At 72.2% G+C, this 41,941-nt stretch carries 34 protein-coding genes and 2 pseudogenes; 25 read left to right on the forward strand and 11 right to left on the reverse strand.

Annotated features, from left to right (window positions below; genetic code table 11):
• Nucleotides 1-107: 107 nt before the first annotated feature.
• From ACZ4XX_RS18610 to ACZ4XX_RS18630, 5 genes are all read right to left on the reverse strand, one after another.
• Nucleotides 108-1,550: a phytoene desaturase family protein gene (locus tag ACZ4XX_RS18610; RefSeq protein ID WP_468508943.1), complete on the reverse strand. Its 1,443-nt coding sequence runs from the start codon at nucleotides 1,548-1,550 to the stop codon at nucleotides 108-110.
• 42 nt (nucleotides 1,551-1,592) lie between these two features.
• On the reverse strand, nucleotides 1,593-2,240 hold the full coding sequence (locus ACZ4XX_RS18615; protein WP_468508944.1) for a DUF4126 domain-containing protein: 648 nt from the start codon (nucleotides 2,238-2,240) through the stop codon (nucleotides 1,593-1,595).
• A gap of 308 nt (nucleotides 2,241-2,548) precedes the next feature.
• Nucleotides 2,549-3,157 carry a TetR/AcrR family transcriptional regulator gene (locus tag ACZ4XX_RS18620; RefSeq protein ID WP_055604150.1) on the reverse strand — a complete coding sequence of 203 codons (609 nt, stop codon included), beginning with the start codon at nucleotides 3,155-3,157 and terminating at the stop codon, nucleotides 2,549-2,551.
• A gap of 43 nt (nucleotides 3,158-3,200) precedes the next feature.
• Complete coding sequence (locus ACZ4XX_RS18625; RefSeq protein ID WP_468508945.1) at nucleotides 3,201-5,297, reverse strand: YhgE/Pip family protein; 2,097 nt, start codon at nucleotides 5,295-5,297, stop codon at nucleotides 3,201-3,203.
• Nucleotides 5,269-6,258 carry an ATP-binding cassette domain-containing protein gene (locus tag ACZ4XX_RS18630; protein ID WP_468508946.1) on the reverse strand — a complete coding sequence of 330 codons (990 nt, stop codon included), beginning with the start codon at nucleotides 6,256-6,258 and terminating at the stop codon, nucleotides 5,269-5,271. The genes ACZ4XX_RS18625 and ACZ4XX_RS18630 overlap by 29 nt, the downstream gene beginning before the upstream one ends.
• Before the next feature lie 165 nt (nucleotides 6,259-6,423).
• On the opposite strand from ACZ4XX_RS18630, the gene ACZ4XX_RS18635 reads away from it, so the two are divergent.
• From ACZ4XX_RS18635 to ACZ4XX_RS18645, 3 genes are all read left to right on the forward strand, one after another.
• Nucleotides 6,424-6,942 (forward strand): SAV_6107 family HEPN domain-containing protein, encoded by a 519-nt coding sequence (locus ACZ4XX_RS18635; RefSeq protein ID WP_468508947.1) that lies wholly within the window; start codon nucleotides 6,424-6,426, stop codon nucleotides 6,940-6,942.
• 119 nt (nucleotides 6,943-7,061) lie between these two features.
• Nucleotides 7,062-7,850, forward strand: coding sequence for a class I SAM-dependent methyltransferase (locus tag ACZ4XX_RS18640; RefSeq protein WP_037637496.1), 789 nt, complete (start codon nucleotides 7,062-7,064; stop codon nucleotides 7,848-7,850).
• Between the two features lie 272 nt (nucleotides 7,851-8,122).
• Entirely contained in the window at nucleotides 8,123-8,533 is a 411-nt protein-coding gene (locus tag ACZ4XX_RS18645; protein WP_266890881.1) for a DUF3040 domain-containing protein, read from the forward strand.
• 298 nt (nucleotides 8,534-8,831) lie between these two features.
• On the opposite strand, the gene ACZ4XX_RS18650 is transcribed toward ACZ4XX_RS18645, so the two are convergent.
• The 4 genes from ACZ4XX_RS18650 to ACZ4XX_RS18665 form a co-directional block, all read right to left on the reverse strand.
• The gene (locus ACZ4XX_RS18650; protein WP_468508948.1) at nucleotides 8,832-11,255 is read right to left on the reverse strand and encodes a transglutaminase TgpA family protein; all 2,424 of its coding nucleotides are present in this window, start codon (nucleotides 11,253-11,255) and stop codon (nucleotides 8,832-8,834) included.
• Nucleotides 11,252-12,604 carry a DUF58 domain-containing protein gene (locus ACZ4XX_RS18655; protein ID WP_468508949.1) on the reverse strand — a complete coding sequence of 451 codons (1,353 nt, stop codon included), beginning with the start codon at nucleotides 12,602-12,604 and terminating at the stop codon, nucleotides 11,252-11,254. Before ACZ4XX_RS18655 ends, ACZ4XX_RS18650 begins: the two co-directional genes overlap by 4 nt.
• A complete protein-coding gene (locus ACZ4XX_RS18660) occupies nucleotides 12,604-13,620 on the reverse strand; it encodes an AAA family ATPase (RefSeq protein WP_073917360.1) in 1,017 nt (338 codons plus the stop codon). Before ACZ4XX_RS18660 ends, ACZ4XX_RS18655 begins: the two co-directional genes overlap by 1 nt.
• A 145-nt stretch (nucleotides 13,621-13,765) precedes the next feature.
• The gene (locus tag ACZ4XX_RS18665; RefSeq protein ID WP_468508950.1) at nucleotides 13,766-14,392 is read right to left on the reverse strand and encodes a beta-class carbonic anhydrase; all 627 of its coding nucleotides are present in this window, start codon (nucleotides 14,390-14,392) and stop codon (nucleotides 13,766-13,768) included.
• A gap of 265 nt (nucleotides 14,393-14,657) precedes the next feature.
• Here ACZ4XX_RS18665 and rsmH point away from each other — a divergent pair, with 265 nt between their 5' ends.
• The 16 genes and pseudogenes from rsmH to ACZ4XX_RS18745 all read left to right on the forward strand — a co-directional run.
• Nucleotides 14,658-15,614 (forward strand): 16S rRNA (cytosine(1402)-N(4))-methyltransferase RsmH, encoded by a 957-nt coding sequence (rsmH, locus tag ACZ4XX_RS18670; protein WP_468508951.1) that lies wholly within the window; start codon nucleotides 14,658-14,660, stop codon nucleotides 15,612-15,614.
• Nucleotides 15,611-16,153 carry a cell division protein FtsL gene (gene ftsL, locus ACZ4XX_RS18675; protein WP_468508952.1) on the forward strand — a complete coding sequence of 181 codons (543 nt, stop codon included), beginning with the start codon at nucleotides 15,611-15,613 and terminating at the stop codon, nucleotides 16,151-16,153. The genes rsmH and ftsL overlap by 4 nt, the downstream gene beginning before the upstream one ends.
• A gap of 8 nt (nucleotides 16,154-16,161) precedes the next feature.
• Nucleotides 16,162-18,144, forward strand: a complete 1,983-nt coding sequence (locus ACZ4XX_RS18680; RefSeq protein ID WP_468509034.1) for a peptidoglycan D,D-transpeptidase FtsI family protein — start codon at nucleotides 16,162-16,164, stop codon at nucleotides 18,142-18,144.
• A 16-nt stretch (nucleotides 18,145-18,160) separates the two neighbouring features.
• Nucleotides 18,161-19,849, forward strand: a complete 1,689-nt coding sequence (locus tag ACZ4XX_RS18685; protein WP_468508953.1) for a UDP-N-acetylmuramoyl-L-alanyl-D-glutamate--2,6-diaminopimelate ligase — start codon at nucleotides 18,161-18,163, stop codon at nucleotides 19,847-19,849.
• Nucleotides 19,850-19,853: 4 nt separating this feature from the next.
• Nucleotides 19,854-21,278: a UDP-N-acetylmuramoyl-tripeptide--D-alanyl-D-alanine ligase gene (locus tag ACZ4XX_RS18690; protein WP_468508954.1), complete on the forward strand. Its 1,425-nt coding sequence runs from the start codon at nucleotides 19,854-19,856 to the stop codon at nucleotides 21,276-21,278.
• On the forward strand, nucleotides 21,275-22,345 hold the full coding sequence (gene mraY / locus ACZ4XX_RS18695) for a phospho-N-acetylmuramoyl-pentapeptide-transferase (RefSeq protein ID WP_329277824.1): 1,071 nt from the start codon (nucleotides 21,275-21,277) through the stop codon (nucleotides 22,343-22,345). The genes ACZ4XX_RS18690 and mraY overlap by 4 nt, the downstream gene beginning before the upstream one ends.
• Nucleotides 22,327-23,766: a UDP-N-acetylmuramoyl-L-alanine--D-glutamate ligase gene (gene murD / locus ACZ4XX_RS18700; RefSeq protein ID WP_468508955.1), complete on the forward strand. Its 1,440-nt coding sequence runs from the start codon at nucleotides 22,327-22,329 to the stop codon at nucleotides 23,764-23,766. The genes mraY and murD overlap by 19 nt, the downstream gene beginning before the upstream one ends.
• A gap of 55 nt (nucleotides 23,767-23,821) precedes the next feature.
• Nucleotides 23,822-25,162 (forward strand): putative lipid II flippase FtsW, encoded by a 1,341-nt coding sequence (ftsW, locus tag ACZ4XX_RS18705; protein ID WP_468508956.1) that lies wholly within the window; start codon nucleotides 23,822-23,824, stop codon nucleotides 25,160-25,162.
• A gap of 6 nt (nucleotides 25,163-25,168) precedes the next feature.
• Nucleotides 25,169-26,263: an undecaprenyldiphospho-muramoylpentapeptide beta-N-acetylglucosaminyltransferase gene (murG, locus tag ACZ4XX_RS18710; RefSeq protein WP_030314515.1), complete on the forward strand. Its 1,095-nt coding sequence runs from the start codon at nucleotides 25,169-25,171 to the stop codon at nucleotides 26,261-26,263.
• Nucleotides 26,264-26,291: 28 nt separating this feature from the next.
• Nucleotides 26,292-27,107 (forward strand): cell division protein FtsQ/DivIB, encoded by an 816-nt coding sequence (locus ACZ4XX_RS18715; protein ID WP_468508957.1) that lies wholly within the window; start codon nucleotides 26,292-26,294, stop codon nucleotides 27,105-27,107.
• A gap of 277 nt (nucleotides 27,108-27,384) precedes the next feature.
• Nucleotides 27,385-28,599, forward strand: a complete 1,215-nt coding sequence (gene ftsZ, locus ACZ4XX_RS18720; protein ID WP_468508958.1) for a cell division protein FtsZ — start codon at nucleotides 27,385-27,387, stop codon at nucleotides 28,597-28,599.
• Nucleotides 28,596-29,324, forward strand: a complete 729-nt coding sequence (gene pgeF, locus ACZ4XX_RS18725; protein ID WP_468508959.1) for a peptidoglycan editing factor PgeF — start codon at nucleotides 28,596-28,598, stop codon at nucleotides 29,322-29,324. The genes ftsZ and pgeF overlap by 4 nt, the downstream gene beginning before the upstream one ends.
• Before the next feature lie 8 nt (nucleotides 29,325-29,332).
• Nucleotides 29,333-30,052: a YggS family pyridoxal phosphate-dependent enzyme gene (locus ACZ4XX_RS18730; protein ID WP_468508960.1), complete on the forward strand. Its 720-nt coding sequence runs from the start codon at nucleotides 29,333-29,335 to the stop codon at nucleotides 30,050-30,052.
• A 139-nt stretch (nucleotides 30,053-30,191) separates the two neighbouring features.
• On the forward strand, nucleotides 30,192-30,815 hold the full coding sequence (locus ACZ4XX_RS18735) for a cell division protein SepF (RefSeq protein WP_030314526.1): 624 nt from the start codon (nucleotides 30,192-30,194) through the stop codon (nucleotides 30,813-30,815).
• Nucleotides 30,816-30,896: 81 nt separating this feature from the next.
• Nucleotides 30,897-31,187 carry a YggT family protein gene (locus tag ACZ4XX_RS18740; RefSeq protein WP_467119406.1) on the forward strand — a complete coding sequence of 97 codons (291 nt, stop codon included), beginning with the start codon at nucleotides 30,897-30,899 and terminating at the stop codon, nucleotides 31,185-31,187.
• 55 nt (nucleotides 31,188-31,242) lie between these two features.
• Nucleotides 31,243-31,374: pseudogene (locus tag ACZ4XX_RS18745) on the forward strand (DivIVA domain-containing protein); the annotation flags it as partial.
• A 267-nt stretch (nucleotides 31,375-31,641) separates the two neighbouring features.
• Here the strand turns inward: ACZ4XX_RS18745 and ACZ4XX_RS18750 are convergent.
• Both ACZ4XX_RS18750 and ileS read right to left on the reverse strand, forming a co-directional pair.
• Nucleotides 31,642-31,950 (reverse strand): annotated as a pseudogene (locus tag ACZ4XX_RS18750) (hypothetical protein); the annotation flags it as partial.
• A 727-nt stretch (nucleotides 31,951-32,677) separates the two neighbouring features.
• Nucleotides 32,678-35,821 carry an isoleucine--tRNA ligase gene (ileS, locus tag ACZ4XX_RS18755; protein WP_468508961.1) on the reverse strand — a complete coding sequence of 1,048 codons (3,144 nt, stop codon included), beginning with the start codon at nucleotides 35,819-35,821 and terminating at the stop codon, nucleotides 32,678-32,680.
• Between the two features lie 542 nt (nucleotides 35,822-36,363).
• Here ileS and ACZ4XX_RS18760 point away from each other — a divergent pair.
• The 6 genes from ACZ4XX_RS18760 to ACZ4XX_RS18785 all read left to right on the forward strand — a co-directional run bounded on the left by ACZ4XX_RS18760 (nucleotide 36,364) and on the right by ACZ4XX_RS18785 (nucleotide 41,815).
• Nucleotides 36,364-37,152: a TraR/DksA family transcriptional regulator gene (locus ACZ4XX_RS18760; protein ID WP_468508962.1), complete on the forward strand. Its 789-nt coding sequence runs from the start codon at nucleotides 36,364-36,366 to the stop codon at nucleotides 37,150-37,152.
• Nucleotides 37,153-37,297: 145 nt separating this feature from the next.
• On the forward strand, nucleotides 37,298-37,921 hold the full coding sequence (gene lspA / locus ACZ4XX_RS18765) for a signal peptidase II (protein ID WP_468508963.1): 624 nt from the start codon (nucleotides 37,298-37,300) through the stop codon (nucleotides 37,919-37,921).
• 51 nt (nucleotides 37,922-37,972) lie between these two features.
• The gene (locus ACZ4XX_RS18770; protein WP_468508964.1) at nucleotides 37,973-38,914 is read left to right on the forward strand and encodes an RluA family pseudouridine synthase; all 942 of its coding nucleotides are present in this window, start codon (nucleotides 37,973-37,975) and stop codon (nucleotides 38,912-38,914) included.
• Complete coding sequence (locus tag ACZ4XX_RS18775; protein WP_468508965.1) at nucleotides 38,911-39,378, forward strand: GNAT family N-acetyltransferase; 468 nt, start codon at nucleotides 38,911-38,913, stop codon at nucleotides 39,376-39,378. The genes ACZ4XX_RS18770 and ACZ4XX_RS18775 overlap by 4 nt, the downstream gene beginning before the upstream one ends.
• A gap of 110 nt (nucleotides 39,379-39,488) precedes the next feature.
• Nucleotides 39,489-41,075, forward strand: coding sequence for a Na+/H+ antiporter (locus ACZ4XX_RS18780; RefSeq protein ID WP_468508966.1), 1,587 nt, complete (start codon nucleotides 39,489-39,491; stop codon nucleotides 41,073-41,075).
• A 170-nt stretch (nucleotides 41,076-41,245) separates the two neighbouring features.
• The gene (locus ACZ4XX_RS18785; protein WP_468508967.1) at nucleotides 41,246-41,815 is read left to right on the forward strand and encodes a dienelactone hydrolase family protein; all 570 of its coding nucleotides are present in this window, start codon (nucleotides 41,246-41,248) and stop codon (nucleotides 41,813-41,815) included.
• Nucleotides 41,816-41,941: the final 126 nt, after the last annotated feature.

Here is a 41,941-nt window from a genome sequence, read left to right on the forward strand (position 1 = left end):
CCCCCCCCCCCCCCCCCCCCCCCCCCCCCCCCCCCCCCCCCCCCCCCCCCCCCCCCCCCCCCCCCCCCCCCCCCCCCCCCCCCCCCCCCCCCCACGTCCGTCTCCGTCTACCGGGAGCCGCGGAACTCCGCGCCCTCCACGATGAACCCCGCCACCAGCGCCCCCGACATGCCCGCGTGGGCGAGCCCGCCGCCCGGGTGGGACCAGCCGCCCGCGAACCAGAGGCCCGGCAGCGGCGAGCGGTTTCCGGCCGGGAGCAGCCGTCCGCCGGCCCCGGCGAGCGCGGGGCCGGGCACCTCGGCGACGCCCGTGTCCCGCCGTACGTCCTCCGGGGTGCGGACGTGCCGCCACACCGACCGCTCCGGGAGCCCCGGCACCGCGCGCCCGGCCGCCTCGACCATCCGGTCGGCGAAGGCCTCCCACCCGGCCGCGTCCCGCTCAGGGGACGTGCGGACGGTCGCCGTGACCGTCACCGACTCGTGGTCCGCGTCCGGGCGCAGCGCCGGGTCGTCGGGACGCAGCACGGTCACCGTCGGCCGCTCGCCCGCCGCGTGGACGACGGTGCGGTGGACCGCCTCCGCCTCCCGGGGACCGCGCAGGGCCAGACAGACCGTCACCCGGCCGGTTCCGGTGGCCTGGTGGCGCGGAAGGTCGTCGCCGCGGTCCCAATCGACGACGTGATCGCGGTGGAGCGCGGGCACCGGGGCCCCCGAGACGACATGGTCGGCCTCGACGGTCTCGCCGCCCGCCAGCCGCACGCCGACCGCCCGGCCGTCCTTCTCCAGGACGTCCTCCACGGGCCTGTCGAAGACGAACTCGACCCGCCGCTTCCGGCAGCGCTCGTACACCGCGTCGGCGAGCGCCCGCAGGCCCCCGCCCACGTACCAGCTGCCGAAGGTCTGCTCCATGTACGGCAGGACGGCGGCCGAGGCCGGCGCGGTCGCCGGGTCGAAGCCGTACGACCACGCGTACGCGTCGAGGAGGGCGGCGAGCCGGGGGTCGCGCAGTTCCCGCGCTCCGACCTGCGCGAGCGTCGTCGTCGGGCGGCGCAGCAGACCCGCCTTCAGGGCCGGGTACGGCTCACGGGCCAGCGGCGCCGGGTCGGCGGGCTGCGGCTCCTCGAGGAGCGGACGGCGGGTGCGGTCCCAGGCCTCGCGGGCCCGGACCAGGAAGTCGCCCCAGCGCTCGCCCGCGCCGGCGCCGAGCGCGGTGTCCAGAGCGGCGATCGTGCCGGCCCGGGAGGCGTTCGGCAGGTCCACGCGGGTGTCGTCGGCGAAGACATGACGGCTCGCCGGGTCGACCTGCGTCAGCGTGACGCACTCCTCCAGCGGTTCCTTGCCGGTCTTCACGAACAGGTCCCGGTACACGGCGGGCAGATGCAGCAGCCCCGGGCCGGTGTCGAACGCGAACCCGTCGCGCGCGAAGCGCCCGACGGCCCCGCCGTACGTCGCCCCCCGCTCGTACACCGTCACCCGGTGGCCCGCCACGGCCAGCCGGGCCGCCGCCGCCATGGCGCCGAGTCCCGCGCCGATCACCACAATCCGTGCCATGTCAGCGACTTTATCCGGCGCCTCGGACAGTCCCGAACGGGCTCAGAAGTGTTCCGAACCGTCGCCGGACGGCGGCCGGGCGCGGGCGCGGGCCTCCGCGTCGGCGAGCCGTCTCTCCTCGCGCCGCTGAGACCTGCGGCGCAGGAAGCGGCGGATCCGTTGCGCGAGGAAGACCAGTATCACCAGGCCGCCGATGAGCAGCAGGCCCGCGATGCTCGCCGCCGCCACCGGATGGAAGAGCGCGAAGGTCACGATGGCCGCCACCCCGAGGTCCTCCGCCAGGCTCAGCGCGACGTTGGAGAACGGCTCGGGCGTGGTGTTGACCGCCATCCTCGTCCCGGCCTTGACGAAGTGGCTCAGCAGGGCCGTCGAACCGCCGACCGCGCCCGCCGCCAGCTCCGGCAGCGAACCGTTCTGCCCGGCGAGCAGGGCGCCGACCACGGCCCCCGCGATCGGCCGGATCACCGTGTGGACGGAATCCCATATCGAGTCGACGAACGGGATCTTGTCCGCCACCGCCTCGCACAGGAAGAGCACACCGGCCACGACGAGGACATCGGTGCGCTGCAGGGACTCGGGCACCTCGTCGGTGAGCCCGGTCGCGCCGAATACGCCGAACAGCAGGACCACCGCGTACGCGTTGATCCCGCTCGCCCAGCCGCTGGTGAACACCAGGGGGAGTACGGACACGCCCGCGATCGTAACCAGTCTGAGTATCCGTACCTAGGGGGCGAGATGAGTAGGTACGCGGATGAGTCCCGGACGCCGAGACGGAAGAGTGGAGTCCACGGAAGGGGCGCGGCCCCGGGAACCGCCGACACGGGGCGGCGGAACCGGGGCCGTGTGCCTGCCGCAACGGGGCACGGGGGTGTCACGGGGGATGTACGGCGAAGGCCGGTTCGGCGAGGCTCGGGGGGATCGAGCCTCGACGGACCGGCCTTTTCCGTGCGCGCGACTCGCGGCGAGGCCCTGGACGACCCCGACCGGCCGGACACCGCCTAGCGGCCGCCCACCCGGCCGTGCAGCAGCCGGGAGAGCGCCGCGTGCACGTCGTCGAGCGAACGCTCGCTCTGGAAGGCCTGCCAGTCGAGCGCCGCCACGAGCACCATCCCGACCAGCGCCGCCGCCGTCAGCTGGACGTCGATCTCGTCGCTCAGCTCACCGGCCGCGACCGCCTCCCGCAGCACCCCCTCGACCACCGCGACCGCCTCCTGGCGGACCACCAGGAGCGTGGAGTTCCACGCCCGGTTGGTGCGCCAGAGCTCGGCCACGTACAGCTGGGTGAAGGCCGGGTAGCGGTCGATGAAGACCAGACCCGCCCGGATCATCGCGTCCAGCGCGTCGACCCTGCTCCCGCCGCGCCCGGCGGTCTCCTCGGCCGCCGTGCGCAGCGAGGCCGTGAGCAGCGACACCCCGTGGCGCAGCAGCTCCTCGAAGAGCTCGGTCTTGCTCTTGAAGTTGTAGTAGACCGTGCCCTTGGCCACGCCGGCCCGCTCGGCGATCTCGTCCACCGTCGTCGCGGAGAAGCCCTGCTCCGCTATGAGGGTGACGGCCGCCTCGTAGAGCTTCGCGCGCGTGGCCTGGCGTCGGGTGCTGCTGCTGTCCATGGGGTCGATTCTCACAGGTGTCGCGGGCGTCACAGGCCCCGTCTCACAGGGTCAGTTCGGGGTGGAGCCGGTCGAGCGTCCAGACCTGCTTCCTGCGGGCGGACACGGCGGTCAGCGCCAGGGCGCCCAGGGTGAACGCGGCGAGCACCGCGCAGGCCTGCCAGACGGGTCCGATCCCGCCGCCCGAGATCAGCCGGCGCAGGGCCTCGACCACGTAGCTCATCGGCAGGAAGGGGTGGACGGCGTTGAAGAAGCCCGGACTGGTCTGTACGGGATACGTACCGCCCGCCGAGGTCAGCTGGAGCATCAGGACCGCGAGGACCAGGATGCGGCCGGCCGCGCCGAAGCGGGCGTTGAGCCACTGGATGATCGCGGAGAAGCAGCAGGTGACCAGGGCGAGGAAGCCGACGGTTCCGGCGGCGCGGGCCATCTGGAGGCCGAGGCCCCAGTGCAGGACCGACATGAGGGCCGCGACCTGGAGGATGCCGATCGCCGCCACCGGGAGCCAGCCCGCGAGGGCGATCCGCCAGGCGGAGCCGCCGGCGGCCAGCGCGCGCCGGTTCAGCGGCTGGATGATCATGTACGCGACCATCGCGCCGACCCAGAGGGAGAGCGGGATGAAGTACGGGGCGAAACCGGTGCCGTAGTTCGGCGCCTTGTGCAGCGACTGGGAGGCCAGCTGTACGGGATCGGCCATGACCTCCGTACGCCGGTCGCGGTCCTGCTCGTCGTAGTCGGGGATCCGGTCGACCCCGTCCTTCAGGCCGGAGGCGAGGGTGCCCGAGCCGTCGGCCAGCTTGAACAGACCGCCGTCGAGGTCGCCCGCGCCCTTCTTGAGCTTGCCGACGCCGGTGTCGAGGTTCACGGAGCCGGTCCTGGCGCCGCTGATGCCGGTGTGCAGCTTCTCCGCGCCGGCGGCGACCTTCTTCGCGCCCGCGTTGAGTTCGTTGATCTTCCGGATGGCGTCCTCGACGTCCTCGTCGAGGCGCGGGGCGCGGCGGGCCAGCTCGTCGGCCTGCGTCGTGAGCTTCACGAGCCGTGCGTCGAGGGTCTTGAGGTCGCTCTTGCCGCCCTTGGTCAGCTCGTGGACGTCGTCCGCGATCGTGGCGACGTCGCCGGCGGTGACCGAGGCCTCCTTGAGCTTGGCGCAGACGGTGGGGAACGCGGCGGCGGCCTCCGGCTTCGCCACGCACTCCTCCCGGTGGGCCTTGGCCAGCTCGTCGTCGGCCACGTGCGCCGCGCCGCGGATCACCGGGGCGCGCTTCACCAGGTCGTCGAGGTTGTGACGGACGGCGGTGGCGGAGTCCGAGACGAGCCGGGCGGTGTCGCGGATCGACCTGCCGTTGTTCGCCAGATAGGGGCGGACCCTGTCGGCGGTGCCGTTCACCTTGTCGGCGAGCCGCTGCGTGCCGTTCGCGACCTTGCGGGAGCCGCTCTCCAGGTCCTTGGCGCCCTTGTCGAGCTTCTTCAGGCCGGCGGCCAGGTCGCCGCTGCCGGTCTTGGCGTCCTTGAGGCCGTTCGCCAGGTCCTTCGAGCCCTTCTTCGCCTTGTCCACGCCCTGCTTGAGGTCGCCCGCGCCCTTGGCCGCCTTCGCGGTGGCGTCGTGGATGTCGGAGAAGGAGATGAAGATCTTGTCGAGGAAGGTGCGGGACGACTTGGTGGAGGCCGCGGTGCGGACCTCGGAGAACACCGTCCGGGAGATCTGGCCGACGATGTAGTTGTTGGCGTCGTTCGTCCGCACCCGCAGGGCGCCGGTCTCGGGGGAGTCGCCCGAGCTGGAGGCGATGCGCGAGCTGAAGTCGCCGGGCATGGTCAGGGACAGGTAGTACGTGCCGTCCTCGACGCCCTTGCGCGCCTCGGCGTCGCTCACCCGGTGCCAGGCGAAGGTGTTGCTGTCCAGCAGTCCCTTGGTGATGTCGTCACCGGCGTTGATCTTCTTGCCGTCGGCGGTGGCGCCCCGGTCCTCGTTGACGAGGGCGACGGGGATCTTGTCGAGCCTGCTGTACGGATCCCAGAACGAGTACAGGTACAGGGCGCCGTACAGCAGCGGCAGCAGCAGGATCGCGACGAGCGCGGCGCGCGGCAGCTTTCCCCTGCCGAAGCGCTTCAGCTCAAGCGCGGCCAGTTTCGGCGAGCGCATCGGCCGCCCCCTCCTCGGTCGTGTCTTCGGTGAGATCGCCGTCGGCCCCGTCGGCCCCGTCGGCGGCTTTGCCGGCCTCGTCGGCCTCGTCGGGCGCGTCGGCCGTGCCGGGCTTGCCGGGCTTGCCGGACACGGGGGCCTCGTGCGTCTCGACGGCGGTGTCGGCGGTGTCTGCCTCGGCGCCGGCGGTGTCTGCCCGGGCCTCGGCGGTGTCTGCCTCGGAGGCCTCGGAGGCCTCCACGTCGGTGGCGGCGTCGAGCGTGGTGATCCGCAGGGCACCCGCGGGGGCCTCGCTGCAGACCGCCAGGACGGTGGTCCCCGCGTCGGCCACCGAACGCAGCAGCGCCCAGGCTTCGGCCCGGTCGGCGTCCGAGAGCTTCAGGTCCGTGTCGTCCACGGCGAGCAGTCGCGGCCTGCCCATCAGGGCCAGGGCGATCGAGAGCCGCAGTGCCTCGAGCCGCTCCAGATCGCGTACGGAGGTCCGGTCGCCCTTAGGGAGGGAGGCCAGGTCGAGCCCGGCGGCCGTCACCGCCTCGTCGATCCGGGCCCGGGCCGCCGCGCGCCGCTCGGACGGCCGGCGCAGGAGCGTCCGGACGGAGCCGTCGAAACGGCGCTGGAGCAGGGCCCGCTCGCCCAGGTGCTCGGCCACCGTGAAGGCCGGATCGAGCTCGCTGACGCCGGGGACGTGCCCGAGGGCGCTGATCCGGCGCACTGCCGCCATCTTCTTGGGCAGCGGCAGGCCGCCGACCTCGGCGGTGCCCTCCTTGGCCTTCATCCGCCCGGTGAGCGCGAGCAACAGGCAGGTGCGGCCCGAGCCCGAGGGCCCCTCGATCGCCACCAGCGTGCCCGGCCCGGCCCGGAAGGAGACCTCCCGGAACGCCCAGCCGCGCGGCCCCTTCAGGCCGAATCCGTCCGCGACGACGGCGGCTCCGTGCGGCCGCTCCTCGGCTTCCGCTCCCACGGGCCCACCCCCCGATTCCCCTTTTTGAACTGACTGGTCAGTGCAAAAGTTACCCCCGAGTGGGGTTCTCCAGCAAAAGCCCAGGTCAGCGTGATTGTCAGTGGGGGCGGGCACGATGGACACATACGGCCACGAAGCCGTCACGCGACGACAGGAGGACTCGTCATGGCAAGCCCTTCCGCAGCAGCCGCGCCCCGCCGACGCCCCACCCCCGCGCAGGCGGGACCCGCCTCCGACATCCACCCCGTCCCGCGCGCCGCCGCCGCCCCGCCGGCCGCCCTCGACCTCCTCGCCAAGGCGCGTGCCGGACTCGCCGAGGCCGCCGCGCTCGACCGCCCCCACGAGCGCTACGCCGCGGCCCACCTGGCCGCCCTGCGGGCCGCCGCAGCCGTGCTGGCCGCACGGGCCAGGCCCGAGACCGGGCCCCGCCGCCGGCAGCGGATACGGAGCGCCTGGGAACTCCTGGCCGAGCTGGCGCCCGAGCTGACGGAGTGGTGCGCCCTCTTCGCCTCCGGAGCCGAGCGCAGGGCCCGCGCCGAGGCCGGGATCGCCGGCGCCGCGACCCGGCGCGAGGCCGACGACCTGCTCAGGGACGCCGCCTACTTCCTGCGCCTGGTCGAGCGGCTGCTCGCCCTCCGGCCGGTGCTGCCCCGGCAGCCGGACGCGGACGAGACGGGCGGCTGACCACGCCGCGGGTCCGGGGGTGCGCCGCCGATCGGGCCGGGTTCGCGGCGTGATCGGCAAGGCACCCCCCAGGCCATAGGGTGGGGGCGTCCGTACCCGTCACCGAGGAGTCAACAGCCGTGCCGGACCCTTCCCCTGTCTTCGGTCGAGAGGCGACCTCGCGCCCGTCGCGCGCCTCCCTGCGTACCGCCGTCGTCTGGGACGTCCTCAAGGACGCCCTCGACCGCCGGGTCGAGGCCACCGGGAAGGACAGCCTCGACGTCCTCGACACCGGCGGCGGCTCCGGGAACTTCGCGGTCCCGGTCGCCCGCCTCGGCCACCGGGTCACCGTCGTCGACCCCAGCCCCAACGCGCTCTTCGCACTGGAGCGCCGCGCCGCCGAGGCCGGGGTCGCCGACCTCGTCACCGGCGTCCAGGGCGACATCAGCGGCCTCTTCGACGTGGTCGGACGCGAGAGCTACGACGCGGTGCTCTGCCACGGGGTCCTGGAGTACGTCGACGACCCCGCCGAAGGCGTACGGAACGCGGTCGCCGCGCTCCGGCCCGCAGGCAGCCTCAGCCTGCTCGCCGCCGGACTCGGCGGCGCGGTCCTGGCCCGTGCCCTCGCCGGACACTTCACCGAGGCCCGGCACGCGCTCTCCGACCCGGCGGGCCGCTGGGGCGCGGGCGACCCCGTACCCCGGCGCTTCACCGCCGAGCAGCTCACCGAACTGGCCGACGGTGCAGGTCTGGACGTCGGCGCCGTCCACGGCGTCCGGGTCTTCGCCGACCTCGTTCCGGGCGTCCTCGTCGACACCGAACCCGGCGCGGCCGAGGCCCTGCTCAAGCTGGAGGCGGCCGCCGCCGAGCTGCCCTCCTTCCACGCCATCGCCACCCAGCTGCACGTCCTGGGCGAGAAGCGGGCCTGAGCCGGACGGCCACCCGTTCGGCGGTGCGGGACGCGGCACTCCATGGAGTACGCCACAGCCCGCCCGATAACGGGCTCTGCCCCGTATGATCGGGGGACAGCATCCGGCATGACGGAGGAGGGCCTGGGGAATCAACGCCTCAGCAACCGATCCGCATGGCGGCCCGGATTGGCTATTCGGCATTGAGGGCGGGTTTCACGGGGGCGATTCCCTGCCTATCCTGAAAGGGCCGCAAACCGGTCGCCCCCGCGACCGACGACTAGGAGGACTCCGTGCCGCTCTCGGAGCACGAGCAGCGAATGCTCGAGCAGATGGAGCGAGCGCTGTACGCCGAAGATCCCAAGTTCGCGACAGCGCTCGAGGGAAGCGGACTGCGTACGTACACCCGGCGACGGGTCTACCAGGCAGTCGCCGGCTTCCTGGTGGGTATCGCGCTCCTCATGGCCGGAATGGTCGCACAGCAGATCTGGATCAGCGTGGTGGGATTCCTCGTCATGCTGGGCTGCGCGGTCCTGGCGGTCACCGGATGGCGCAAGGCGCCGAAGCCGGGTGAGCAGCAGCAGGCCACCAGGAGTGGGACGACGGCCGGTGGCCGTCAGACCCGGCAGCGACGCTCCATGATGAACCGGATGGAAGAGCGGTGGCAGCGCCGCCGCGACGAGCAGCAGGGTGGCGGCCACTGACGGCCCCCTGAGCGGAGGCCCCGCGAAACGAACCGACGAAGCCCCGTGGGGCCCGCGCGACAGCGCCGGCGCCACGGGGCTTCGCCGTGACCACCGGCTCCGCCGAGGCGGCGCCCACGCGTCCGGCGGGCCGGGTCGCGGGCCTCCGCACCCCGTGCGCGGCCCCCATGGAGGGAAGCGAAGGCACGGCGCGGTACGGGCGCGGCGCAGGCGGGGCTTCGTGTGGGTCCGCGGCCCCGCACGGGGCGCGGCCGTGTCCGGTGGAGGCCCGGGTCGGAGCCCGGGCCTCCCCCGGGTGTCAGCTGCGGCGCAGGCGGGGCTTCGCGCGGGCCAGCAGTGCGTCGCGCCGCAGCGACCACCTCGCCGTCGCCTCCGCCCGGCGCGCCGCCGTCGACCATCGGACCCGGGCGGCCGACCGAGGCGCCAGGAGCGCGCGCAGGCGCGTGCGGCGGTCCGCCGCCGCGTGGAAGCCCGCCCGGATCAGGGCCGCCTCCTCCGCCAGACCCGAGACCGGCCGCGGGTTCGGCGCGTACAGCGCCTCCTCGACCGCACGGGCCACCCGGTGCACGGCCTCGCCGCCCGGTTCGCCCAGTTCGCCCAGCCGGACGATGCGGGCCGCCGTGCGCCTCGGGGTCTGCGACTCGTCCGGGGCGACCCCGTAGTCCCAGGCCGTGTCGATGATCTCCTGCCAGACCGCGAGCGTCCGCGCCGCGGTCTCCTCGGGGCCGCGTGCCCCGGCCGCCCCGGCCGGACCCAGCCGGCGTGCCCGTACCCGTGTGCGCCACAGGAGGGGGAGCAGGGGGATCGTGAGGACCGCCAGGACTCCGACGACGATCAGGACCACCGTGAGGGGGTCGGGGCCCCCGCCGGACGTGTCCGCGCCGGCCGCCGCCTCCTCCGGGCCGCAGTCGCCGAGCCGACGCTCCTGAGGCGTGCAGCCCTCCGAGGCGCTGGGCGCGGCGGACGGCTGCGCCGAGGCGCTCTGTTCCGGCTGGGCGGGGCCGGTGGCCGCACCCGAGGGCGTGTTGTCCAGGGTGTACGAGGGGGTGGAGCCACGCGAGGGGGTCGGCTCGAACCGCGTCCAGCCCGCACCCTCGAAGTACAGCTCGGGCCACGCGTGCGCGTCCCGGATGCCGACCGAGACCGAGCCGTCGGTCTGCGTCGTGCCGGGCATGAAGCCCACGGCCACGCGGGCCGGGATGCCCAGGGAGCGGGCCATCGCCGCCATCGAGAAGGAGAAGTGGACGCAGAAGCCCTCCTTGTCCTTCAGGAACCGGGAGATCGCCTGCACACCGGTGCCGGACTCGACGTCCACGTCGTAGCGGAAGCCGCCGTCCCGGGCGAACCATTCCTGGAGCTTCACCGCCTGCTCGTAGTCGCTGCGCGCGCCCTTGGTGACCCGGAGCGCGGTCGCCTTCACATCGGCCGGCAGCGAGGCGGGGACCTTGGTGTACTCGCGGCGGAGCTTCTCCGGGGCCTCACCGGCCGCGGCCAGCTGCTCGGACGTCGGCTGTACGTCGAGGCTGGAGACGGTGTAGCGGGCGCCCTTGGTGGTCTGCTTGTCGTCGCCGACGAGCATCCGGCCGGTCGGCTCGTACCGCCAGCGGCCGTCGATGTCGACGCGGCCTGCCGGGTACGGCATCGGCAGCCACTTCTGCTCGTACCCCTCGGAGGCGACGAAGTTGCTGGTCACCTCGGTGATCCGGACGCTCTGGGAGAGTCCGTCCGGCCAGGGCAGCTGCTTGGGCACGGCTTCGATCGGGCGGGCCGAGGACTTCCACGAGGTGCCGTCGAACTGGTCGAGCGCGACCAGCCGCAGGTACAGGTCGGAGGTGTCGCGGGCGTTGGTCCGGTAGCGCAGCACCTCCCGGTCCTCCGGCTGGCGGAGGTTGTTCTGGAGGGAGACCAGCGGGTTCACGGCCGAGATCATGCCGCCCCGGCCCTCGCCGTCGGTTCCCTCGCCGTTGCCGTTGCCGATGAGGCCGCCGGTGAAGCCGGGCAGCGCGAACGGGACGACCAGGGCGACACCCATGGCCACGGCTCCGATGCGGCGGCCGGTGCGGGCCGGGGCGAAGGTGGTGCCGGCGCCGCCCGCGACGGACGAGCCGGGCCGGGCGGAGCGCTGGGCGCCGCCGAAGACCCGTCCCCACTGCGAGAGGCGGTCGCGGCCCTCGGCGAGGAGGAGCAGCAGATAGCCGGAGGCGGCGAGGAGGAACCAGAGCCAGCCGGCGCCGCCGCCGGAGAGACCGGCCGCCACCGAGTACAGGGCGAGCAGCGGAAGACCGGCCGGGGCCGCCTTGCGGAAGGTGACCGCGAGGGTGTCCACCATGAGGCCGATGGTGACCACGCCGCCGACCAGCATGAGCCGGATGCCCTCGGTGTCCGGCGCGGGGATCGCGTACCGGCCGACGTCCTCGGCGCCCGCCGCGAACAGGTCGGCGGCGTGCGTGACGGCCTGCGGGCCGGGCAGGAACCAGAGGATCGCCTGCTCGCGGGCGAAGATCGCGGTCAGCGCGAGGAGCGCGACGGCGAGCTGGGCGAGCAGGGTCAGCGGCCGGGCCAGCGGTGCCCGGCGGGCCAGTGTGCCCGCCCCGCTCACCAGGGCGAGGACGAAGGCGGCCGTGAAGATCCAGGTCGCCGGTTTCACCAGGGGAAGCAGTGCTCCGGACGCCATCAGGGTGGCGCCCCAGGCGGCCAGGGTCAGCCGTGCGCGCCCGCTCATGACCATCCTCCGTAGGTGTCGGCGGCGGACTCCGCGTGGACTCCGGCCGCCTGCTGCCACAGGTCGGCGAGCTTGGCGGCGGGCGGTACGGCCAGCGCCGTCCAGCCCGCCTCGCGCAGCTGCCGTACCCGGTCCTCGACGGCCCCGGTGACCGCGCCGCCGGTCAGCCAGGTCCCGGAGTCCAGGACGAAGGCGACGGCCGCACCGGTGCGGTTCCGCATCCGGGCGGCGAGGGCCGCCTGCTCCTCGTCGAGATCGCCGACGAAGGCGACGAGCAGTCCTTCGTCGCCGCCGCGCAGCAGGTCGGAGGCGCGGGAGAGACCGCCGCCCTCGGAGTGGTCGACGACCGCGAGGGTGTCCATCATCAGACCGGCGGACTCGGCCGAGTCCTGGGCCGAGCCGGCGAAGCCCTCGGTGCCCTCGCCGGGAACCGAGGTGCCGGTGTCGGTGACGAGCCGGACCGCGTAGCCGCGCTCCAGCATGTGGACCAGCGCGGAGGCGGCGCCGGAGACCGCCCACTCGAACGCCGAGTCGGGCCCTGAGCCCTGGTAGGCGATCCGGCGGGTGTCGAGGAGGACGGTGCAGCGGGCCCGCTGCGGCTGCTCCTCGCGGCGGACCATCAGCTCGCCGTAGCGCGCGGTGGAGCGCCAGTGCACCCGGCGCAGGTCGTCACCGTGACGGTAGGCGCGCGGAATGATGTCGTCGTCGCCGGCGAGGGCGAGCGAGCGCTGCTGTCCGTCTCCGTACCCCGAGGCCTCGCCGACGAGCTTCACCGGCGGCAGCGCCTCGGTCCGCGGGACGACGGTGAGGGTGTCGTACGCGCTGAAGGAACGGGTCAGCTCGCACATCCCGAAGGGGTCGTTGAGCCGCAGCTGGAGCGGTCCCAGCGGGAAGCGGCCGCGCAGGTCGGAGCGGACCCGGTAGGACACCTCGCGCCGGCCGCCCGCCTCGACCCGGTCGAGGACGAAGCGGGGGCGGGGGCCAAGCATGTACGGCACGTGGTCCTGGAGCATCAGCAGCCCGGTGGGGAGCTTGGAGACGTTCTCCATCCGCAGCTGGACCCGGGCCTCGGCGCCCGCCTCCACCCGCTGCGGGGTGAGCCGGCGGGAGGCCGCGACCCGGTAGCGGGTGCGGTGCAGCACGAGGACGCAGATCAGCGGCAGCGCGGCGAGCAGCAGCCCGACGCGCAGCAGGTCGGCCTGGCCGAGGACGTACGCGCAGGCGGCGGCGGCCACTCCGGCGGCGAGGAAGGAACGGCCACGGGTGGTGAGACCGCCGAGGGCGGCCCGCAGGCCACCCCGGTCGTCCTCGTCGCCCCGCTGTCCGTCCGGCACGGCGGCGCTGGTCATCACAGCCGCCGGGCGCCGGGCTGCTGGCCGTAGAGCGGTCCGGCGGGCGGGGCCGCGGCCGGGACGGGGGTGCGCTGCAGGATGTCCTGGACGACCTGCTCGGCGGTGCGGCGGTTCAACTGGGCCTGCGCCGTCGGCAGCAGCCGGTGGGCGAGGACGGGCGCGGCGAGTGCCTGGAGGTCGTCGGGCAGCACGTACTCGCGGCCGCTGAGCGCCGCGGAGGCCTTGGCGGCCCGCAGCAGGTGCAGGGTGGCCCGCGGGGAGGCGCCGAGCCGCAGGTCGGTGTGGGTGCGGGTGGCGGAGACGATGTCGACCGCGTACCGGCGTACGGCGTCGGCGACGTGGACCGCGCGGACCGCCTCGATCAGCTTGAGGATGTCGTGCGCGTGGGCGACCGGCTGGAGGTCGTCCAGCGGGGAGGCCGAGCCGTGCACGTCGAGCATCTGGAGCTCGGCCTCGGCGCTGGGGTAGCCGATGGAGACCCGGGCCATGAAGCGGTCGCGCTGGGCTTCGGGCAGCGGGTAGGTGCCCTCCATCTCGACCGGGTTCTGCGTGGCGACCACCATGAACGGGCTGGGCAGCTCGTAGGTCTGGCCGTCGACGGTGACCTGGCGCTCCTCCATGGACTCCAGGAGCGCGGACTGGGTCTTCGGCGAGGCGCGGTTGATCTCGTCGCCGATCACGATCTGCGCGAAGATCGCGCCCGGCTTGAACTCGAAGTCCCGGCGCTGCTGGTCGAAGATCGACACGCCCGTGACGTCCGAGGGCAGCAGGTCCGGGGTGAACTGGATACGGCGCACCGAGCAGTCGATGGACCGCGCCAGGGTCTTGGCCAGCATGGTCTTGCCGACGCCGGGGACATCCTCGATGAGGAGGTGTCCCTCGGCGAGCAGCACGGTCAGCGAAAGCCGTACGACCTCGGGCTTGCCCTCGATCACGCTCTCCACCGATCTGCGCACCCGCTCCACAGTGGTGGTCAGATCAGTGAGGCTCGCTCGATCGTCATAGGTGGTCACCCGGCCCTCCTCGGCCTTCCGGAACACGGACACCTGCCCCCGTGGGATCTTCGGAGGGTGTCGCACCCCAGCATTCTTGTTCGCATGGCCGGGTCGTGTCACTTGCGCGTGGACAAGTGCGAGGGAAATGCCGGGCTTTGGGTGTTTAAGCCGGGTCGGCCTGGGTGTCGGTCGCGGGATCGATCTCCCGCAGGAGGCCGGTGGTCACGTCGAAGACGAAGCCCCGGACGTCGTCGGCGTGCAGCAGGAAGGGGGAGGTCCGCACCCGCTGCATCGACTGCCGTACGTCCTGGTCGACGTCGCGGAAGGCCTCGACCGCCCAGGCCGGACGCTGGCCGACCTCGTCCTCCAGCTCGTGCCGGAAGTCCTCGGTCAGCGATTCCAGGCCGCAGCCGGTGTGGTGCACCAGCATCACGCTGCGGGTGCCCAGGGCGCGCTGGCTGATGGTGAGCGACCGGATCACGTCGTCCGTGACCACGCCGCCCGCGTTGCGGATGGTGTGGCAGTCGCCGAGCTCGAGGCCGAGCGCGGCGTGCAGGTCGAGACGGGCGTCCATACAGGCGACGACGGCGACGCGCAGCACGGGACGCGCGTCCATGCCCGGGTCGGTGAAGTCGGCGGCGTAACGCGCGTTCGCGTCGACGAGACGGTCGGTGACCGTGCCGCCGTTGCGTATGGCGTCGGCAGAGGGGTGCGCGAAGGTCGACATGCTTCCGACGGTAATGGTCACAGCCCTTACGGGCCTGCTGTGAGAGGGGACAAAGAACCTCAATGAGCCTTGTTGTGAGCTAACCCACAGGCCTGGACGGCCCCGCCCCGAACGGGTGAGCCGTCCGGAATGTCCCCTCGGCTCTCCGGCGCCGTGCGACGCGCCAGCCGGTTGATTGACCGGCGGGTCCCGTGGACTAAAGTGACGCGAAGTTCACGGAGACAACGAGCGACTTCCGCGGTTTCTCCCCCCGTGTGTGCGGCGGTACCTACGGCTCGGCCTTCTTACCCGCTCGCCCGTACCTCCGCGCCGGATCTGAGAGGGCGCATTGAGCAACGACCGACACGTCCCGGTCATGCTCCAGCGGTGCCTGGACATGTTGGCCCCCGCCCTGAAGCGCCCCGGCGCGGTCGTCGTCGACTGCACCCTGGGCCTCGGCGGTCACAGCGAGGCACTCCTGCAGCAGTTCCCCGAGGTGCGGCTCGTCGCCCTCGACCGGGACAAGGAGGCCCTGCGGCTCTCCGGCGAGCGGCTCGCCCCGTACGGGGACCGCGCCACCCTCGTCCACGCCGTGTACGACGAGCTGCCCGAGGTCCTCGACCGGCTCGGCCTCCCCACCGTCGACGGCGTCCTCTTCGACCTGGGCGTCTCGTCCATGCAGCTGGACGAGGCCGACCGCGGCTTCGCCTACGCGCAGGACGCCCCGCTCGACATGCGCATGGACCAGACGACCGGCATCAGCGCGGCCGAGGTCCTCAACACCTACGCACCCGGCGAGCTGGTCCGCATCCTCCGCGCGTACGGCGAGGAGAAGCAGGCCAAGCGGATCGTCTCGGCGATCGTGCGCGAGCGCGACAAGGAGCCGTTCAGCAACAGCGCCCGGCTCGTCGAGCTCATCCGCGACTCCCTGCCGCAGGCTGCCAAGCGCACCGGCGGCAACCCGGCCAAGCGCACCTTCCAGGCCCTGCGCATCGAGGTCAACCGCGAGCTCGACAGCGTCGAGAAGGCCATCCCGGCCGCCGTGAAGGCCATCGGCGTCGGCGGACGCGTCGTCGTCCTCTCGTACCAGTCCCTCGAGGACCGGATCGTCAAGCAGGTCTTCGCGGCCGGCGCGGCCACCACCGCCCCGCCCGGACTGCCGGTCGTCCCCGAGAAGTACCAGCCCCGGCTGAAGCTGCTCACCCGTGGCGCCGAACTGCCCACCGAGGAGGAGGTCGCCGAGAACCGGCGCGCCGCCCCGGCCCGCCTCCGGGGCGCCGAGCGGATCCGGGAAGACGTCCTGTGAGCACGGCGAAGGGGCCGCTCAAAGGGAGGGCCGCGCGGCTCGGACGGCTCATGCCGTCGGGGCCCAGCTCGGCCGCCCGCACCCCCTTCGTCCTGCTGGTCGTCGTGCTGCTCGGCGGCGGCCTGATCAGCCTGCTCCTGCTGAACTCGGCCCTCAACCAGGGCTCCTTCCAGCTCAACGAGCTCAAGGACAGGACCACCGAGCTCACCGACGAGGAGCAGGCGCTCCAGCGTGACGTCGACGACTACGCGGCCCCCGACGCCCTGGAGCGGCGGGCCCGCGAACTCGGCATGGTCCCGGGCGGCAGCCCGGCCTTCCTGGGCCCGGACGGCAAGGTGCTCGGCGAGCCCTTGGAGGCCGCCGCGCCGACACCCACCCCGACGCCGAGCCGGAAGCCGGCCCCGGGCGAGAGGCCCACGCCGCCCACCGCCGGCTCCCCGAAGCCGGGGGCGACCGCCGCGGGCGCCACCGGTCCCGCGCAGACGGCGCCCGCACGCGCCCCCGCATCGCCACCCGACCCGACGAACTCCGGCAGGTGACCCGCACAGTGCCCCCCAAGGAGCCCCCGCGCCGCCGTGTCCCCGGACCCGCCCGGCCCGCGCGCCCCCGGCCCGCCTCCGCCGGGGCCCGCACCTCCCGCCCCGCCCCGCGCCCGGCCGCGAAGCGGACCCCACCGCGGCCCCCGGCCCGCCGGCCGCGCACCATCCGGCTCGGCAGCCCCCGGCCCCGGCTGCGGCTGGTCTCCCTCGGTCTGACCCTGGTCATGACGGCCTTCGTGGTGCGGCTGCTCCAGGTCCAGGCCGTCGACGCCAGCGCGTACGCGGCCAAGGCCGACAAGTACCGCTTCCAGGAGTACACGCTCTCCGCCGAGCGCGGCGAGATCACCGACCGCAACGGCATCGCGCTCGCCGCCAGCGTCGACGCGTACGACATCACCGCCGACCCGCAGCTCTTCACGCCCGAGGTGTCCAAGGTCCCGGACGCGCCCGAGCAGGCCGCCGCCCTCCTCGCCCCCCTCCTGGGCAAGGAGCCCGCGGAGCTCGCGAAGAAGCTCCGTACCCCCAAGTCCCGGTACACGCTGCTCGCCCGCAAGCAGACCCCGCAGGTCTGGAACCAGATCAAGGACCTGCGGCGCGTCTACGGGCAGAAGGCCCAGCGCTCCGCCGGCGGCAACGGGGCCAACCTCCTCGGCGGCATCCTCAGCGAGCCCAGCACCAAGCGCGTGTACCCGAACGGCGAACTCGCCGCCGGGATACTGGGCTACGTCAACGCCGAGGGCAAGGGCGCCGGCGGCGTGGAGTCGATGCTCGACCCGGAGCTCGCCGGCAAGGACGGCAAGATCCGCTTCACCCAGTCCGGCGGCCGCCAGGTGCCCACCGCGGGCTCCCAGGGCACGCCCGCCGTCCCCGGCTCCGACATCGAGCTGACCATCGACCGGGACATCCAGTGGGCCGCCCAGCAGGCCATCACCGAGCAGGTGGCGAAGTCCAAGGCCGACCGGGGCTATGTCGTCGTGCAGAACACGAGGACCGGTGAGGTCCTCGCGATGGCCAACGCCCCCGGCTTCGACCCCAACGACCTCTCCGCCGCCAACGCCGCCTCCATGGGCAACGCGGCCCTCCAGGACGCCTACGAGCCCGGCTCCACCAGCAAGGTCATGTCCATGGCCGCAGTCCTGGAGGAGGGCAAGGCGGCCCCCGGCACCCATGTCACCGTCCCCAACCGGCTCCACCGCGGCGACCGGCTCTTCAAGGACGACATCGACCACCCGACCTGGTACCTGACGCTCAACGGCGTCCTCGCCAAGTCCAGCAACATCGGCACCATCCTCGCCACCGGCCAGCTGGGCGCCACCCAGGCCGAGTCGAACAAGGTCCTCCACACCTACCTGCGCAAGTTCGGCATCGGCAGCCCCACCGGCCTCGACTACCCGGGCGAGACCGCCGGCATCCTGGCCAAGCCGCAGGACTGGTCCACCTCGCAGCAGTACACGATCCCCTTCGGCCAGGGCCTCTCCGTGAACGCCATGCAGGCCGCCTCCGTGTACTCGACCATCGCCAACGGAGGCGTACGGGTCGAGCCGACCCTCGTCCGCGGCACCAAGGGACCCGACGGACGCTTCACCCCGTCGCCCAAGCCCGAGGAGTCCCGGGTCGTCAGCGAGAACACCGCCAAGACCCTCGCCCAGATGCTGGAGTCCGTCGTCGACGACCGGGAGGGCACCGGCAACAAGGCCGCCATCCCCGGCTACCGCGTCGCCGGCAAGACCGGCACCGCCAACCGCGTCGACCCCGAGCTCGGCCGCTACAAGGGCTACACCGCCTCCTTCGCCGGTTTCGCCCCCTCCGACGACCCGCAGATCACCGTCTACTGCGCCATCCAGAACCCCACCAAGGGCAGCTACTTCGGCGGCCAGATCTGCGGCCCCATCTACAAGAAGGTCATGGAGTTCGCCCTCAAGACCCTCCACGTCGCCCCCACGGGCAGCGAGCCCGCCCGACTGCCGGTCGTCTTCGACCCCACCCCGTGACCCTCCGGGAGCACCAGTGACAACGATCACCCCCCATTCCGGGAACCGGAAATCGAACTCCGGCGAGGCCCCGGGCTCTTTTGGCCCCCTGCAGGGTGCGCCCGGTACGCTCACCGCCGTGCCACACGCTGATCAGTACCGAACCGCCCCGCCCCGGCCGGAGCAGGCCCGCCCGACACCCCTGGGCGACCTGGCCGCGCAACTGGGGGTCGACGCCCCCGGAACCGCCGAGATCTCGGGCATCACCCACGACTCCCGGGCCGTGCGACCCGGCGACGTGTACGCGGCCCTGCCCGGCGCCCGCGCCCACGGCGCCGACTACGTCGCCCAGGCCGCCGGACTCGGCGCCGCCGCGATCCTCACCGACCCGACCGGCGCCGAGCGCGCCGCCGCCACCGGTCTGCCGGTCCTGGTCGTCGAGAACCCGCGCGGCCGGATGGGCGAACTCGCCGCCGCGATCTACGGGCGGCCCGGCGCCGACCTCCTCCAGATCGGCATCACCGGCACCTCCGGCAAGACCACCACCGCCTACCTCGTCGAGGGCGGCCTGCGCGGCTCCGGACACCACACCGGGCTCGTCGGCACCGTCGAGATGCGGATCGGCGACGAACGCATCAAGTCGGAGCGCACCACCCCGGAGGCCACCGACCTCCAGGCGCTCTTCGCCGTCATGCGCGAGCGGGGCGTCGACGCGGTCGCCATGGAGGTCTCCAGCCACGCCCTCGTGCTCGGCCGGGTCGACGGCTGCGTCTTCGACGTCGCCGTCTTCAACAACCTCAGCCCCGAGCACATGGAGTTCCACTCCGACATGGACGACTACTACCGGGCGAAGGCCGGGCTGTTCACGCCCGAGCGCAGCCGCCTCGGTGTGGTCAACCTCGACGACGCCTACGGCCGCAGGCTGGCCGGCGAGGCGACCGTCCCGGTCGTCACCTTCTCCGCCGAGGGCCGCGCCGACGCCGACTGGCGCGCCGAGGACCTCGTCCTCGGCTCCCACGACTCGACGTTCACCGCCGTCGGACCCGCGGGGGAGCGGATCTCCGCCACGGCCCCGCTGCCCGGCCCGTTCAACGTCGCCAACACCCTCGCCGCGATCGCCACCCTCGCCTCCGCGGGCATCGACTCGAAGAGCGCCGCCGAGGGCGTCGCCGCCGTCCCCGGCGTACCGGGCCGTCTGGAGCGGGTCGACGCGGGCCAGCCGTACCTCGCCGTCGTCGACTACGCGCACAAGACGGACGCCGTCGAATCGGTCCTGCGCTCCCTGCGCGAGGTCACCGAGGGCAAGCTCCACGTGGTCATCGGCTGCGGCGGGGACCGGGACACCACCAAGCGCGGCCCGATGGGCGCCGCCGCGGCCCGGCTCGCCGACACCGCCGTCCTGACCTCCGACAACCCCCGCTCCGAGGACCCGCTCAAGATCCTCGCCGCCATGCTCGCGGGCGCCGCCGAGGTGCCCGCGGAGGACCGCGGCGAGGTGCTCGTCCTCGCCGACCGCGCCGCGGCCGTCGCGGCCGCCGTCGCCCGCGCACAGCCGGGCGACACCGTCCTCGTCGCGGGCAAGGGCCACGAGCAGGGCCAGGAGATCGCCGGGGTGGTACGCCCCTTCGACGACCGACAGGTCCTGCGTGAGGCCATCGCCGACCGCTCGCACACCCGGGCTTCCGCGCCGGGCGGAACAGCCAGCCACCAGAACAGTCAGGGATGAAGCAGTGATCGCCCTCTCCCTCGCCGAGATCGCCGAAATCGTCGGCGGGCAGGCGCACGACATACCGGATCCGGCCACCCGGATCACCGGGCCCGTCGTCATCGACTCCCGCGAGGTGCGGGCCGGCAGCCTGTTCGCGGCCTTCGCCGGTGAGCACGTCGACGGCCACGACTACGCGGAACGCGCCGTCGCGGCGGGTGCGACGGCCGTCCTCGCCGTCCGCCCCGTCGGCGTCCCCGCCATCGTCGTCGACGACGTCCAGGCGGCGCTCGGGGCCCTCGCCCGAGCCGTCGTCGAACGGCTCGGCACCGATGTCGTCGCCCTCACCGGCTCGGCCGGCAAGACGTCCACCAAGGACCTGATCGCCCAGGTCCTCGACCGCCACGCGCCCACCGTCTGGACGCCCGGCTCGCTCAACAACGAGATCGGCCTGCCGCTCACGGCGCTCCGCGCGAGCGACGAGACCCGGCACCTGGTCCTGGAGATGGGCGCCCGCGGCATCGGGCACATCCGCTACCTCACGGGGCTCACCCCGCCCCGTATCGGCCTCGTCCTCAACGTGGGCACCGCCCACATCGGCGAGTTCGGCGGCCGGGAGCAGATCGCCGTGGCCAAGGGCGAGCTCGTCGAAGCGCTTCCGTCGGCCGAGGAGGGCGGTGTCGCCGTCCTCAACGCCGACGATCCGCTGGTCCGCGCGATGGCGAGCCGCACCAAGGCCCGCGTGACCTTCTTCGGCGAAGCGGACGAAGCGGCCGTACGGGCCGAGAACGTCCACCTCACAGAGTCCGGACAGCCTTCTTTCAGGCTTCACACACCCACCGGGTGCAGTGACGTGACCTTGCGCCTGTACGGTGAGCACCACGTGTCGAACGCGCTCGCAGCGGCCGCCGTCGCGCACGAGCTGGGCATGCCTGTCGAAGAGATCGCCACCGCGCTCTCCGAGGCCGGCACCCTGTCGCGCTGGCGCATGGAGGTCACCGAGCGTCCGGACGGCGTGACGATCGTCAACGACGCCTACAACGCGAACCCCGAGTCCATGCGAGCCGCCCTGCGCGCGCTCGCGGCCATGGGCAGGGCCGCACAGGCCCGAGGGGCTCGTACGTGGGCGGTGCTCGGCAAGATGGCCGAGCTCGGTGACGCATCGCTCGTCGAGCACGACGCGGTCGGACGGCTCGCCGTCCGGCTCAACGTCAGCAAGCTCGTGGCGGTCGGGGACAGGGAAGCGTCCTGGCTGCAACTGGGCGCATATAACGAGGGTTCGTGGGGTGAGGAGTCGGTGCACGTGTCCGACGCGCAGGCGGCTGTCGACCTGTTGCGCAGTGAGCTGCGCCCGGGGGACGTCGTCCTTGTGAAGGCGTCCAGGTCGGTCGGCCTCGAACAGGTCGCCCTGGCGCTCCTCGACACCGAGGGCGAGGTCGCCGTCCGATGAGGCAGATCCTCTTCGCGGGGGCCATCGGGCTCTTCCTGACCCTGATCGGCACCCCGCTGCTGATCAAACTCCTCGCCCGCAAGGGGTACGGGCAGTTCATCCGCGACGACGGCCCGCGCGGCCACGCCGGGAAGAAGGGCACGCCCACCATGGGCGGCATCTCCTTCATCCTGGCCACGCTCATCGCGTACGCCCTGGCCAAGGTCATCACCGGTGAGGACCCGACGTACTCGGGCGCCCTGGTGCTGTTCCTGATGGCCGGCATGGGCCTCGTCGGGTTCCTCGACGACTACATCAAGATCGTCAAGCAGCGTTCGCTCGGCCTGCGGGCCAAGGCGAAGATGGCCGGCCAGCTGATCGTCGGCATCGCCTTCGCCGTGCTCTCGCTGCAGTTCGCGGACCTGCGCGGGCTCACGCCCGCCTCCACGAAGCTCTCCTTCATCACGGACTTCGGCTGGGCCATCGGCCCCGTGCTGTTCGTGGTCTGGGCGCTCTTCATGATTCTCGCCATGTCCAACGGCGTGAACCTGACGGACGGTCTGGACGGCCTCGCCACCGGCGCCTCGGTGATGGTCTTCGGCGCGTACACCTTCATCGGGCTCTGGCAGTTCCAGGAGTCCTGTGCGAACGCCATGACCCTGACCAACCCCAACGCCTGCTTCGAGGTGCGCGACCCGCTCGACCTCGCCGTCGTCGCCTCCGCGCTCATGGGCTCCTGCTTCGGCTTCCTGTGGTGGAACACCTCGCCCGCCAAGATCTTCATGGGTGACACCGGCTCGCTCGCCCTCGGCGGCGCCCTCGCCGGTCTCGCCATCTGCTCCCGTACGGAGCTCCTGCTGGCCCTGCTCGGCGGCCTGTTCGTCCTGATCACGATGTCCGTGGTCATCCAGGTCGGCTCGTTCAAGATGACCGGCAAGCGCGTCTTCCGGATGGCGCCACTCCAGCACCACTTCGAACTCAAGGGGTGGTCCGAAGTCCTGGTCGTCGTCCGGTTCTGGATCATCCAGGGCATGTGCGTGATCGTGGGCCTGGGCCTCTTCTACGCGGGATGGGCAGCGGACAAGTGACAGAACAGCTCGACTGGAACGGCAAGAGGGTCACCGTCGCGGGACTCGGGGTGTCCGGCATCCCGGCCGCCCGCGTCCTGCACGGCCTCGGCGCGCTCGTCACCGTCGTCAACGACGGCGACGACGAGCGCTCCCGGGCCCAGGCCGCGGAACTCGAGGCGGAGGGCATCACCGTCCGCCTCGGCGACGGGGCCACCCTGCCGTCCGGCACCGAGCTGATCGTCACCACCCCCGGCTGGCGGCCCGACAAGCCGCTCTTCGCGGCCGCCGCCGAGGCGGGCGTGGACATCTGGGGCGACGTCGAACTCGCCTGGCGGCTCCGGGGACCCGGCGCGGCCCCCTGGCTCGCGGTCACCGGCACCAACGGCAAGACCACGACCGTCCGGATGCTCGCCTCGATCCTGCAGGCGGCCGGACTGCGGACCGCCGCCGTCGGCAACATCGGCGTCTCCCTCCTCGACGCCGTCCTCGGCGAGGAGGAGTACGACGTGCTCGCCGTCGAACTCTCCAGCTACCAGCTCCACTGGGCGCCGTCCGTCCGCGTCCACTCGGCCGCCGTGCTCAACCTGGCGCCCGACCACCTCGACTGGCACGGCTCCATGGAGGCGTACGCCGCCGACAAGGGCCGGATCTACGAGGGCAACCAGGTCGCCTGCGTCTACAACGTCGCCGACAAGGCGACCGAGGACCTGGTCCGCGAGGCCGACGTCGAGGAGGGCTGCCGGGCGATCGGTTTCACCCTCGGCACCCCCGGCCCGTCCGAAGTCGGCGTCGTCGAGGGCATCCTCGTCGACCGGGCCTTCGTCGAGAACCGGCAGAAGAACGCCCAGGAGCTCGCCGAGGTCTCCGACGTCCAGCCGCCGGCCCCGCACAACATCGCCAACGCCCTGGCCGCGGCCGCCCTGGCCCGCGCCTTCGGCGTCGACGCCAAGGCCGTACGCGACGGCCTGAAGGCCTTCCGGCCCGACCCGCACCGCATCGAACTGGTCGAGGAGGTCCAGGGAGTCGCGTACGTCGACGACTCCAAGGCCACCAACACCCACGCCGCGGAAGCCTCGTTGGCCGCCTACGACCCGATCGTCTGGATCGCCGGCGGCCTCGCCAAGGGTGCGACCTTCGACGAGCTCGTCCAGAAGTCGGCGAAGCGCTTGCGCGGGGCCGTACTGATCGGCGCCGACCGGGCCCTGATCCGGGAAGCCCTGGCGCGACACGCCCCGGAAGTACCCGTGGTGGACCTCGACCGGACCGACACTGGGGCGATGTCCGAGGCGGTCCGCGAGGCGACCCGGCTCGCCCACGCGGGGGACACGGTGCTCCTCGCCCCGGCCTGTGCCTCGATGGACATGTTCACCAACTACAACAAGCGCGGCGAGGCCTTCGCGGACGCGGTCCGCGCCCTCGCCGCCACCGGGGACGCCTGACCCGACCCGTGGGAGGGTCCGGCAGGACCGGGCACGACCGGAGGGGGCAGCGACCATGCCGAGCAAGATCGCAGGGACACGCGGACCCTCCGCCGTACGCGGCGGAGGGCGGGCCCCCGCGTCCCCGCGGCGACCCCGCGGCGGGGGCCTGAGACGGCTCCACGAGCGGGCACGGAAGGCCTGGGACCGGCCTCTCACGGCGTACTACGTGATCATCGGCGCCGGCATGCTCATCACCGCGCTCGGCCTCGTGATGGTCTACTCCGCCTCGATGATCACGGCACTCCGCTACGAGCTGGTGCCCTCCTACTTCTTCCGGAAGCAGTTCTTCGCCGCGCTCCTGGGCACCGGACTGCTCCTGGTCGCCTCACGGATGCCCGTGAAGCTCCACCGGGCCCTCGCCTACCCCATCCTGGTCGGCGCGGTCTTCCTGATGGTCCTCGTGCAGATCCCGGGGATAGGGCACTCCGTCGGCGGCAACCAGAACTGGATCTCGCTGGGCGGCCCGTTCATGCTCCAGCCCAGCGAGTTCGGCAAACTGGGGCTGATCCTCTGGGGCGCGGACCTGCTCGCCCGCAAGAACGACATGCGGCTGCTCACGCAGTGGAAGCACATGCTGGTGCCGCTGGTCCCGGGCGCCTTCATGCTGCTCGGACTGATCATGCTCGGCGGCGACATGGGCACCGCGATCATCCTCACCGCGATCCTCTTCGGCCTGCTGTGGACCGCCGGAGCGCCCACCCGGCTCTTCGTCGGGGTGCTCGCGGTGGCCGGCGCCCTCGGCGCGCTGCTCATCAAGACGAGCCCGCACCGCATGGACCGGTTCCAGTGCATCGGGGCCTCCGACCCCGGCGGCGAGGGAGCCCCCTGCCTGCAGGCGGCGCACGGAATCTATGCTCTGGCGTCGGGTGGATGGTTCGGTTCCGGACTCGGTGCGAGCGTCGAGAAATGGGGCCAACTGCCCGAGGCGCACACCGACTTCATCTTCGCGGTCACCGGTGAGGAACTGGGTCTCGCGGGGACGCTGTCGGTACTCGCCCTGTTCGCGGCCCTAGGCTATGCGGGTATCCGCGTGGCCGGAGGCACGGAGGACCCCTTCGTGAGGTTCGCCGCGGGAGGTGTGACCACCTGGATCACGGCTCAGGCCGTGATCAACATCGGTGCGGTGCTCGGTCTGCTGCCGATCGCCGGTGTCCCGCTCCCGTTGTTCTCCTACGGTGGGTCGGCCCTGCTGCCGACCATGTTCGCCGTCGGGCTCCTCATCGCCTTCGCGCGACAGGAACCCGCCGCGAAAGCGGCCCTGGCCATGCGCCGCCCCGGCTGGGGCAAGCGGGCCGGGGTGAGATGGAAGTCGATGCGACGGCGCGTCAAGAAGCGCCCGTCCGGAGAGCGGTGAATTTCGGTGCATGTCGTACTCGCCGGCGGGGGGACCGCCGGCCACATCGAGCCCGCGCTGGCCCTCGCGGACGCCCTGCGCAGGCAGGACCCCAGCGTGGGGATCACGGCGCTCGGCACGGAGAAGGGTCTGGAGACCCGTCTCGTGCCCGAGCGGGGCTACGAGTTGGCCCTCATCCCGGCCGTACCGCTGCCCCGCAAGCCCACCCCCGAGCTGATCACCGTTCCCGGGCGGCTGCGCGGCACCATCAAGGCGGCCGAGCAGATCCTGGAGCGCACCAAGGCGGACTGCGTGGTGGGCTTCGGCGGCTACGTGGCGCTGCCCGGCTATCTGGCGGCCAAGCGCCTCGGGGTGCCGATCGTGGTCCACGAGGCCAACGCCCGGCCCGGCCTGGCCAACAAGATCGGTTCGCGGTACGCGGCCGGGGTGGCCGTCGCGACCCCGGACAGCAAGCTCCGCAACGCCCGCTACATCGGCATTCCGCTGCGGCACACCATCGCGACCCTCGACCGGGCCAGGGTCCGCCCCGAGGCGCGCGCCGCGTTCGGTCTCGACCCGAACCTGCCGACGCTCCTCGTCTCCGGCGGCTCCCAGGGCGCCCGGCGGCTCAACGAGGTGATCCAGCAGATCGCCCCGGTGCTCCAGCGCTCCGGCATCCAGATCCTGCACGCGGTCGGCCCGAAGAACGAAATGCCGCGCGTCGACAACATGCCCGGAATGCCGCCCTACGTGCCGGTACCGTACGTGGACCGGATGGATCTCGCGTACGCCGCGGCCGACATGATGCTCTGCCGCGCGGGCGCCATGACCGTCGCCGAGCTCTCCGCCGTCGGGCTGCCCGCCGCGTACGTACCGCTGCCGATCGGCAACGGCGAACAGCGGCTCAACGCCCAGCCGGTGGTCAAGGCCGGCGGTGGGCTCCTCGTCGACGACGCGGAGCTGTCGCCGCAGTGGGTGCAGGGCAACGTCCTGCCCGTACTGGCCGATCCGCACCGGTTGTACGAGATGTCCCGCGCCGCCGCCGAGTTCGGCCGCCGGGACGCCGACGACCTCCTCGTCGGCATGGTGTACGAGGCGATCGCCGCGCGCCGCCAGGCGTAGCGCGGCGGCTGAGGGCAGGAGACGCCACGTGGCAGCCGGACCGACGACCGCGGAGAAGAGCGGCGCGAGCGAGTCGAAGAGGTCGTCGAAGGGCTCGTCGGACGGTCCGTCCCGCGCGGGCACCCGGAATCGTAGATTCCGGGTGCCCGGTCCCCGGGTGCTCCTCATCGCCGTGGCCGTCCTCCTGCTCGTGGTCGGCGGGATCTGGGCGTTCTACGGCTCGAACTGGTTCCGTGTGGAACGTGTGAAGACTTCCGGCACCTCGGTCCTGACCCCGCGTGAGGTCGAGGCCGTGGCCGCCGTCCTGATGGGCGCCCCGCTCGTCACCGTCGACACCGAGGCCATCGAGGTCCGGCTGCGGGAGGGGCTCCCGCGGATCGAGTCGGTGGACGTCGTGCGGTCCTGGCCGCACGGAATCGGGCTGAATGTGACGGAACGGAAGCCCGTTCTTCTGATGGAAAAGGGCGGAAAGTTCATCGAAGTGGACGCGACCGGAATGCGGTTCGCCACCGTCGACACCGCACCCCGCGGTGTCCCCCGGCTCGTCCTCGACAGTGCCTCCTCGCCGAGTCTGCGTCGTTTCGGCGCGGACAGGCTGCTCCGGGAGGCGGTGCGCGTCCGGGGTGAACTCCCGGCGGAAATCGCCCGGAACACTCGTGTCGTGCGCGTCACCTCGTACGACTCCGTCACTCTGGAGCTGACCAGGGGGCGCACCGTCTTCTGGGGCAGTGGTGAACACGGTCCCGTCAAGGCCCGCGTTCTCACCGCGCTCCTGAAAGCAACTCCCAAAGCGGGGCACTTCGACGTAAGTGCCCCCACAGCGCCCGCCTCGTCCGGGAGTTGACGGGAATCACCCCTGGCCAGCCCCCTGGTTGGCCAGCGCTACGGGTGATCACATAGGGTGAAAAGAAAAACGGGAGGTTCGGCGTGTTCGTTGAACGTGCGCCACTTGTCGACTTAGTGTCCTGTTCGGAAGAGTCCAGCGAACAGAGACACTGGTAACCCTAAACTTCAACGTTAGGGTTCGGGTCGGCGTTTCGGACCGTCCCAATCGGCATCCGTCGGAGCCGCGCGACAACCGCGCAGCGACGACACGTAACTCGAGGCGAGAGGCCTTCGACGTGGCAGCACCGCAGAACTACCTCGCAGTCATCAAGGTCATCGGTGTCGGCGGCGGTGGTGTCAATGCCATCAACCGAATGATCGAGGTCGGTCTCAAGGGCGTCGAGTTCATCGCCATCAACACCGACGCGCAAGCGCTGTTGATGAGCGACGCCGACGTCAAGCTCGACGTCGGCCGTGAACTCACCCGCGGCCTCGGCGCCGGGGCGAACCCGGCCGTCGGTCGCAAGGCGGCAGAGGACCACCGTGAGGAGATCGAGGAGGTCCTCAAGGGGGCCGACATGGTCTTCGTCACCGCCGGAGAGGGCGGCGGCACCGGCACCGGCGGCGCACCCGTCGTCGCCAACATCGCGCGCTCGCTCGGCGCCCTCACGATCGGTGTGGTCACCAGGCCGTTCACCTTCGAGGGCCGCCGTCGCGCCAACCAGGCGGAGGACGGCATCGCCGAGCTCCGCGAAGAGGTCGACACCCTCATCGTCATCCCCAACGACCGGCTCCTGTCGATCTCGGACCGTCAGGTCTCCGTGCTCGACGCCTTCAAGTCGGCCGACCAGGTGCTGCTGAGCGGTGTGCAGGGCATCACCGACCTCATCACCACCCCGGGTCTGATCAACCTCGACTTCGCCGACGTCAAGTCGGTCATGTCCGAGGCCGGTTCGGCCCTGATGGGCATCGGCTCCGCCCGCGGCGACGACCGCGCGGTGGCGGCGGCGGAGATGGCGATCTCCTCGCCGCTCCTCGAGGCCTCCATCGACGGCGCCCGTGGTGTGCTGCTCTCCATCTCCGGCGGCAGCGACCTCGGTCTCTTCGAGATCAACGAGGCCGCGCAGCTGGTCAGCGAGGCCGCCCACCCGGAGGCCAACATCATCTTCGGCGCCGTCATCGACGACGCCCTCGGCGACGAGGTCCGGGTCACCGTCATCGCCGCCGGCTTCGACGGCGGCCAGCCGCCGGCCCGCCGGGACAACATCATCGGCTCGGTCTCCGCCAAGCGCGAGGAGCCGGCCCCGGCGCCCCGCCACGTCGAGACCTCCCGCCCGCTGGGCGGCCTCGGCACGGTCGCCCCGCGCGAGGAGCCGGTCCAGGTTCAGGCCGAGCCGGCGCCGGCGGTCAACGAGACCCCGCTGTCGCCCGCTCCCCCGGTCGTCCCGCCGGCCCGTCCGTACGCGGACAGCCAGGCCGAAGAGCTGGACGTCCCGGACTTCCTGAAGTGATAGGACAGCGCTTCGACGCGAACGGCGCGCACTTCGCCTTCACCGACAGGTGGGGCGGAGTGAGCGCCGTTCCGTACGAGGAGCTGAACCTCGGCGGCGCCGTGGGGGACACCTCCGAGGCGGTACGGACCAACCGGGCGCTCGCGGCCGGCGCCCTCGGGCTCGACCCCGCGTCCGTGGTCTGGATGAACCAGGTGCACGGCGCGGACGTCGCCGAGGTCGGGGGGCCGTGGGGCACCGACGGGATCCCGTCGGTGGACGGCCTCGTCACCTCCCGGACCGGACTCGCCCTCGCCGTCCTCACCGCCGACTGCGTCCCCGTCCTCCTCGCCGATCCGGTCGCCGGGGTCGCGGCCGCCGCCCACGCCGGGCGGCCCGGGATGGTGGCGGGTGTGGTTCCCGCCGCGGTCTCGGCCATGATCGATCTCGGCGCCGACCCCGCCCGTATCGTCGCCCGCACCGGCCCCGCCGTCTGCGGGCGTTGCTACGAGGTGCCGGAGGCCATGCGGGCCGAGGTCGCCGAGGCCGAGCCCGCCGCCTGGGCCGAGACGAGCTGGGGCACCCCGGCCGTCGACGTCACCGCCGGAGTCCTCGCCCAGCTCGAACGGCTCGGCGTCACGGACCGGCAGGCCAGTACGGTCTGCACCCGGGAATCCGGTGACCACTACTCGTACCGCCGCGATCGCACCACGGGGCGACTCGCGGGATATGTCTGGTTGGACTGAGAAGAGACATGACGGACCGCACGTCGGAACTCGCCGAGAACCTGGCCCGGGTGGAGGCGCGCATCGCCGCCGCCTGCGCCGCCGCCGGGCGCCCGCGGGAAGAGGTGACGCTCGTCGTGGTCACCAAGACCTATCCCGCGAGCGACGTCAGAATCCTCCACGGGCTCGGTGTACGGCACGTCGCCGAGAACCGGGACCAGGACGCGGCCCCGAAGGCGGCCGCCTGTGCCGACCTTGATCTGACCTGGCACTTCGTGGGCCAGTTGCAGACCAACAAGGTCAGATCCGTGGTGGGTTATGCCGATGTGGTGCAGTCTGTCGACCGCTTGAAGCTCGTTTCCTCGCTCTCCGCGGCCGCGGAGAAGGAGGGCCGCGAGCTCGGCTGTCTCCTCCAGGTCGCGCTCGACGCCGAGTCCGGCGAACGGGGCGACCGCGGCGGGGTCGCGCCCGACGGGATCGAGGAGTTGGCCGCCGCGGTGGCCGCCGCCCCCGGACTGCGGCTCGGCGGGCTGATGACCGTCGCGCCGCTCTCCGGTCCGTACGCGGGACGGCAACGCGCCGCCTTCGACCGCCTGATGGATTTGTCGACTGCCCTGCGCGCGACCCGTCCGGCTGCGAACATGGTGTCAGCAGGGATGAGTGCGGACCTCGAGGAGGCCGTCGCGGCCGGGGCGACACATGTACGCGTCGGTACGGCGGTACTCGGAGTCCGGCCGAAGCTCGGGTAACGTCGCGAAGCAAGTCGGACCACAGCAGAAAATATGGTCATTCCGCAGAACGGCGGGACGACCCGTGGATCGCGGGCACTTGGTGACGCTGCGACATCGGCCGGTATGGCGATCCACCACAGAGCGGAGGACTCAGAGAATGGCCGGCGCGATGCGCAAGATGGCGGTCTACCTCGGCCTCGTGGAGGACGATGGGTACGACGGCCGGGGCTTCGACCCCGACGACGACTTCGAACCCGAGCTGGAGCCGGAGCCCGAGCGCGACCGGCGCCACATCGCCCCTCCGCGGCAGGTCGAGCGTGAGGAACCGGTACGAGTGGTGCAGCCTCCGGCACCCCGTGAGCCGATGTCCCATTCTGTCCCTGTACTCGCCGAAAGTGGACGTCCGGCCCGAATTGCCCCCGTGGCATCCATCACACCCGAACGTCCCAGCATGGAGAAGAACGCACCCGTGATCATGCCCAAGGTCGTGTCCGAGCGGGAGCCCTACCGCATCACCACGCTGCACCCCCGGACCTACAACGAGGCCCGTACCATCGGGGAACACTTCCGTGAGGGCACCCCGGTGATCATGAACCTCACGGAGATGGACGACACGGATGCGAAGCGACTTGTCGACTTTGCCGCCGGACTCGTCTTCGGGCTCCATGGCAGCATTGAGCGCGTGACGCAGAAGGTGTTCCTGTTGTCGCCTGCTAACGTCGATGTCACGGCGGAGGACAAGGCCCGGATCGCAGAGGGCGGATTCTTCAACCAGAGCTGAGAACACAAGAACCGGACGGACCGGTCGCGAAGCGGCCGGAACAAGTGAGAGCACGTAAGTCAGGGGAGAGGGAAACGCGGGATGGGCGTCGCACTACAGGTGGTCTACATCGTGCTGATGTGCTTCCTCGTCCTCCTGATCGTCCGACTTGTCATGGACTACGTCTTCCAGTTCGCCCGTTCATGGCAACCCGGTAAGGCGATGGTGGTCGTCCTTGAGGCCACCTACACTGTCACCGATCCACCGCTCAAGCTTCTGCGGCGACTCATCCCGCCGCTGCGTCTCGGGGGCGTGGCACTCGACCTGTCCTTCTTCGTTCTGATGATCATTGTCTACATCCTGATCTCCATCGTGAGCGGCTTCGCGAGGTGAATGTGGACGATACGGTCTTGCCGACTGCCGACGACTACGTAGAGGTGAAGAAGAGATGCCGCTGACCCCCGAGGACGTGCGGAACAAGCAGTTCACGACCGTCCGCCTCCGAGAAGGCTATGACGAGGACGAGGTCGATGCCTTCCTCGACGAGGTCGAGGGCGAGCTGACCCGCCTGCTCCGCGAGAACGAGGACCTGCGCGCCAAGCTGGCCGCCGCGACGCGTGCCGCCGCGCAGAACCAGCAGCAGCAGGGGATGCGCAAGCCCCCGGAGCAGCAGGATCGTCCCGTCGGTCCCGGCGCGCCCGTGCCCGCCGCCATATCCGGACCGCCGGTCCAGCAGCAGCCGCCGCAGATGGGCCCGCCGCAGCTTCCGTCCGGTGCCCCGCAGCTTCCCGCCGGCCCGATGCAGGGTGGCCCCATGCAGGGTGGCCCGATGCAGGGCGGTCCCATGCAGGGTGGCCCGATGCAGGGTGGCCCCATGCAGGGCGGTCCCATGCAGGGCGGCCCCATGGGTCACCCGCAGCAGCAGCAGATGCAGCAGCAGATGCCGCCGCAGATGCAGCAGCCCCAGCAGGGCCCCGGTGGCGACAGCGCCGCGCGTGTCCTCTCGCTGGCCCAGCAGACCGCCGACCAGGCGATCGCCGAGGCCCGCTCCGAGGCCAACAAGATCGTCGGCGAGGCGCGCTCGCGCGCCGAGGGCCTGGAGCGGGACGCCCGCGCCAAGGCGGACGCTCTTGAGCGGGACGCGCAGGAGAAGCACCGCGTCGCGATGGGCTCCCTGGAGTCCGCCCGCGCCACGCTGGAGCGCAAGGTCGAGGACCTGCGCGGCTTCGAGCGCGAGTACCGCACGCGTCTGAAGTCGTACCTGGAGTCGCAGCTGCGTCAGCTGGAGACCCAGGCCGACGACTCGCTCGCCCCGCCGCGCACCCCGGCCACGGCCTCGCTGCCGCCGGCCCCGTCGATGGCCTCGGCCGGCGCCGGTGCGCCGTCCTACGGCGGCAACGGTGCGATGGGTGGTGGACCGTCCATGGGCGGCGCCCCGTCCTACGGCGGCCAGCAGCAGATGTCCCCGGCGATGACCCAGCCGATGGCTCCGGTCCGTCCGCAGGCTCCGCAGCCGATGCAGCAGGCGCCGGCGCCGATGCGTGGCTTCCTGATCGACGAGGACGACAACTGACGGCGCGTGGTCGCGCGATGAGCGCGTAGCCGTCGGCAGGCTGAAGGGCCGGGCCCCGGGAAACCGGGCCCCGGCCCTTTGTCGTGCCCGGTCCTGCGGGGGAGGGCCCGCGACGGGGTGGGCGGGGGCCGGGTGGGTTCCGGCTCAGCGGAACCCGTTGCCCGTGACGGGGTAGGTGTCGTCCCGGACTGGCGCACCCAGCGGGGGTGCGTGCCGCCCGGCCGGGCGCGCGGTGTGGCAGGCGGCGAAACGGCCGTGGGGATGGCAAAGGGCCCGGCACCGGAGTGGTGCCGGGCCCTTCGCGTGCAGGTCAGGCCTTGCGGAGGCGGAACGTCAGGCCGAGGGACTCGTCCGTGAACGGGTCGCCGTACGTGGCGTCCGCCTCGCCCTGGGCGTGGTCCGTGGCCAGGACCTCGTCCGCGATCAGGGCCGCGTGGGCCGTCAGGGCCTCCGCCGTCTCCGGCGAGTCCGTCAGCCAGCGCAGGGCGATCCGGTCGGCCACGTCCAGACCGCTGTTCTTGCGGGCCTCCTGGATCAGGCGGATCGCGTCACGCGCCAGGCCCGCCTTGCGGAGCTCCGGGGTGATCTCCAGGTCGAGGGCGACCGTGGCGCCCGCGTCCGAGGCCACCGACCAGCCCTCGCGGGGGGTCTCCGTGATGATGACCTCCTCGGGGGTGACGGTGATGTCCTCGCCGTTCACCGACAGGGTCGCCTCGCCGGAGCGGAGGGCCAGGGACAGCGCCGCCGCGTCCGCCGCCGCCACCGCCTTCGCCACGTCCTGGACGCCCTTGCCGAAGCGCTTGCCCAGGGCACGGAAGTTCGCCTTGGCGGTGGTGTCCACCAGCGAGCCGCCCACGTCCGAGAGGGAGGCGAGGGAGCTGACGTTCAGCTCCTCCGTGATCTGGGCCTGGAGGTCCGCGGAGAGGGCCGCGAAGCCCGTCGCCGCGACCAGGGCCCGGGAGAGCGGCTGGCGGGTCTTCACGCCCGACTCGGCGCGCGTCGCCCGGCCCAGCTCCACCAGACGCCGGACGAGCAGCATCTGCTCCGAGAGCGTCTTGTCGATCGCCGTCGTGTCCGCCTCCGGCCACGTCGCCAGGTGGACCGACTCGGGGGCGCCCGGCGTCACCGGCACCACCAGGTCCTGCCAGACCCGCTCCGCGATGAACGGGGTCAGCGGGGCCATCAGCCGCGTGACCGTCTCCACCACGTCGTGGAGGGTGCGGAGGGCCGCCTTGTCGCCCTGCCAGAAGCGGCGGCGCGAGCGGCGCACGTACCAGTTCGACAGGTCGTCGACGAAGGCCGAGATCAGCTTGCCGGTGCGCTGGGTGTCGTACGACTCCATCGCCTCGGTCGCCTCGGCGACCAGCGTGTTCAGTTCGGAGAGGAGCCACTTGTCGAGGACCGTGCGGTCGGCCGGCGCCGGGTCCGCGGCGGAGGGGGCCCAGCCGGACGTACGGGCGTACAGCGCCTGGAAGGCCACCGTGTTCCAGTACGTCAGGAGGGTCTTGCGGACGACCTCCTGGATGGTGCCGTGGCCCACCCGGCGCGCCGCCCACGGCGAGCCGCCGGCCGCCATGAACCAGCGGACCGCGTCCGCGCCGTGCTGGTCCATCAGCGGGATCGGCTGGAGGGTGTTCCCCAGGTGCTTGGACATCTTGCGGCCGTCCTCGGCGAGGATGTGGCCCAGGCAGACCACGTTCTCGTAGGACGACTTGTCGAAGACCAGCGTGCCGACGGCCATCAGCGTGTAGAACCAGCCTCGCGTCTGGTCGATGGCCTCGGAGATGAACTGCGCGGGGTACCGGGACTCGAAGAGTTCCTTGTTCTCGTGCGGGTAGCCGTACTGCGCGAACGGCATCGAGCCCGAGTCGTACCAGGCGTCGATGACCTCGGGGACGCGGACGGCCTCGAGGGAGCAGCCCTCGGTGGGGCAGCCGAACGTCACCGCGTCGATGTACGGGCGGTGCGGGTCGAGCTGCGACTGGTCGGTGCCGGTCAGCTCGGTCAGCTCGGCGCGCGAGCCCACACAGGTCAGGTGGTCGTCCTCGCAGCGCCAGATCGGCAGCGGGGTGCCCCAGTAGCGGTTCCGGGAGAGGGCCCAGTCGACGTTGTTGGTCAGCCAGTCGCCGAAGCGGCCGTGCTTGACCGAGTCCGGGAACCAGTTCGTCCGCTCGTTCTCCGCGAGCATGCGGTCCTTGACCGCGGTCGTGCGGATGTACCAGGACGGCTGCGCGTAGTACAGCAGCGCCGTGTGGCAGCGCCAGCAGTGCGGGTAGCTGTGCTCGTACGCGATGTGCTTGAAGAGCAGCCCGCGGGCGTCCAGGTCGGCGGTGAGCGCCTCGTCGGCCTTCTTGAAGAAGACGCCGCCGACCAGCGGCACGTCCTCCTCGAAGGTGCCGTCGGGGCGGACCGGGTTCACGACCGGCAGGCCGTACGCCTTGCAGACCTTGAGGTCGTCCTCACCGAAGGCGGGGGACTGGTGGACCAGACCCGTACCGTCCTCGGTCGTCACGTACTCGGCGTTCACGACGTAGTGCGCCGGCTCGGGGAACTCGACGAGCTCGAAGGGGCGCCGGTAGGTCCAGCGCTCCATCTCGGCGCCCGTGAAGGACTCGCCGGTGGTGACCCAGCCCTCGCCGAGGGCCTTCTCGAGCAGCGGCTGGGCGACGACGACCCGCTCGTCGCCGTCGGTGGCGACGACGTAGGTGACCTCGGGGTGGGCGGCGACCGCCGTGTTGGACACCAGGGTCCACGGGGTCGTCGTCCAGACGAGGAGCGCCGCCTTGCCGGCCAGCGGGCCGGAGGTCAGCGGGAAGCGGACGTAGACCGAGGGGTCGACGACCGTCTCGTAGCCCTGGGCCAGCTCGTGGTCCGAGAGGCCGGTGCCGCAGCGCGGGCACCAGGGGGCGACCCGGTGGTCCTGGACGAGCAGGTCCTTGTCGAAGATCTGCTTCAGCGACCACCAGACCGACTCGATGTACGAGGGGTCCATCGTCCGGTACGCGTCGTCCAGGTCGACCCAGTAGCCCATGCGGGTCGTGAGCTCGGCGAACGCGTCGGTGTGCCGGGTGACGGACTCGCGGCACTTGTCGTTGAACGCGGCGATGCCGTAGTCCTCGATGTCCTTCTTGCCGGAGAAGCCGAGCTCCTTCTCGACGGCGAGCTCCACCGGGAGGCCGTGGCAGTCCCAGCCGGCCTTGCGGGCCACGTGGTAGCCGCGCATGGTCCGGAAGCGGGGGAAGACGTCCTTGAAGACGCGGGCCTCGATGTGGTGCGCGCCCGGCATGCCGTTGGCGGTCGGCGGGCCCTCGTAGAACACCCACTCGGGGCGTCCCTCGGACTGTTCGAGGGTCTTGGAGAAGACCTTGTTCTCGTGCCAGAAGTCGAGCACGGCGTGCTCCATCGCGGGCAGGTCTACCTGCGCGGGCACCTGGCGGTACTGCGGCGGTGTCATCGAGTTCCTCCGGCGGACTGTCGTCGTTCCGTCCGGAGGGACGAGAGCGCTGCTCCCGCGGTACCACCCTCCTTGGCCCGGGGCACGCACGCCCTGAGCCCCCTCATTGGGGTCGCGACGCCGGGTCTAGTCACCGCGGTCTCCCACGGCTTTCTTCCGACGGCTCCGGGGTGATGCTTCACATCGGGCTCGCCCCCGGGCTCTCACCGTCCCCGGGTCGCTCATGGCTGCGTACGACGCTACTCGTCCCCATCCAAGCCTTTCGCCAGGACCAGTGTACGGGGCCCGGGGTGGGGTGGCAGACCGGTTTTCCCGTGACCCGAATGGCCATACGCGGCGGTTCGGAGTTGGTGTGCGGCCATGTGGGGGAGGGGCGGGACGGATTACCCGGCGGGGAGCTGGGCACAACGGAGGCAGGCCTGCCCCGAGGGGTGCGGGGGCGGGTGGGAACGGCGGCGTGCCCCGTTGCCGCGGGCCTTGGGCCGATTTATCGTCCCAGCACGATTCGCGAGCAAGATCACAAAATGTGAAGGGGCCGCGACATGGTGGCGAAGAAGACCGCCGCGAAGGAGCCCTCGGCCGCCGGTTCCACCGGTTCGGCGGAGGGCGCGAAGGACGTGGCCGGGAAGAAGACGACGGTCGCCGAGCCGCCGACGGTCGCGAAGAGCACCCCCACGAGGAAGACCACCGCGAAGAGGACCGCCGTGAAGAAGACCGCCGTGAAGAAGAGCGCGGAGGAGGCGGTCGCCGAGGAGACGGTCGCCCCGGAGGCCGCCGCCAGGAAGACGCCCGCCAAGAAGGCCGCGGCGAAGAAGGCGGCCGCCAAGGCGCCCGCCGCGAAGAAGCAGACAGGAGCCAGGACGGTGGCAGCGAAGAAGACCGCGGGTGGCGTCACGACCGCCGGGGACGAGGCCGCCGTGCCTCCCGCCCGGACAGGCGAGCTCGCGGTACGTCCCGGGGAGGACCCCTGGACCCCGGCCGAGGTCACCGAGGCCCGCGACGAGCTCCAGTCCGAGGTGCTGCGGCTGCGCAGCGAGCTCGCGCACTCCCAGGAGGAGCTCACCGGCCTCATGCGGGACTCGGGCGACGGCGCCGGGGACGACCAGGCGGACACCGGCACCAAGAACATCACCCGCGAGCACGAGCTCGCCCTGGCCGCCAACGCCCGGGAGATGCTGGAACAGACCGAGCACGCCCTGGAACGGCTCGACGCGGGCACGTACGGCCTCTGCGAGGTGTGCGGGAAGCCGATCGGCAAGGCGCGGATGCAGGCCTTCCCCCGGGCCACACTCTGCGTCGAGGACAAGCAGCGGCAGGAGCGGCGCGGCTGACGGCCGGGGCGGCGCGGGCCGCGGCGTGGCGCGGCGTGGGTGACGAACGTGCGCCGCGCGGCCGGTGATCTCGGCTGCCGGTCTCGTACGCCTGTGCCGTACCCTCGGTGCACGGTCAGGCATCGAGGTCGAGGGACTCACTCACGTGGCAGAGGCGGAGCGCATCATCGGTACGCCGGATTCAGCAGGGGCCGAGGAGCCGGCCGCCTCCGACGAGACGGTGGCCGCCGACGGTACGGCCATGCCCGACGACAGGTCGGCCGCTCCCGTGGAGCGGCCGAAGGGCAGGCGCAGGATCCTCGCCCTGTTCGTCGTGGCCGTCCTCGCCTACCTGCTCGACCTGGGCAGCAAGATGCTCGTGGTCGCCAAGCTGGAGGGCCGTGAGCCGATCCGGGTGATCGGTGACTGGCTGCGCTTCGACGCCATCCGGAACCCGGGTGCCGCGTTCGGCATGGGCGAGGCCTTCACGATCATCTTCACCTGCATCGCGGCCGCCGTGATCATCGTGATCATCCGGCTGGCGCGGAAGCTCTACAGCCTGCCCTGGGCGATCGCGCTCGGCCTGCTGCTCGGCGGTGCGCTGGGCAACCTCACGGACCGGATCTTCCGCTCCCCGGGCGTCTTCGAGGGCGCCGTCGTCGACTTCATCGCCCCCGCGCACTTCGCCGTCTTCAACCTCGCCGACTCGGCGATCGTCTGCGGCGGCATCCTCATCGTGATCCTGTCGTTCCGGGGTCTGGACCCCGACGGCACCGTCCACAAGGACTGAGCCGATCCGGCCGCGAGACCCGAGCACCTCGGGGCAAGGCATACTCGACGAGTGAGTACGAGTCCCGAGATCCGCACGCTGCCCGTTCCCGATGGCCTGGAGGGCGAGCGCGTCGACGCCGCCATCGCCCGTATGTTCGGGTTCTCCCGTACGAAGGCGGCCGAGCTGGCCGCCGCAGGCAAGGTCCAGGTCGACGGCTCCGTCGTCGGCAAGTCCGAGCGGGTGAGCGGCGGCGCGTGGCTCGAGGTCGAGATGCCGGGCGCGGCCGCGCCCGTGCAGATCGTCGCCGAGCCCGTCGAGGGCATGGAGATCATCCACGACGACGACGACATCGTCGTGATCATGAAGCCGATCGGTGTGGCCGCGCACCCCAGCCCCGGCTGGACCGGCACCACGGTCATCGGCGGCCTCGCCGCAGCCGGGTACCGCATCTCCACCTCCGGTGCCGCCGAGCGCCAGGGCATCGTGCACCGCCTCGACGTCGGCACCTCCGGTCTGATGGTGGTCGCCAAGTCGGAGTACGCGTACACCTCGCTCAAGCGCCAGTTCAAGGAGCGCGTGGTCGACAAGCGCTACCACGCGCTGGTGCAGGGCCACCCCGACCCGATGAGCGGCACCATCGACGCCCCCATCGGCCGGCACCCCAACCACGACTACAAGTGGGCGGTCACCGCCGAGGGCAAGGCGTCCGTCACGCACTACGACCTCATCGAGGCGTACCGCTCGGCGTCGCTGCTCGACATCAAGCTGGAGACGGGCCGCACCCACCAGATCCGGGTGCACATGTCCGCCCACCGCCACCCCTGCGTCGGTGACCTGACGTACGGCGCCGACCCGACGATCGCCAAGCGCCTCGGTCTGACCCGGCAGTGGCTGCACGCCGTCCGGCTGGGCTTCGAGCACCCGGGCGACGGCTCGTGGGTCGAGTTCGCCAGCACGTACCCCGAGGACCTCCAGAAGGCCCTGGACCGGATCGCGGCGGAGAGCCAGTGAGCTCCCCGTACAGCGTCCGTGAGGCGCTCGGATCCGAGGACCGGGAGGCCTGCTTCGCGGTCCGCCGTGAGGTCTTCGTGGTGGAGCAGGGCGTTCCGCAGGAGCTGGAGTACGACACGTACGACGCCACCGCGGTGCACGTGCTCGCCGTGCGCGAGGACGGGCTGCCGCTGGGCACCGGCCGGCTGCTCTTCGGGGCGGACGCGGCCGGCAAGACCGGCGCCGACGCCTCGGTGGGCTCGCTCGGCCGGCTCGCGGTCTCCGAGGCCGCGCGCGGTCTCGGTGTCGGCGCGGCGCTCGTGCGGGGCATCGAGGACGCGGCGCGCGAACGCGGTCTGACCGCCGTCGACCTGCACGCGCAGACCCACGCGCTCGGGTTCTACGAGCGGCTCGGCTACGAGGCGTACGGCCCCGAGTTCCCGGACGCGGACATGCCGCACCGGGCCATGCGGCGATCCCTGTAGGGCCCGCACGGCACCAGGAGTGCTCGACCGCCCCCTGTGACACCCGCCGCGAGCGGGCGTACGCAGGGGGCAGTCGCCGTTAAAACGGACATACGTGACAGGGTGTGGCCGTGGATCAATTGGCCCTGTTGTTCTTGCTGCTGCTCGGCGCGCTGCTCACGGTCCCCCTCGGTGAACGGCTCGGACTGCCCGCGCCCGTCCTGATGACCCTCGTCGGGATCGGACTGGCGGTCCTGCCCTTCGTACCGAACGTCGAGGTGCCGCCGGAGTTCATCCTTCCGCTGGTGCTGCCGCCGCTGCTCTACGCCTCCGTGCAGCGGACCTCCTGGCGTCAGTTCGCGGCCAACAGACGGCCGATCTTCCTGCTCGCGGTCGCCCTCGTGTTCGTCACCACGGCCGCCGTCGGGGCCGTGGCCGGCGCCCTCGTGCCCGGTCTTCCCCTGGCCGCCGCGATCGCGCTCGGTGCCCTGGTCGCCCCGCCCGACCCGGTCGCGGCGACCGCCGTCGCCGGCTCGCTCGGTCTTCCGCGGCGGCTGGTGTCGATCCTGGAGGGCGAGGGCCTCTTCAACGACGTCACCGCGATCGTGCTGTACCACGTGGCCATCGCCGCCGTGGTCAGCGGCTCCTTCTCGTGGCCCGACGCGCTCGGCGAGTTCGTCCTCTCCGCGGTGGTCGCCGTGGTCGTCGGCCTGGCGCTCGGCTGGCTCGCCAACAAGCTCATCGGGCTGCTCGGCGACGCCACTCTCCAGACCGGCCTCACCCTCCTCGTGCCCTTCGTGAGCTACGTCCTCGCCGAGGAGCTGCACGGCTCCGGCGTCCTCGCGGTCCTGGTCACCGCGCTCTTCCTCGCGGAGCACGCGGCCGACGCCGACGACGTGATGGGCCGGCTCGCCGGGCAGACCTTCTGGCAGATCGTCGACACCCTCGTCACCGGCATCGCCTTCGGCCTCATCGGCCTCGAACTCGTGCACGTGTTCGGGGTGGCCGAGGGGCGCGGCTGGGAGATGCTCGGCTGGGGCGCCACCGTCGTCGGGGTGGTCGTCGGCGTCCGGCTGCTGTGGCTGCTGCCGGCGACCTGGCTGGCGAAACGGCTGCACACCCGCCGGGACGTCGACGAGGAGATCCCGACCAGCTGGCGGGAGACCATCGTCATGTGGTGGGCGGGGATGCGCGGCGTGGCCTCGGTGGCGCTGGCGCTCGCCATCCCGCTGCGTACCGACGACGGCTCGCCCTTCCCCGGCCGCGACGAGATCGTCTTCATCGCCTTCTGTGTGATCATCGCCACGCTCGTCGTGCAGGGGCTCACGCTGCCCTGGCTGGTGAAGCGGCTCGGCGTCCGGGCCGACGCGGACGCCGAGCGGGTCCTGGAACGGGATCTCGCCATCAGGGCGGCGAAGGCGGCCCGGCGCAGGCTCAAGGAGATCGAGGAGGTCGAGGAGCTGCCCGAGGAGGTCCAGGAGCGGCTGCTGCGCGGGGCGTACGACATCGGGGCGCGGATCAGTCCGGACATGGTCGACGAGGAGCGGCGGGCGGCGTTCGTCGAGCGGACGAAGCGCTTCAAGGCGGTGCAGCGGATCCAGCGGGAGCTGATGTCGGCCGCCCGGCACGAGGTGCTCTCGGCCCGCAGCGAGCCGGGCGCCGACCCGGAGGTGGTGGACCGGGTGCTGCGGCAGCTGGACGTGCGCAGCATGCGGTGAGGGGCGGGCGGCGGCGGGGCGTCGAGGGGGGGGCGTCCGGGGCGTCCGACGGGTGGGGAGGCGGGTCCCCGGTTGGAGGGGGAGGCGGGTGCCCCGGCGGGCCGGGGGATCGCTGTCGCAGCGGTGCCGTGGGGCCGGAGTCCCGTGGGGCGGGTGGCAGGATGGGACGTATGGACATCATGCTCTTCCACTCGGCCTACGGGCTGACCCCTTCCGTCGAGGCCGCTGCCGAGCGGCTCCGTGCCGCCGGGTATCAGGTCTGGACCCCGGACCTCTACGGGGGCCGGACGGTCGGGACCGTGGAGGAGGGCGTGGAGCTCCGGGACGAGATCGGCAAGGACGAGCTGCTGAAGCGGGCGGTCCTCGCCGCCGCCCCGTACTCCGAGCGCGGCCTGGTCTACATGGGTCTCTCGCTCGGGGCCTCGATCGCACAGACCCTGGCGCTCGGCGACGAGAAGGCGCGCGGGCTGCTGCTCTTCCACGGCACCTCGGACCTCGCGGAGTCGGCCGTGGTGGACGAGCTGCCCGTGCAGCTGCACGTGGCCGATCCCGACCCGTTCGAGACGCACGACTGGCTGTCGTCCTGGTACCTGCAGATGCGCAAGGCCGGGGCGGACGTGGAGATCTACCGCTACCCGGGCGCGGGGCACGTGTACACGGACCCGGAGCTGCCCGACTGGGACGAGGAGTCGGCCGAGCGGACGTGGTCGGTGGCGCTGGCCTTCCTGGACAGCCTGTAGGACCGCGGTGAACGGGTGTGGGGGGGGGGGGGGGGGGGGGGGGGGGGGGGCGGGGGGGGAGGGGGGGGGGGGGGGGGGGGGGGGGGGGGGGGGGGTGTTGGGGGTGGCGTGGGGTCGGAGGAGGAG

The organism is Streptomyces sp. NPDC029956, from assembly GCF_055574655.1.

What these genes read in the sequence shown, in the direction of transcription:
- ACZ4XX_RS18735 (WP_030314526.1), top strand. Translation starts at nt 30,192, where the DNA reads ATGGCCGGCGCGATGCGCAAGATGGCGGTCTACCTCGGCCTCGTGGAG.
- ACZ4XX_RS18740 (WP_467119406.1), top strand. Translation starts at nt 30,897, where the DNA reads ATGGGCGTCGCACTACAGGTGGTCTACATCGTGCTGATGTGCTTCCTC.
- ACZ4XX_RS18620 (WP_055604150.1), bottom strand. Translation starts at nt 3,157, where the DNA reads ATGGACAGCAGCAGCACCCGACGCCAGGCCACGCGCGCGAAGCTCTAC.
- murD (WP_468508955.1), top strand. Translation starts at nt 22,327, where the DNA reads ATGGGCAGCGGACAAGTGACAGAACAGCTCGACTGGAACGGCAAGAGG.
- mraY (WP_329277824.1), top strand. Translation starts at nt 21,275, where the DNA reads ATGAGGCAGATCCTCTTCGCGGGGGCCATCGGGCTCTTCCTGACCCTG.
- ACZ4XX_RS18730 (WP_468508960.1), top strand. Translation starts at nt 29,333, where the DNA reads ATGACGGACCGCACGTCGGAACTCGCCGAGAACCTGGCCCGGGTGGAG.
- ACZ4XX_RS18625 (WP_468508945.1), bottom strand. Translation starts at nt 5,297, where the DNA reads ATGCGCTCGCCGAAACTGGCCGCGCTTGAGCTGAAGCGCTTCGGCAGG.
- ACZ4XX_RS18785 (WP_468508967.1), top strand. Translation starts at nt 41,246, where the DNA reads ATGGACATCATGCTCTTCCACTCGGCCTACGGGCTGACCCCTTCCGTC.
- ileS (WP_468508961.1), bottom strand. Translation starts at nt 35,821, where the DNA reads ATGACACCGCCGCAGTACCGCCAGGTGCCCGCGCAGGTAGACCTGCCC.
- ACZ4XX_RS18635 (WP_468508947.1), top strand. Translation starts at nt 6,424, where the DNA reads ATGGCAAGCCCTTCCGCAGCAGCCGCGCCCCGCCGACGCCCCACCCCC.
- ftsW (WP_468508956.1), top strand. Translation starts at nt 23,822, where the DNA reads ATGCCGAGCAAGATCGCAGGGACACGCGGACCCTCCGCCGTACGCGGC.
- ACZ4XX_RS18760 (WP_468508962.1), top strand. Translation starts at nt 36,364, where the DNA reads ATGGTGGCGAAGAAGACCGCCGCGAAGGAGCCCTCGGCCGCCGGTTCC.
- ACZ4XX_RS18610 (WP_468508943.1), bottom strand. Translation starts at nt 1,550, where the DNA reads ATGGCACGGATTGTGGTGATCGGCGCGGGACTCGGCGCCATGGCGGCG.
- ACZ4XX_RS18655 (WP_468508949.1), bottom strand. Translation starts at nt 12,604, where the DNA reads ATGACCAGCGCCGCCGTGCCGGACGGACAGCGGGGCGACGAGGACGAC.
- ACZ4XX_RS18650 (WP_468508948.1), bottom strand. Translation starts at nt 11,255, where the DNA reads ATGAGCGGGCGCGCACGGCTGACCCTGGCCGCCTGGGGCGCCACCCTG.